The 56,807-nt window shown below is 59.8% G+C and carries 55 protein-coding genes, 1 other RNA gene and 1 pseudogene (2 of these 57 only partly in view); 25 read left to right on the top strand and 32 right to left on the bottom strand.

Going from position 1 to position 56,807, the window contains the following annotated elements:
* Positions 1–374, top strand: the 3' portion of a protein-coding gene (locus HU730_RS14610; protein ID WP_096143791.1) for an efflux transporter outer membrane subunit. It extends 1,042 nt beyond the left edge of the window; only the last 374 of its 1,416 coding nucleotides appear in the window; its start codon lies off the left edge, out of view; it ends in the stop codon at positions 372–374.
* Positions 375–498: 124 nt separating this feature from the next.
* On the opposite strand, the gene HU730_RS14605 is transcribed toward HU730_RS14610, so the two are convergent.
* Both HU730_RS14605 and HU730_RS14600 read right to left on the bottom strand, forming a co-directional pair.
* Positions 499–1,782 (bottom strand): Zn-dependent hydrolase, encoded by a 1,284-nt coding sequence (locus HU730_RS14605; RefSeq protein WP_096143790.1) that lies wholly within the window; start codon positions 1,780–1,782, stop codon positions 499–501.
* Positions 1,783–1,927: 145 nt separating this feature from the next.
* Complete coding sequence (locus HU730_RS14600) at positions 1,928–3,415, bottom strand: NCS1 family nucleobase:cation symporter-1 (RefSeq protein ID WP_181125305.1); 1,488 nt, start codon at positions 3,413–3,415, stop codon at positions 1,928–1,930.
* 593 nt (positions 3,416–4,008) lie between these two features.
* On the opposite strand from HU730_RS14600, the gene hydA reads away from it, so the two are divergent.
* The 3 genes from hydA (at position 4,009) to preA (ending at position 8,195) form a co-directional block, all read left to right on the top strand.
* The gene (gene hydA, locus HU730_RS14595) at positions 4,009–5,448 is read left to right on the top strand and encodes a dihydropyrimidinase (RefSeq protein ID WP_034127957.1); all 1,440 of its coding nucleotides are present in this window, start codon (positions 4,009–4,011) and stop codon (positions 5,446–5,448) included.
* Positions 5,449–5,553: 105 nt separating this feature from the next.
* Positions 5,554–6,921 (top strand): NAD(P)-dependent oxidoreductase, encoded by a 1,368-nt coding sequence (locus HU730_RS14590; protein ID WP_186527233.1) that lies wholly within the window; start codon positions 5,554–5,556, stop codon positions 6,919–6,921.
* Positions 6,921–8,195 (top strand): NAD-dependent dihydropyrimidine dehydrogenase subunit PreA, encoded by a 1,275-nt coding sequence (gene preA, locus HU730_RS14585; protein ID WP_034127958.1) that lies wholly within the window; start codon positions 6,921–6,923, stop codon positions 8,193–8,195. The genes HU730_RS14590 and preA overlap by 1 nt, the downstream gene beginning before the upstream one ends.
* Before the next feature lie 124 nt (positions 8,196–8,319).
* Here the strand turns inward: preA and HU730_RS14580 are convergent, their stop codons facing one another.
* Positions 8,320–8,940 (bottom strand): TetR/AcrR family transcriptional regulator, encoded by a 621-nt coding sequence (locus HU730_RS14580; protein ID WP_014719000.1) that lies wholly within the window; start codon positions 8,938–8,940, stop codon positions 8,320–8,322.
* Positions 8,941–9,056: 116 nt separating this feature from the next.
* On the opposite strand from HU730_RS14580, the gene copC reads away from it, so the two are divergent.
* Entirely contained in the window at positions 9,057–9,422 is a 366-nt protein-coding gene (gene copC / locus HU730_RS14575) for a copper homeostasis periplasmic binding protein CopC (RefSeq protein WP_034127959.1), read from the top strand.
* 3 nt (positions 9,423–9,425) lie between these two features.
* Positions 9,426–10,283, top strand: a complete 858-nt coding sequence (copD, locus tag HU730_RS14570; protein ID WP_186527234.1) for a copper homeostasis membrane protein CopD — start codon at positions 9,426–9,428, stop codon at positions 10,281–10,283.
* A 143-nt stretch (positions 10,284–10,426) separates the two neighbouring features.
* On the opposite strand, the gene HU730_RS14565 is transcribed toward copD, so the two are convergent.
* Positions 10,427–11,065, bottom strand: coding sequence for a peroxiredoxin (locus tag HU730_RS14565; RefSeq protein ID WP_127880375.1), 639 nt, complete (start codon positions 11,063–11,065; stop codon positions 10,427–10,429).
* 274 nt (positions 11,066–11,339) lie between these two features.
* On the bottom strand, positions 11,340–12,683 hold the full coding sequence (locus tag HU730_RS14560) for an OprD family porin (protein ID WP_034128998.1): 1,344 nt from the start codon (positions 12,681–12,683) through the stop codon (positions 11,340–11,342).
* Between the two features lie 370 nt (positions 12,684–13,053).
* On the opposite strand from HU730_RS14560, the gene tauA reads away from it, so the two are divergent.
* Positions 13,054–14,040 (top strand): taurine ABC transporter substrate-binding protein, encoded by a 987-nt coding sequence (gene tauA / locus HU730_RS14555; RefSeq protein WP_186527235.1) that lies wholly within the window; start codon positions 13,054–13,056, stop codon positions 14,038–14,040.
* Positions 14,041–14,153: 113 nt separating this feature from the next.
* Here the strand turns inward: tauA and argA are convergent, their stop codons facing one another.
* Positions 14,154–15,452, bottom strand: a complete 1,299-nt coding sequence (argA, locus tag HU730_RS14550) for an amino-acid N-acetyltransferase (RefSeq protein WP_003195273.1) — start codon at positions 15,450–15,452, stop codon at positions 14,154–14,156.
* A gap of 133 nt (positions 15,453–15,585) precedes the next feature.
* Positions 15,586–16,734 (bottom strand): acetylornithine deacetylase, encoded by a 1,149-nt coding sequence (argE, locus tag HU730_RS14545; RefSeq protein ID WP_034129000.1) that lies wholly within the window; start codon positions 16,732–16,734, stop codon positions 15,586–15,588.
* A gap of 158 nt (positions 16,735–16,892) precedes the next feature.
* On the opposite strand from argE, the gene HU730_RS14540 reads away from it, so the two are divergent.
* On the top strand, positions 16,893–18,260 hold the full coding sequence (locus HU730_RS14540; protein WP_020301821.1) for a CYTH domain-containing protein: 1,368 nt from the start codon (positions 16,893–16,895) through the stop codon (positions 18,258–18,260).
* A gap of 11 nt (positions 18,261–18,271) precedes the next feature.
* Here the strand turns inward: HU730_RS14540 and HU730_RS26725 are convergent.
* Together HU730_RS26725 and HU730_RS14535 are read right to left on the bottom strand one after the other, a co-directional pair.
* A pseudogene (locus HU730_RS26725) lies at positions 18,272–18,382 on the bottom strand (outer membrane lipoprotein carrier protein LolA); the annotation flags it as partial.
* 5 nt (positions 18,383–18,387) lie between these two features.
* Positions 18,388–18,858, bottom strand: coding sequence for an Lrp/AsnC family transcriptional regulator (locus HU730_RS14535; protein ID WP_054896032.1), 471 nt, complete (start codon positions 18,856–18,858; stop codon positions 18,388–18,390).
* 127 nt (positions 18,859–18,985) lie between these two features.
* Between HU730_RS14535 and HU730_RS14530 the strand changes: the two genes are divergently transcribed.
* From HU730_RS14530 to HU730_RS14515, 4 genes are all read left to right on the top strand, one after another.
* Entirely contained in the window at positions 18,986–19,324 is a 339-nt protein-coding gene (locus HU730_RS14530) for a hypothetical protein (RefSeq protein ID WP_186527236.1), read from the top strand.
* 79 nt (positions 19,325–19,403) lie between these two features.
* Positions 19,404–21,101 carry a GspE/PulE family protein gene (locus HU730_RS14525; RefSeq protein WP_186527237.1) on the top strand — a complete coding sequence of 566 codons (1,698 nt, stop codon included), beginning with the start codon at positions 19,404–19,406 and terminating at the stop codon, positions 21,099–21,101.
* A 78-nt stretch (positions 21,102–21,179) separates the two neighbouring features.
* On the top strand, positions 21,180–21,494 hold the full coding sequence (locus HU730_RS14520; RefSeq protein ID WP_003176799.1) for a DUF2388 domain-containing protein: 315 nt from the start codon (positions 21,180–21,182) through the stop codon (positions 21,492–21,494).
* A 164-nt stretch (positions 21,495–21,658) separates the two neighbouring features.
* Complete coding sequence (locus tag HU730_RS14515; RefSeq protein ID WP_034129003.1) at positions 21,659–22,801, top strand: DegT/DnrJ/EryC1/StrS aminotransferase family protein; 1,143 nt, start codon at positions 21,659–21,661, stop codon at positions 22,799–22,801.
* Positions 22,802–22,945: 144 nt separating this feature from the next.
* Here the strand turns inward: HU730_RS14515 and gcvH are convergent, their stop codons facing one another.
* From gcvH to HU730_RS14470, 9 genes are all read right to left on the bottom strand, one after another.
* Positions 22,946–23,329: a glycine cleavage system protein GcvH gene (gene gcvH / locus HU730_RS14510; protein ID WP_003195293.1), complete on the bottom strand. Its 384-nt coding sequence runs from the start codon at positions 23,327–23,329 to the stop codon at positions 22,946–22,948.
* Positions 23,330–23,381: 52 nt separating this feature from the next.
* Entirely contained in the window at positions 23,382–24,464 is a 1,083-nt protein-coding gene (gene gcvT, locus HU730_RS14505) for a glycine cleavage system aminomethyltransferase GcvT (RefSeq protein WP_003195295.1), read from the bottom strand.
* A gap of 156 nt (positions 24,465–24,620) precedes the next feature.
* Positions 24,621–26,237 carry an iron ABC transporter permease gene (locus HU730_RS14500; protein ID WP_020301817.1) on the bottom strand — a complete coding sequence of 539 codons (1,617 nt, stop codon included), beginning with the start codon at positions 26,235–26,237 and terminating at the stop codon, positions 24,621–24,623.
* A gap of 150 nt (positions 26,238–26,387) precedes the next feature.
* Complete coding sequence (locus HU730_RS14495; RefSeq protein ID WP_057975325.1) at positions 26,388–27,392, bottom strand: extracellular solute-binding protein; 1,005 nt, start codon at positions 27,390–27,392, stop codon at positions 26,388–26,390.
* Between the two features lie 162 nt (positions 27,393–27,554).
* Positions 27,555–28,772 carry a 2-octaprenyl-3-methyl-6-methoxy-1,4-benzoquinol hydroxylase gene (locus tag HU730_RS14490; protein WP_167514228.1) on the bottom strand — a complete coding sequence of 406 codons (1,218 nt, stop codon included), beginning with the start codon at positions 28,770–28,772 and terminating at the stop codon, positions 27,555–27,557.
* An 8-nt stretch (positions 28,773–28,780) separates the two neighbouring features.
* Positions 28,781–29,266, bottom strand: coding sequence for a DUF4442 domain-containing protein (locus HU730_RS14485; RefSeq protein WP_060763919.1), 486 nt, complete (start codon positions 29,264–29,266; stop codon positions 28,781–28,783).
* A complete protein-coding gene (gene ubiH, locus HU730_RS14480; RefSeq protein ID WP_057975323.1) occupies positions 29,259–30,446 on the bottom strand; it encodes a 2-octaprenyl-6-methoxyphenyl hydroxylase in 1,188 nt (395 codons plus the stop codon). Before ubiH ends, HU730_RS14485 begins: the two co-directional genes overlap by 8 nt.
* The gene (pepP, locus tag HU730_RS14475) at positions 30,443–31,765 is read right to left on the bottom strand and encodes a Xaa-Pro aminopeptidase (protein WP_034129009.1); all 1,323 of its coding nucleotides are present in this window, start codon (positions 31,763–31,765) and stop codon (positions 30,443–30,445) included. Before pepP ends, ubiH begins: the two co-directional genes overlap by 4 nt.
* 21 nt (positions 31,766–31,786) lie before the next feature.
* Complete coding sequence (locus HU730_RS14470) at positions 31,787–32,344, bottom strand: YecA family protein (RefSeq protein ID WP_034129010.1); 558 nt, start codon at positions 32,342–32,344, stop codon at positions 31,787–31,789.
* Between the two features lie 138 nt (positions 32,345–32,482).
* Between HU730_RS14470 and HU730_RS14465 the strand changes: the two genes are divergently transcribed.
* The 4 genes from HU730_RS14465 (at position 32,483) to HU730_RS14450 (ending at position 33,905) form a co-directional block, all read left to right on the top strand.
* Positions 32,483–32,692, top strand: a complete 210-nt coding sequence (locus tag HU730_RS14465) for a TIGR02449 family protein (RefSeq protein ID WP_003177365.1) — start codon at positions 32,483–32,485, stop codon at positions 32,690–32,692.
* The gene (locus tag HU730_RS14460; protein WP_054895993.1) at positions 32,689–33,006 is read left to right on the top strand and encodes a cell division protein ZapA; all 318 of its coding nucleotides are present in this window, start codon (positions 32,689–32,691) and stop codon (positions 33,004–33,006) included. Before HU730_RS14465 ends, HU730_RS14460 begins: the two co-directional genes overlap by 4 nt.
* A 30-nt stretch (positions 33,007–33,036) precedes the next feature.
* Positions 33,037–33,215: non-coding RNA, 6S RNA (ssrS, locus tag HU730_RS14455), on the top strand.
* 57 nt (positions 33,216–33,272) lie between these two features.
* Positions 33,273–33,905, top strand: coding sequence for a 5-formyltetrahydrofolate cyclo-ligase (locus HU730_RS14450; protein ID WP_034129012.1), 633 nt, complete (start codon positions 33,273–33,275; stop codon positions 33,903–33,905).
* Between the two features lie 9 nt (positions 33,906–33,914).
* On the opposite strand, the gene HU730_RS14445 is transcribed toward HU730_RS14450, so the two are convergent.
* Entirely contained in the window at positions 33,915–34,064 is a 150-nt protein-coding gene (locus HU730_RS14445) for a hypothetical protein (RefSeq protein WP_010207387.1), read from the bottom strand.
* Positions 34,065–34,259: 195 nt separating this feature from the next.
* On the opposite strand from HU730_RS14445, the gene HU730_RS14440 reads away from it, so the two are divergent.
* Positions 34,260–34,709 carry an EVE domain-containing protein gene (locus tag HU730_RS14440; protein WP_186527238.1) on the top strand — a complete coding sequence of 150 codons (450 nt, stop codon included), beginning with the start codon at positions 34,260–34,262 and terminating at the stop codon, positions 34,707–34,709.
* Between the two features lie 114 nt (positions 34,710–34,823).
* On the opposite strand, the gene HU730_RS14435 is transcribed toward HU730_RS14440, so the two are convergent.
* Positions 34,824–35,231 carry a flagellar basal body-associated protein FliL gene (locus HU730_RS14435; protein ID WP_014720413.1) on the bottom strand — a complete coding sequence of 136 codons (408 nt, stop codon included), beginning with the start codon at positions 35,229–35,231 and terminating at the stop codon, positions 34,824–34,826.
* A gap of 150 nt (positions 35,232–35,381) precedes the next feature.
* On the opposite strand from HU730_RS14435, the gene HU730_RS14430 reads away from it, so the two are divergent.
* The gene (locus tag HU730_RS14430; protein WP_019817790.1) at positions 35,382–36,359 is read left to right on the top strand and encodes an NADPH:quinone oxidoreductase family protein; all 978 of its coding nucleotides are present in this window, start codon (positions 35,382–35,384) and stop codon (positions 36,357–36,359) included.
* A gap of 291 nt (positions 36,360–36,650) precedes the next feature.
* A complete protein-coding gene (gene glpT, locus HU730_RS14425) occupies positions 36,651–37,988 on the top strand; it encodes a glycerol-3-phosphate transporter (protein WP_032878817.1) in 1,338 nt (445 codons plus the stop codon).
* Here glpT and HU730_RS14420 read toward each other — a convergent pair.
* Complete coding sequence (locus tag HU730_RS14420) at positions 37,985–38,638, bottom strand: gamma-glutamylcyclotransferase (RefSeq protein ID WP_060763917.1); 654 nt, start codon at positions 38,636–38,638, stop codon at positions 37,985–37,987. The genes glpT and HU730_RS14420 overlap by 4 nt on opposite strands.
* A gap of 250 nt (positions 38,639–38,888) precedes the next feature.
* Between HU730_RS14420 and HU730_RS14415 the strand changes: the two genes are divergently transcribed.
* The gene (locus tag HU730_RS14415; protein ID WP_060763916.1) at positions 38,889–39,371 is read left to right on the top strand and encodes a hypothetical protein; all 483 of its coding nucleotides are present in this window, start codon (positions 38,889–38,891) and stop codon (positions 39,369–39,371) included.
* A gap of 60 nt (positions 39,372–39,431) precedes the next feature.
* Here HU730_RS14415 and HU730_RS14410 read toward each other — a convergent pair whose 3' ends face one another.
* From HU730_RS14410 to HU730_RS14385, 6 genes are all read right to left on the bottom strand, one after another.
* Positions 39,432–40,400, bottom strand: a complete 969-nt coding sequence (locus HU730_RS14410) for a CDP-6-deoxy-delta-3,4-glucoseen reductase (RefSeq protein ID WP_034129017.1) — start codon at positions 40,398–40,400, stop codon at positions 39,432–39,434.
* The gene (gene ubiD, locus HU730_RS14405; RefSeq protein ID WP_003195329.1) at positions 40,400–41,866 is read right to left on the bottom strand and encodes a 4-hydroxy-3-polyprenylbenzoate decarboxylase; all 1,467 of its coding nucleotides are present in this window, start codon (positions 41,864–41,866) and stop codon (positions 40,400–40,402) included. Before ubiD ends, HU730_RS14410 begins: the two co-directional genes overlap by 1 nt.
* Before the next feature lie 59 nt (positions 41,867–41,925).
* Complete coding sequence (locus HU730_RS14400) at positions 41,926–43,908, bottom strand: acyltransferase family protein (protein WP_054895998.1); 1,983 nt, start codon at positions 43,906–43,908, stop codon at positions 41,926–41,928.
* 156 nt (positions 43,909–44,064) lie between these two features.
* Positions 44,065–45,324 carry a transcription termination factor Rho gene (rho, locus tag HU730_RS14395; RefSeq protein ID WP_003176825.1) on the bottom strand — a complete coding sequence of 420 codons (1,260 nt, stop codon included), beginning with the start codon at positions 45,322–45,324 and terminating at the stop codon, positions 44,065–44,067.
* 234 nt (positions 45,325–45,558) lie between these two features.
* The gene (gene trxA, locus HU730_RS14390) at positions 45,559–45,888 is read right to left on the bottom strand and encodes a thioredoxin TrxA (protein ID WP_034129019.1); all 330 of its coding nucleotides are present in this window, start codon (positions 45,886–45,888) and stop codon (positions 45,559–45,561) included.
* Positions 45,889–46,009: 121 nt separating this feature from the next.
* On the bottom strand, positions 46,010–46,705 hold the full coding sequence (locus tag HU730_RS14385) for an FCD domain-containing protein (protein WP_034129020.1): 696 nt from the start codon (positions 46,703–46,705) through the stop codon (positions 46,010–46,012).
* A 254-nt stretch (positions 46,706–46,959) separates the two neighbouring features.
* Between HU730_RS14385 and HU730_RS14380 the strand changes: the two genes are divergently transcribed.
* Genes HU730_RS14380 through HU730_RS14365 form a run of 4 tightly spaced genes read left to right on the top strand, consistent with a single transcriptional unit; the run spans position 46,960 to position 49,799 of the window.
* Positions 46,960–47,745: a transporter substrate-binding domain-containing protein gene (locus tag HU730_RS14380; RefSeq protein ID WP_034129021.1), complete on the top strand. Its 786-nt coding sequence runs from the start codon at positions 46,960–46,962 to the stop codon at positions 47,743–47,745.
* A gap of 14 nt (positions 47,746–47,759) precedes the next feature.
* The gene (locus HU730_RS14375) at positions 47,760–48,428 is read left to right on the top strand and encodes an amino acid ABC transporter permease (RefSeq protein WP_058426445.1); all 669 of its coding nucleotides are present in this window, start codon (positions 47,760–47,762) and stop codon (positions 48,426–48,428) included.
* A complete protein-coding gene (locus tag HU730_RS14370; protein ID WP_034129023.1) occupies positions 48,425–49,075 on the top strand; it encodes an amino acid ABC transporter permease in 651 nt (216 codons plus the stop codon). Before HU730_RS14375 ends, HU730_RS14370 begins: the two co-directional genes overlap by 4 nt.
* Entirely contained in the window at positions 49,062–49,799 is a 738-nt protein-coding gene (locus HU730_RS14365; protein WP_034129024.1) for an amino acid ABC transporter ATP-binding protein, read from the top strand. Before HU730_RS14370 ends, HU730_RS14365 begins: the two co-directional genes overlap by 14 nt.
* A gap of 4 nt (positions 49,800–49,803) precedes the next feature.
* On the opposite strand, the gene HU730_RS14360 is transcribed toward HU730_RS14365, so the two are convergent.
* From HU730_RS14360 to HU730_RS14340, 5 genes are all read right to left on the bottom strand, one after another.
* Entirely contained in the window at positions 49,804–50,346 is a 543-nt protein-coding gene (locus HU730_RS14360; protein ID WP_186527239.1) for a hypothetical protein, read from the bottom strand.
* 10 nt (positions 50,347–50,356) lie between these two features.
* Positions 50,357–52,861 (bottom strand): fimbria/pilus outer membrane usher protein, encoded by a 2,505-nt coding sequence (locus tag HU730_RS14355; RefSeq protein ID WP_275959751.1) that lies wholly within the window; start codon positions 52,859–52,861, stop codon positions 50,357–50,359.
* Between the two features lie 6 nt (positions 52,862–52,867).
* The gene (locus tag HU730_RS14350) at positions 52,868–53,584 is read right to left on the bottom strand and encodes a fimbria/pilus chaperone family protein (RefSeq protein ID WP_229999673.1); all 717 of its coding nucleotides are present in this window, start codon (positions 53,582–53,584) and stop codon (positions 52,868–52,870) included.
* Between the two features lie 90 nt (positions 53,585–53,674).
* On the bottom strand, positions 53,675–54,334 hold the full coding sequence (locus HU730_RS14345; protein WP_157717968.1) for a DUF1120 domain-containing protein: 660 nt from the start codon (positions 54,332–54,334) through the stop codon (positions 53,675–53,677).
* 115 nt (positions 54,335–54,449) lie between these two features.
* Positions 54,450–55,109 (bottom strand): DUF1120 domain-containing protein, encoded by a 660-nt coding sequence (locus HU730_RS14340; protein WP_186527240.1) that lies wholly within the window; start codon positions 55,107–55,109, stop codon positions 54,450–54,452.
* A 755-nt stretch (positions 55,110–55,864) separates the two neighbouring features.
* On the opposite strand from HU730_RS14340, the gene ppx reads away from it, so the two are divergent.
* Positions 55,865–56,807 carry the 5' portion of an exopolyphosphatase gene (gene ppx, locus HU730_RS14335; protein ID WP_003195352.1) on the top strand. 560 nt of this gene lie beyond the right edge of the window, so the window shows 943 of its 1,503 coding nt (coding positions 1–943); the start codon lies at positions 55,865–55,867; its stop codon lies beyond the right edge, outside the window.

Raw genomic sequence — 56,807 nt, 5'->3', positions numbered from 1 at the left:
TGAACCTGCCGATCTTCGATGGCGGACGCTTGAGCGCCGACGAGCGCCAGGCCAAGGCCGAATTCGAGGAAGCCTCGGCACAGTACCGTAGCCACGTATTGAAAGCCGTGCGCGAGGTGGAAGATAACCTCGCGCAACTGCGGGATTTGCAGCAGCAAGCCGAGGACGAACAAGCGGCCGCAGAGGCGGCGCAACATACCCAGGCCTTGGCGATGAACAGCTATCAGGCCGGGGCGGTGAGTTACCTGGACGTGGTCACCGCCCAAACCGCCGCGTTGCAGGCACAGAGAACGTTGCAGGCGGTGCAGACCCGGCAGTTGCAGGCGAGCGTGGGACTTTTGACCGCACTCGGCGGCGGCTGGCAGCCGGGTTAATACCCACTGATCGTTCCCACGCTCTGCGTGGGAACGCCGCTCAGGACGCTCTGCGTCCGCCCTTAAAATCGTGACGCGGAGCGTCACAGGGTGCATTCCCACGCGGAGCGTGGGAACGATCAGTTCAGGCGGCTAACTTACCGCTGGCAATGGCCGCTGAAGCGGCTACCATGGCGCGCAATAACACCGCACACCCCGCCGCCAGGTCATCCGGCGCAGCATTTTCGATTTCGTTGTGGCTGATGCCGCCTTCACACGGTACAAAGATCATCCCCGCCGGGCCCAGCTCAGCCACGAAAATCGCGTCGTGCCCTGCCCCGCTGACGATGTCCATGTTCGACAAGCCCAAGCCATTGGCGGCATCGCGCACCGCCTCCACGCAGCCTTTGTCGAAGTACAGCGGCGGGAAGTCCGCCGTGGGCTGCATGTCGAAACTCAAGCCATTTTGGGCGCAGGTGTCTTCGATCACCTGACGCACCTGGGCAATCATCGAGTCCAGCCGTGCCGGTTCCAGATGACGAAAATCCAGGGTCATGCGCACCTCACCGGGAATCACGTTGCGCGATCCCGGATACGCTTGCAGGCAACCCACCGTGCCGCATGCATGGGGCTGATGCGCCAACGCCGCCGCGTTCACGGCGGCCACCACCGCTGCCGCGCCGACCAGGGCGTCCTTGCGCAAGTGCATGGGTGTAGGGCCGGCATGGGCTTCAACACCACGCAGCTTCAGGTCGAACCACTTTTGCCCGAGGGCGCCGAGCACCACGCCGATGGTTTTGTGTTCATCCTCCAGAATCGGCCCTTGTTCGATATGGGCCTCGAAATACGCGCCGACCTTATGCCCGCTGACCGGCCGCGTTCCCGCATAGCCAATCGCGTTCAACGCCTCTCCTACGCTGACGCCGTCCGTATCGACCTTGGCCAGGGTATCGGCGAGGCTGAACTTCTCGGCAAACACCCCTGAGCCCATCATGCACGGCGGGAAACGCGAGCCTTCTTCGTTGGTCCATACCACCACTTCCAGCGGCGCCTCGGTTTCCACATTCAGGTCGTTAAGGGTGCGCAGCACTTCCACACCGGCCAGCACGCCGAAGCAACCGTCGAACTTGCCGCCGGTGGGCTGGGTGTCGATATGGCTGCCGGTCATCACCGGTGGCAGGTCGGGATTGCGGCCGGGACGGCGCGCAAAGATATTGCCGATGCCGTCGATGGTCACGGTGCAACCCGCCGCTTCACACCACTGCACGAAGAGATCGCGAGCCTTGCGGTCGAGGTCGGTAAGGGCCAGGCGACACACTCCGCCTTTGGGGGTGGCGCCGAGTTTGGCCAGGTCCATCAGCGACTGCCACAGACGGTCGCGGTTGATGTGCTGATGGGTCGATTGCAGAACGTCGAGGGCAGCGTTCATGGGGGTCTCCTCAGGCTACAGGTTCTTATGAATTAACGCGGTCAACTGTGGGAGCTGGCTTGCCTGCGATAGCGGTGTGTCAGCCGACACGGCTTTAACTGATAGTCCGCTATCGCAGGCAAGCCAGCTCCCACCTGGACCGTGTTTACAACGGGGATTTGGCGGTGAGTGGAGTGCTAGCGCGCTTGGCATTGAGCCCGTAATACAACACTCCGCCCAACGCCGAGCCGGTGAACCAGCCATAGCTGTAAAACCAGCTGAACGCGTCGCTGCCCAGCGACAGCAGCGTCAGCACCACCGGTACGCCAAAGGCGATAAAGCCGCTCCAGTTCCAGGCCGGGTACACGTCGTCGCGGTACAGGCCGGCCAGGTCCAACTGTTGTCTGCGGGTGATGAAATAGTCCACCACCATGATCCCGGCAATCGGCCCCAGCAGGCTTGAATAGCCCAGCAGCCAATTGGAATACACGGTTTCCAGGCTGACGTCCGAGACAATCAGCCCGAGTTTTTTCAGCAGTTCGTGGGCCATCAGCGCCAGCCCTACCAGGCCGGTGAGGATCACCGCCGTAGTGCGGTTGATCAGCTTGGGCGCGATGTTCTGGAAGTCGTTGGTGGGCGAGACGATGTTCGCCGCAGTGTTGGTGGACAAGGTGGCGACGATGATCAGCGCCATGGCGATGGCCACCCACACCGGGCTCTGGATATGACCAATCAGGCTCACCGGATCGGAGACGCTCACCCCCACCAGTTTCACCGAGGCGGCGGTCATGACCACGCCGAGGGCGGCGAACAGGAACATGGTCAGCGGCAAGCCGAAGATCTGCCCCAGAATCTGGTCTTTCTGGCTGTTGGCGTAGCGGCTGAAGTCGGGAATGTTCAGTGACAAGGTGGCCCAGAAGCCCACCATCGCCGTAAGCCCCGCCATGAAGTAACCGGTGAGGCTGGCGCCTTCGGGGCGCTTGGGTGGAATAGCCATCAGCTCGCTGAGGGACACGTTCGGCATCGCCCATACCAGCAGACCAACTCCTACGGCGACCAACAGCGGCGCCGACAAGGTTTCCAGGCGCTTGATCGACTCGGCGCCACGCAGCACCACCCACAGGTTCAAGCACCAGAACAGCATGAAACCGATCACCTCACCGGTACCGCCGAGGGCTTTCCAGCCGTCGAAAATCGAGCCCAGGAACAGGTGGATCGCCAGCCCGCCGAACATCGTCTGGATACCAAACCAGCCGCAGGCCACCAGCGCGCGGATCAGGCACGGTACGTTGGAACCGAGGATGCCAAAGGACGAACGCAACAGCACCGGAAACGGAATGCCGTACTTGGTGCCGGGAAACGCGTTGAGGGTCAGCGGGATCAACACCACGATATTGGCCAGCAGGATCGCCATCAGCGCCTCCCCCACCGACAGCCCGAAATACGCCGTGAGCACCCCGCCCAGGGTGTAGGTGGGCACGCAGATCGACATGCCGACCCACAGCGCGGTGATGTGCCATTTGTTCCAGGTGCGCTCGTGCACTTTGGTAGGTGCCATATCGTGGTTGTAGCGAGGGCTGTCGAGGACGTCGGGGCCGGCGTCGAGTTCGTACAGGCCGTTGCGCTCGATGACTTGCGATCTGTTCTGTTGCATGGCCGCTCCACGGTTTTTTTAAAATTATTGTTGCTCACCTGCACGCTAGGTTCAGGTGGCCGGAGTACCGCATCAACAACATGACATCCAGGGTTCCGGCCAACTGCCCGTGCACTCAATAACCGTGCCGACACCCCCCTCTGAACCCGCACCGCTTGTATAACTTGCTGATGTTTATCAGCTTTCCAATTGAGCCTGCGCTACTTGCCGCACGCGTCAGGCTAAACAATACGCAAGTTGCCAGAACCTGCAGGTCTCAAACTGGTGCATCACAATTATTTTTATTTCTCGACGCCGTCAAGCGGCATATCTCAAGCGCCTGATTTGCAATAAGAAATATTGAACAGATCAAGAACCTGTCAAGTGCGTCAAAACAGGGTGGGCGTGCTTCATTTTGGTGAAAATAGTATTTTTACCTTATAAATCAATTAGATAAAAACATTAAAGGCTTGATAAAAATCTTCTTGCTCATTCGAAAAACTCGGGCTAGTTTCTATTCCTGTCACCGATGACAGGAATTAACCGACCCTCGGTACGCAGCATTACAACACTTAGAACTGGCACAAGCCGGTCAAGCCTGTGAGGAACTCGACATGTCGCTGTTGATCCGTGGCGCCACCGTTATTACCCATGATGAAAGTTACCGCGCCGATGTGTTATGCGCAGAGGGTCTCATTCGCGCCATTGGCACGAATCTGGATATTCCCGCAGGCTGCGAAATACTCGATGGCAGCGGCCAATACTTGATGCCAGGCGGCATTGACCCCCATACCCATATGCAACTGCCCTTCATGGGCACCGTGGCCAGTGAAGACTTTTTCAGTGGCACGGCGGCAGGCTTGGCCGGTGGTACCACGTCGATCATCGACTTCGTGATTCCCAACCCACAGCAATCGCTGATGGAAGCTTTCCACCAGTGGCGCGGCTGGGCCGAAAAGTCTGCCGCCGACTACGGGTTTCATGTAGCGATCACTTGGTGGAGCGAGCAGGTACGCGAGGAAATGGCCGAGCTGGTCAGCCATCACGGCATCAACAGCTTCAAGCATTTCATGGCCTACAAGAACGCGATCATGGCTGCCGATGACACCTTGGTCGCCAGTTTCGAACGCTGCCTGGAACTCGGCGCGGTGCCCACGGTGCATGCCGAAAATGGCGAGCTGGTGTACCACCTGCAACGCAAGCTGATGGCCCAGGGTATCACCGGGCCGGAAGCCCATCCGCTGTCGCGCCCGTCCCAGGTGGAAGGCGAAGCGGCCAGCCGTGCCATCCGGATTGCCGAGACCATCGGCACGCCGCTGTACCTGGTGCATGTGTCGACAAAGGAAGCCCTGGATGAAATCACTTATGCCCGTGGCAAGGGCCAGGCGGTGTACGGTGAGGTGCTCGCCGGCCACCTGTTGCTCGATGACAGCGTGTACCAGCACCCCGACTGGCAGACCGCCGCCGGCTATGTGATGAGCCCGCCATTCCGCCCACGCGGGCACCAAGAGGCGCTGTGGCACGGCCTGCAAGCGGGCAACCTGCACACCACCGCCACCGATCACTGCTGTTTCTGCGCCGAGCAAAAAGCCGCCGGGCGTGACGACTTCAGCAAGATCCCCAACGGTACCGCCGGCATTGAAGACCGCATGGCGCTGCTGTGGCATGAAGGCGTCAATACCGGGCGTTTGTCGATGCAGGAATTTGTCGCGCTGACCTCCACCAACACCGCGAAGATCTTCAACCTCTACCCGCGCAAAGGCGCGATACGCGTAGGCGCCGATGCCGACCTGGTGCTATGGGACCCCGAGGGCACGCGGACCATTTCCGCCAAGACCCACCATCAGCAGGTGGACTTCAACATCTTCGAAGGCAAGACCGTGCGCGGCGTGCCCAGCCACACCATCAGCCAGGGCAAGCTGGTGTGGGCCGATGGTGACCTGCGCGCCGAGCGAGGAGCCGGGCGGTATGTGCAGCGGCCGGCGTATCCCTCGGTGTTCGAGCAGTTGAGCAAGCGGGCAGCGCTTTGCAAGCCAGTGGCCGTGAACCGCTGAGTCCAAAAAAAGCGGACGCGGAGCGTCCAGTGAGGCTTTCCCACGCAGAGCGTGGGAACGATCGCCCATCAGAGGCAGCACCTCAATAACCGTGAGGCCAACACCGTGATCCAGACCCTGACCCATCTCCCCCACCCCCGCGAAGACGGGGCCACCCTCGCCAGCCAGTTCACCGACCTGGCACCGCCCCTCAACGCCCGCCAGGCCCAACTGGAAGCCTCGCGCTGCCTGTACTGCTACGACGCGCCTTGTGTGAATGCGTGCCCCAGCGAGATCGACATCCCTTCGTTCATTCGCAATATCCACACCGAGAACGTGCAAGGGGCCGCGCAGAAAATCCTCTCGGCCAACATCCTCGGTGGCAGTTGCGCACGGGTGTGCCCGACGGAAATCCTCTGCCAGCAAGCCTGCGTACGCAATAACGCCGAAGAATGCGCCCCCGTGCTGATCGGCCTGTTGCAACGCTATGCCATCGACAACGCGCACTTCAGCGAACACCCGTTCCAACGCGCCGCGCCCACTGGCAAGCGCATCGCCGTGGTCGGTGCCGGGCCTGCCGGTTTGGCCTGCGCTCACCGCGCCGCCTTGCACGGTCATGACGTGGTGATTTTCGAAGCACGGGAAAAAGCCGGCGGACTGAATGAATACGGAATCGCCAAATACAAACTGGTGGACGACTTCGCCCAGAAGGAACTGGATTTCCTCCTGCAGATTGGCGGCATCGAGGTTCGCCACGGCCAGCGCCTGGGCGACAACCTGACCTTGAGCGAACTGCACCAGCAATTCGATTCGGTGTTCCTCGGCCTGGGTCTCGCTGCCAGCAAACAGCTGGGCCTGCCCTTTGAGGATGCCCCCGGCCTGCTCGCCGCCACCGACTATATCCGCGAACTGCGCCAGGCCGATGACCTCAGCCAACTGCCCCTGGCCGACCGCTGCATCGTGCTCGGCGCCGGCAACACCGCCATCGACATGGCCGTGCAGATGGCCCGCCTCGGTGCCCGCGATGTCAACCTGGTATACCGCCGTGGCCTGGTCGACATGGGCGCAACCCACCACGAACAGGACATCGCCAAGGCCAATCAAGTACGGCTGTTGACCTGGGCCCAACCCGACGAGGTCCTGCTCGATGACCAAGGCCGCGTACGCGGCATGCGCTTTGCCCGCACCCGCCTGGAAAACGGTCGCCTGCTGCCTACCGGGGAAACCTTCGAACTGGCCGCCGACGCGATCTTCAAGGCGATCGGGCAAGGCTTCGACAACGACGCCCTGCACGATCCGCTGGCCCAGCAACTGCATCGCGTCGGCGAGCGCATCTTCGTCGATGAGCAACTGCGCACCAGCATCCCAGGGGTGTATGCCGGCGGCGATTGCGTCAGCCTCGGCCAGGACCTCACCGTTCAGGCGGTACAACATGGCAAGCGGGCCGCCGAAGCCATGCATGCCCAACTCATGCTGACTGTGGAGGCTGCGTAATGGCCGATCTCTCGATTGTATTCGCCGGTATCAAAGCGCCCAATCCGTTCTGGCTGGCCTCCGCGCCGCCCACCGACAAAGCCTACAACGTGGTGCGCGCCTTCGAGGCCGGCTGGGGTGGCGTCGTGTGGAAAACCCTGGGGGAAGACCCGGCGGCGGTGAACGTGTCGTCGCGTTACTCCGCGCATTATGGCGCCAACCGCGAAGTGCTGGGCATCAACAATATCGAACTGATCACCGACCGTTCCCTGGAGATCAACCTGCGGGAAATCACCCAGGTGAAAAAGGACTGGCCGGACCGCGCACTGATCGTCTCGCTCATGGTGCCTTGTGTCGAAGCGTCCTGGAAAAACATCCTGCCCTTGGTGGAGGCGACCGGCTGCGACGGCATCGAGCTGAACTTCGGCTGCCCTCATGGCATGCCCGAACGGGGCATGGGCGCTGCCGTCGGCCAGGTGCCGGAGTACGTGGAGCAAGTGACGCGCTGGTGCAAGACGTATTGTTCGCTGCCGGTGATCGTCAAGCTCACGCCGAACATCACCGACATCCGCGTGGCGGCGCGGGCGGCCTATCGCGGCGGCGCCGATGCGGTGTCGCTGATCAACACCATCAACTCCATCACCAGCGTGGACCTGGAGCGCATGGTCGCCCTGCCAGTGGTCGGTACCCAGAGCACCCATGGCGGTTACTGCGGCTCGGCGGTCAAGCCGATTGCGTTGAACATGGTCGCCGAAATCGCCCGTGACCCACAGACCAACGGCCTGCCGATCTGCGGCATCGGCGGTATCGGCACCTGGCGCGACGCCGCGGAATTCGTCGCCCTGGGCTGCGGCGCGGTGCAGGTGTGCACGGCGGCGATGCTGCATGGGTTTCGCATCGTTGAAGAAATGAAGGATGGCTTGTCGCGCTGGATGGACAGCCAAGGCCATGCCAACCTGCAGGCGTTTTCCGGGCGGGCGGTGGGCAACACCACGGATTGGAAGTACCTGGACATCAACTATCAGGTCATCGCCAAGATAGACCAAGAGGCGTGCATTGGCTGTGGTCGTTGCCATATTGCCTGCGAGGACACCTCGCACCAGGCCATTGCCAGCTTGAAGCAGGCCGATGGCACGCATCTGTATGAGGTGATCGACGATGAGTGCGTGGGCTGCAACCTGTGCCAGATTACCTGCCCGGTGGCCGACTGCATCGAGATGGTGCCGATCGATACCGGCAAGCCGTTTTTGAACTGGACGCAGGACCCGCGCAATCCTTACCGGGAGGCGGTGTAACCCTAGCCCCTCGTTCCCACGCTCCGCGTGGGAACGCATCCTGTGACGCTCCGCGTCACGCTGGCAAGAGCGGACGCGAAGCGTCCAGGGTGGCATTCACACGCGGAGCGTGGGAACCATCAGCTCAAGGCTCCAACCCAATCCCGCGCAAAATCACACCGGTCACGGTCTGAATGGCCTTCTCGAACTGCCTGTCCGACAACGGCTGGTGATCATTCAGAATCTTCACCTGGTGGTCGAAGTCGGCGTAGTGCTGGGTCGAGGCCCAGATCATGTACAGCAAGCTCGAGGGCTCCACCGGCAGGATGCGTTTGTCTTGCACCCATTGGCGAATCTTCGCTTCCTTCATCTTGGCCCAGTCGTACAGGCTTTCATCCAGGGCCTCGCCGAGTGTGGGCGCGCCGTGGATGATTTCATTGGCCCAGACCTTGGAGCCATACGGGCGCGTGCGCGAGCGCTGCATCTTGGCGCGGATGTAGCTGCTGAGCACCACCCGAGGGTCGTCGAAGGTTTCAAAGCTCAGGGCGTCCTGCTTCCACAACTCCAGCAGGTCGAACAGCACCGCGCTGTACAGCTCGCTTTTGGTGGTGAAGTAGTAATGCAGGTTGGAGCGCGGCAGTTGCGCTTCTTCGGCGATGTCGGCCATGGCGGTGCTGCCATAGCCTTTGTTGGCGAAGACCTTCTCCGCCGCCAGCAGGATTTTCTCGACGTTGACCCGACGAATTCCAATCTTGTGATTGCCCATAAGGGCTCCCTGACAACAACACGGCCTAAAGACTACCACCGGCTCTAGATCGGGGCGACAGGCCAAGCCGAAACTTCGTACACTGCCGGCTCCTATCCTCTGATCGGTATTGAACAATGTTGCTCAAGAAGTCCCTGACCGCTGCTGTCCTGTTCACTGCCCTGCTGGGCGCCTCTACGGCGTTTGCCCACGCCCACCTCAAGAGCGCGGAGCCTGCGGCTGACAGCAAAGTCGCCGCACCCAAAGACCTGCGCCTGACCTTCAGCGAAGGCGTCGAAGCCACCTTCACCAAGGTCTCCCTGAGCAAGGACGGCACCGAAATCGCCATCAAGGGCCTGGAAACTCCGGACGCCGACAAGAAGACACTGGTGGTCACGCCTGCCGCTGCGCTGGCAAACGGCACCTATAAAGTCGAATGGCATGCAGTGTCCGTCGACACTCACAAAAGCGAAGGCACTTACAGCTTCAAGGTCGGCCAATAACCCATGGCAACCCTGCTGGTGCTGTGCCGCTTCCTGCACTTTTGCGTCGTGTTGCTAATGTTCGGGGCCTGGGTATTCAGGCCCTGGCTGCTCGGCGCTCATGTGCAGCCGACACTGGACCGGCAATTGCTGCGCATCACCCGTGGCCTGGCCGGCTTGGGGCTGTTCACCGGGGTTGTGTGGTTGCTGTTGATCACCGCCAGCATGGCCGGCAGTTGGGAGTCGGCGCTGCAACCGGCCACGGTGCAGTTGGTGCTGGGCAAGACCTTTTTTGGCCAGGTATGGGCCTGGCATCTGCTGCTGAACCTGCTGCTGGTGATCGTGCTGATCAAGCCCTGGCCGGCCTTGCGCTTGCCGCTGCTCGCCCTGTTGCTGGCGACCCTGGCCCCCGTAGGCCATGGCGCCATGCTCGATGGGGTGAGTGGGCGGTTGCTGATCCTTAACCAGGTAGTGCACCTGCTGTGCGTTGGGGCCTGGCTCGGTGGGTTGCTGGTGTTGGTGCTGATCCTCCGGCAGGCGCAAGACCACCACCTGGAGCCGATTCTGCGTCGCTTCAGTGGTGTGGGATATGGCCTGGTCGGCGGCCTGCTGGTAACCGGTCTGATCAACGTGCGCGTGCTCACCGGGCAACTGTGGCCCACGCCGCTGTTCGAGGGCTTCGCCTTGATCCTGCTGATCAAGGTGGGGCTGGTGCTGGGCATGCTGGGGTTGGCGCTGTTGAACCGGTTGCGTATCAAGCGCTGCGAACAACGCCTGGGCAGTTTGAGAGCCAGTGTGATGATGGAGTGGCTGTTGGGCGTTGCAGCAGTGGCTGCGGTTTCCCTGCTTGGCACCCTGCCGCCGATGGTCATGGCTGGCTGAAACCTGCGTTGCAATGCAATCCATGTAGGAGCGAGCTTGCTCGCGAAAAACTCACAGGCGCCGCGTTCATTCAGGAAGCACGCGTTATCGTTGACGTTTTTCGCGAGCAAGCTCGCTCCTACAGAGGCATGGTCCGTGATGCCTTAACGATTGGGTTGTGGGGTAAGACGCAGGTACGGCTTCACCGCGCGATAGCCCTTGGGAAAGCGTTTCTCGATCTCTTCCTCGTCCTTGAGTGACGGCACGATGACCACCTCATCCCCATCCTGCCAGTTGGCCGGTGTTGCCACCTTGTGGTTGTCGGTCAGCTGCAGCGAGTCGATCACCCGCAGGATTTCATGGAAATTACGCCCGGTGCTCGCCGGGTAGGTGATGGTCAGGCGGATCTTCTTGTTCGGGTCGATCACAAACAAGGAGCGCACGGTGAGGGTATCGCTGGCATTCGGGTGGATCAGGTCGTAGAGGTCCGAGACCTTGCGGTCGGCGTCGGCCAGGATCGGGAAGTTGACCACGGTGTTCTGGGTCTCGTTGATGTCTTCGATCCACTTGTGGTGCGAGTCCACCGGATCTACCGACAGGGCGATGGCCTTGACGCCACGCTTGGCGAATTCATCCTTGAGCTTGGCGGTAAAACCCAGCTCGGTGGTGCACACCGGCGTGAAGTCCGCAGGGTGGGAAAACAGCACACCCCAGCTGTCGCCCAGCCATTCGTGGAAGCGAATCTTGCCGGCGCTGGAATCCTGTTCAAAGTCGGGGGCGATATCGCCCAGTCTTAGGCTCATGGTGTGGCTCCTGATGAGTGCTTATGGAGCCCACTGTGCATGGATTTTTTGTGATTTAAAAAGAATAAATATCGATTTATCTAGACGATAAAAGAATATTAAAAATCAGTTCATTGGACTTGGGAACGGCCTGAGGCCAACATCGCCTTCAAGGTTCGAGAAGGCCTTGAGACGCTGCAAAAAAGAGGGATTCAGGAAGGGCTTGCGGGGGTTGAGCCCGACTTGAATAGCAAGACACCTTGCCCGGCATTGCGCCGGGCAAGGTTTTACAGTCTTACAACAGCGGGATCGAGTAGCTGACGATCAAGCGGTTTTCGTCCTGGTTACGCGCGTTGGCGATGTCGCTGCGCCACATAGCGTTTTTCCACGCCACGCCGACGTTCTTCAGCGGACCTTCCGGTACGACGTAGGCAACAGTGATGTCACGCTCCCACTCGGACTGGCCGGTGAACTCGGTACGGTTGCTGGCGACGGTGTCGATATGATCACCTTTCAGGTAAACCACACCGGCGGTCAGGCCAGGCACGCCGACTTTGGCGAAGTCGTAGGAGTAGCGAGCTTGCCAGGTACGCTCGCCGGCACGGGCGAACTTCTGGATTTGCATGTCGGTGGTGATGTAAGCCGACGAGCCGTCACCCTGGTTCAGCCAAGGGAAGTCGCTGCTGCCGTTGCTGACCTGGTAACCGCCACCGAAGGTGTGGCCGGCCACCGAGTACAGGAACAGGCCGCTGTACAGGTTGTTGTCGACTTTGCCACGGCCGGAGTTCACGCCGCTGTAGTTGCCCGTCGAGAAGTAAGCGGACTGGTTGCCGTTGTTACCATCGTCGGAGCTGTTGAAGTAACGCAGGTCAGACTTCAGCACGCCAGGGCCGATAGCCCAGTTGTGGGTCAGGCCCAGGAAGTGTTGCTTGTAGAAATCTTCCAGGTTGCCGTAGTAGTACTGGGCGGTCAGATCCTTGGTGATCTTGTAGTCGCCACCGGCGTAGTAGAACTTGTTGCTCGAACGCCAGTTCACGCCACGGCTGTTGGCGCCGGAGATGGACAGGCTTTCGTTGTTGCTGGAGTTACGGCCCTTGGCCTTTTCGATCTGGCCAGCAACCAGGGTCAGGTCCTTGATGTCGCTGGAGGTGATCTGGCCACCCTGGAAGGTTTGCGGCAGCATACGACCATCGTTGGTGACGATGACCGGCAGCTTGGGCTGCAAGGTACCCAACTTCAGTTCGGTTTGAGAGATCTTGGCCTTGGCAGTCAGGCCCAGGCTGGAGTAGTTATCAACGGCTTCGCCATTGGACTTGCTCGGGAAGATAGTGCCGCCGTAGGAGCTGGCAGTCGCGCCGTTGGTGCCACCGCCGGAATCCAGGCGAACACCCAGCAGGCCGATAGCGTCCAGACCGAAGCCGACGGTGCCTTGGGTGTAACCGGAGATGAAACGCAGATCGAAGCCTTGGCCCCACTCTTCGTTGCGGCTCGGGTTGGCCGTGCCTTCGCGGTTATCGGTGTTGATGTAGAAGTTACGCAGGCCCAGTGTGGCCTTGCTGTCTTCGATGAAACCGGCAGCGCCTGCTTGCTGGGCGATTGCGCCCAACGTTACAGCCACAGCCAAGGTGGACTTCTTCATGTACCGCTCCTCTCATTTCTAATTTTTGTATTTCTTTGGTCTCGGGTCTGACGCCCTCGATCCACAGATGCGCGATTAGCGCCAGATAGTGACCACCAAGTCAATCGTAACCTTGTGTGTCTACTACCTTCGTCTAATCGCAGTTGATTTGGTCCCTGCAGGGTAATGAGTTTTTCATACACCCAAAAAGAATTATTTCATTCTTTTTCATACGATCCAGGAATAAGACTTTCCGTGAAGCTGGCCGGTCAGGATAGACGCGCCGCTCCATAAGCTAATTCCTAAAGGGTATTTACTGGTGCTTTTTTAGATCGATTAGTGTTGCCGTACGGTTGCATACGTCACTCACGATCAAAAAGGCGACGCCATCATGGCCAAACGCACATCCTCCCGTCAATTTGTTACAGTTTTTGTATCGCTATTACTTTCTTTTGGTGTCAACGCCGCCGACCTGACGGTGGGCTACCAGACCGGCATCGATCCCAGCAAGGTTCCCCAGGCCGACGGCCTGTACGAAAAAGCCATCGGCGAAAAAATCGCCTGGCGCCGCTTCAACAGCGGGCCAGAGGTAGTCACAGCCATCGCTTCGGGTGATGTACAAATTGGCAACCTAGGCTCCAGCCCGCTCGCGGCGGCGGCGTCGCGCAACCTGCCAATTGTGGCGTTTATCGTATCGGCACAGATCAACGCTTCTGAAGCCCTGGTGGTGCGCAACGGCAGTGGCATCGATAAACCCCAGGACCTGATCGGCAAAACCATCGCCACTCCGTTCGTCTCGACCTCCCATTACAGTCTGCTCGGCGCGCTGAAACACTGGGGGCTGGACACCAAACAAGTCAAAGTAGTAAACCTGCAGCCGGCCGAAATCGCCGCCGCCTGGAAGCGTGGCGATATTGATGGGGCTTTTGTGTGGTCCCCGGCCTTGGGCGAAATCCGCAAGAGCGGCAAGACCCTCACAGACGCGGCGCAGGTGGGCCAATGGGGTGCACCCACATTTGAGGTGTGGGTGGCGCGCAAGGATTTTGCGCAAAAACATCCTGACGTAGTGGCCAAGTTCGCCAAAGTTACCCTGGATGCCTTTGCCGACTATGCCACCCATAAGGACAGCTGGACGGTGGATTCTGAGCCAGTGCAGAAAATCGCCAAATTGACAGGTTCAAATGCGGATGACATTCCGGAACTCTTGGCCGGTACGACGTTTCCGGATGCGCAGGCACAGCAAACCGCTGCGCTGCTCAAGGGCGGCACGGCGAAGGCGATTGAGGAGACGGCGAAGTTCTTGAAGGAACAGGGGAAGGTGGAGACGGTGCTCCCGGATTATTCGGCGTATGTGACCGACAAATTCATCACACAATAAATACAGTCTTCGGTGGGAGCTGGCTTGCCTGCGATACCAGCAACTCGGTCCTTCAGATAAACCGAGGCGCCACTATCGCAGGCAAGCCAGCTCCCACACAGAGCCGTACTCTTTTACAGGGCCTTTTCAAAGATCTTGGAGTTGCGCTGATAGTTGTACAGCGACGCGCGCGCCGACGGCAGGCGGTCCACGCTGCTGGGTACAAAGCCGCGTTCGCGGAACCAATGGGCCGTGCGCGTGGTGAGTACAAAGAGGGTTTTCAAGCCCTGGGCGCGTGCCCGGGTCTGGATGCGTTCGAGCAACACATCGCCTCGCGCGCCGTGGCGGTACTCCGGGTTCACTGCCAGGCACGCCAACTCCCCCGCATCCGAATCCGCGATCTGATACAGCGCCGCGCAGGCGATGATCATACCTTCGCGCTCGACCACGCTGAACTGCTCGATCTCACGCTCCAGCACTTCCCGCGAACGGCGCACCAGAATGCCCTGCTCTTCCAGCGGGCTGATCAGGTCCAGCAAGCCGCCGACGTCTTCAATCGCCGCTTCGCGCACCAGTTCGAATTGTTCCTGGGCCACCAGCGTACCGCCACCATCGCGGGTGAACAGTTCGGTAAGCAAAGCGCCATCTTCGGCGTAGCTGACGATATGGCTGCGCCCTACTCCACCCCGGCAGGCTTCGGCAGCGGCATCGAGCAGTTCGGCTTGATAGTTGCTGCCCAGGCGCTGCAGGTGCGCGGGTACTTGTTGTGGGCGCAATTCACGCACCAGGCGGCCGTTCTCATCGATCAGACCGGGATCGGCGCCGAACAGCAGCAATTTGTCGGCGCCCAGGTCGATGGCGGCGCGGGTGGCGACGTCTTCGCAGGCCAGGTTGAAGATCTCGCCGGTGGGCGAATACCCCAGGGGCGAGAGCAGCACGATAGAGCGCTCATCCAACAGGCGGTTGATGCCCTTGCGGTCGACCCGGCGCACTTCGCCGGTGTGGTGGTAGTCCACGCCTTCAAGCACGCCGATTGGCCGTGCGGTGACCAGGTTGCCGCTGGCCACACGCAGGCGCGAGCCCTGCATCGGCGATGACGCCATGTCCATGGACAAGCGCGCCTCGATGGCAATGCGCAAATGACCCACCGCGTCGATCACACACTCCAGCGTCGCAGCATCGGTGATGCGCAAGCCTTCGTGGTAAGCCGGGGTAAGGCCGCGTGCTTCAAGGCGGGTTTCGATTTGCGGGCGCGAGCCATGCACCAGCACCAGGCGCACACCCAGGCTGTGAAGCAGCACCAGGTCGTGGACGATATTGCCGAAGTTGGGGTGGTCCACACCATCGCCGGGCAGCATGACCACAAAGGTGCAGTCGCGGTGGGCGTTGATGTAGGGCGAAGCGTGACGAAGCCAGTTGACGTATTCGGGCATAACACCTGGGCCTGTAATAAAAAGCAGCCAAATAAAGGATCAATCGTGAAAGCGCACAGCGGCTGATGGTTATCGTCGGAACAGGCTTGGCGACACGCTCACTCTCCTTATGTACGAATGGGCAGGGGTTAATTTATGCAGGTTTCAGGCAGTAGTGTTCGATCAGTTCCCGCAATAGACGCACTGTAGGCGTCAAGCGTGACATTTCAAGGTACTCGCCAGGCTGGTGGGCGCAGGCAATGTCGCCAGGGCCGAGCACCAGGGTTTCGCAACCAAGGCGCTGAAGATAAGGCGCTTCGGTGCCGAACGCTACTGCTTCGGCACGATGGCCGGTCAAACGCTCCGCCACCCGCACCAACTCGGCGTCTTCGGGCTGCTCAAAGGGTGGCACTTCGGGGAACAACGGCGCGTAGTCGATCTTGACCTTATGCCGCTCGGCCAGGGGTTCGAGCTTCTGGCGGATCGCGGCGCGCAGCACCTCGGGGTCCATGCCCGGCAGGGGTCGCAGGTCGAACTCCAGGGAGCACTGGCCGCAGATGCGGTTGGGGTTGTCGCCGCCGTGAATGCAGCCGAAGTTCATCGTCGGCTGCGGCACGCTGAATTGCGCGTTGCGGTACTCGCGCTGCCAGGCCAAGCGCAGGCCGCGCAGTTCGCCGATGGCGTCATGCATGGCTTCCAGGGCGCTGTGGCCCAGGCTGGGGTCCGACGAGTGGCCACTGCGCCCGAGGATCTCGATGCGTTCCATCATCACGCCCTTGTGCAGGCGGATCGGCTTGAGCCCGGTCGGCTCGCCGATCACCGCTGCACGACCTAATGGGCGCCCCGCCTCGGCCAGCGCACGGGCACCGGACATAGAGCTTTCCTCGTCACAGGTGGCAAGGATCAACAGCGGTTGCTTGAAGGGTTGGTCCAGCAGCGGCAACACCGCGTCGATAACCAGTGCGAAGAACCCCTTCATGTCACAACTGCCCAGCCCTACCCAGCGGCCGTCGACTTCCGTCAGCTTGAGCGGGTCGGTGTTCCACAGCGCCGCGTCATACGGCACGGTATCGCTATGTCCCGCCAACACCAAGCCACCGGGGCCGCTGCCGAAACTGGCCAACAGGTTGAACTTGCCGGGGCTGACTTGTTGGATATCGATGGCAAAGCCCAGGTCGCCCAGCCAAGCGGCGAGCAGGTCAATCACCGGGCGGTTGCTCTGGTCGAGAGACGGCTGGGTGCAGCTCACCGACGGCGCGGCGATCAAGGCGGCGAACTGCTCTTTCATGGACGGTAACGGCATGCGCGGTCTCCCAACTTCCCGGATGAACCTCACTATAGAGGCATCTGCGCAACACAATAAACCGTTGCGGCACGTTGCCGGGCTCAGTCCTGTACACTGCACGACCTTGGCAGCCACACTTTTCCCCGGCTGCGCTCCCGATCCTGGATTTTCCGGCCATGCAGAAAGAAACCGAAATCAAGCTACGCGTCAGCCGCGAAACACTCGCCGCGCTGCGTGAGCACCCGTTACTGAAAAAACGCAACAAAAGTGGCTGGGAACGCCGTGAGTTGATGAACCAGTACTTCGACACCCCCGAGCGTGACCTGGCCCAGGCCAAGGTTGCCCTGCGCCTGCGCAAGGACGGTGACGACATCATCCAGACCCTCAAGACCCGCGGCCAAAGCGTCGCCGGCTTGTCGGAACGCAACGAATACAACTGGGACCTGCCCAAAGCCAAGCTCGATGTGAAGAAACTCGATGGCGAGTGCTGGCCCGAGCAACTGGCCGAGCTGGACAAAAAGACTCTCAAGCCGATCTTCACCACCGACTTCGTGCGTGAACGCGCCGAGATCGCCTGGGGCCGTGGCAAGGCCAAGGTGGTGATCGAAGCCGCCCTGGACCTGGGCCATGTGGTGGTCGGCAAGCAGAAAGAAGAAATCTGCGAGCTGGAACTGGAACTGCGCGAAGGCGAACCGGCGGCCCTGCTGGAACTGGCCGCCGAGCTGGCCGCAACCCTGGCCCTGATGCCGTGCGACATCAGCAAGGCCGAACGCGGCTATCGCCTGTATGACGCCAGTAGCTATTCCCTGAGCCTGCCGGCGCCACAGATCCACGCCGAAATGCCATTGGACGACGCCTTCGCCGCGATCCTGTGGCACCTGCTGGGCAGCAGCCAGCGCCTGGCTGAGCAATACCGCTTCAATGGCCACTGGCGCCTGTTGCAGGACTGGGTCGAGAACCTCGGCGAGTTGCGCGCCCTGATCGGCAGCCTCGGCCAGGCCGCGCCACGCCAATCCACCAGCGAACTGCGCAGCGCCCTGGATGCGTTGCTGGAAGACTGGCGCCCGCTGGTCCAGGCCGGTGACGACGATGAAGACATTCGCAAAGCCGCGCCGGAACAGTTCATCGAAGAGCTGCAAGACGTGCGCTGGGGCCTGTTCTCACTCAACCTCTCGCGCTGGCTGCTGGCTCGCACCTGGACGGCCGAACGTAACGTGCGTGGCAACCGTCAGGGCGCTGCACAAATTACCAACTGGCTGCCACGCCTGTTGGCCGACGACGCCGTCGCCCTGCAACTGCAGCGCTACCAGCAACAGCCGGAAGACCTGGCCGAGCAACTGCCGCGCATCGAACGCATCCAGGCCTGGCTGCACCATGCGCGCCATGTGGTGGACATTCCTGAGCTGGACCGTTTGTACGGCGAGCTGAACAAGCTGGCGCACCTGGCCAACCAGCCGATTACCGATGAGTCGCTGGATGCGCGTATGCACCAGGCGATTGCGGTTTATCAGAATCGTGCCTGGAAGACCCTTCTGCGCCTGTAAGTCACTCTACCTGTAGGAGCGAGCTTGCTCGCGAAAAACCCGAGAGCGATGTGGGGAGCCAGGCTTCCCGCGTTATCGTTAACGATCTTCGCGAGCAAGCTCGCTCCTACAGTCAATGGCATGCCTGTCAGCGCAATACTGGCAGGCTGGTGGTGGACTTGATCTCCGACAGCGCCACAATCGAGTTGACCTCCTGAATCCCCGGCACCATCGACAACTTCTCGAAGAAAAACCGCTCGTACGCCTCGATATCCGAGGTGACGATACGCAGCAGAAAGTCCACCGCCCCCATCAGCACATAGCACTCCAACACTTCCGGAAACCCGCGAATCGCCTCGGTGAACTCGGTGAAATTGGAGCGACCGTGGGCGTTGAGTTTGACCTCGGCGAAAATCTGCGTGTTGAGCCCGATTTTCTTGCGGTCCAGCAGGGTGACCTGGCCGCGGATCACGCCCTCCTCCTTGAGCCGCTGAATACGCCGCCAGCATGGCGACTGCGACAGGCCGACCTGTTCGGCAATCTGTGCACTGGAGAGCGAGGCATCCTCTTGCAGCAAGGCCAGGATGCGGCGGTCGTAGGCGTCCAACTCATTGTGCATAAAAGTACCCATGAATAGGCTTATCTTGAATTGTTTTGGTCTATTTATCGCCAAATAGGCTTATTTTAGATAAGAAATCTCCCCAGGCGAATGTAAAAATTTCTCCAGTCGAAACTGGAGAGTCAGCATGCATGCCGTCGAAACCGCCTACCCCGCCACCCGCGTCGATGCGTGGGCCGTCAATAGTAGCCACTGCCAGGCGCACTATCGCATCGTCGCCGAGGCTGAACCGGACGTGCTGTGCCGGGTGCTGAACTACTTCGCGCTGCAATTGCTCACGCCCACCCGGGTCAGCATGAACCGGGAAGCCGACCTGCTGAGCATCGATATCGTGATGACCGGCCTGAGCTGGCACCGCGCCCAAGTGATCGGTGAAAAGATTCGAAACCTGATCAGCGTCTGCACCCTGGAGCTGTGGTCGGCTGATTCCGAGCGGCCTCAAGCGTTGGCGGCGATGGCGCAGTAAAAACCGGCAATACAAGCGCCAGCAGGATCTTCAGCGGCTGGCTAGCCTGGGATTACCCCCACGCCCCAGGAAAACCTGCATGCCCGTCGCCACTCAAGATCACCCCTTGGAACTGCAGCAATTATTGCCGGAGTTGGTCGAGCAAGGGCTGATCACGGCGCAGGCGGCGCAAAAGGTAGCGCCAGCGTCCGGCAGCCAGCATCCCTTGGAATGCATCGCAGCCCAGGGCCCTTGCCTGGAGACCTTGACCCAATGGCTGGCCCGGCAGGTAGGCCAACCTTACCTGCGCATCGACCCGTTGAAGATTGATGTGGCAGCCGTGGTGCCGTTGATGTCCCACGCCTTTGCCCAGCGCCACGGCATTCTCGCAGTCGCCGTCGATACTCACAGCGTGACGATCGCCAGTGCCCAACCCCATGTCACCACCTGGGAAGCCGGGCTGTCCCAGGTGCTCAGACGCACGATCAAGCGCGTGGTTGCCAACCCCAGCGATATCCAGCGCGGTATCAACGAGTTTTACCGTTTAGCCAAGTCCGTCAGCGGTGCGGATGAAAAGATGACGACGCTTGGCAATCTCGACTTGCTCAGCCTCGGCGCCAGCGACAAGGAGCCGGATGCCAACGACGCGCATATCGTCAACATCGTCGACTGGCTGCTGCAGTACGCCTTTGGCCAACGAGCCAGCGATATCCATATCGAGCCCTGCCGCGACCAGGGTCGGGTGCGCTTTCGCATTGATGGGCTGCTGCATGACGTCTATCAATTTCCCCCGCAGGTCACCATGGCCGTGGTCAGCCGCCTGAAAAGCCTGGGGCGAATGAACGTGGCCGAAAAACGCAAACCCCAGGATGGCCGCGTCAAGACCCGGAACCCTGCGGGTGTCGAAGTGGAATTGCGGCTTTCGACCCTGCCCACGGCATTCGGCGAAAAACTGGTGATGCGAATTTTCGACCCACAGGTGCTGCTCAAGGATTTCGACCAGTTGGGTTTGTCCAGCGCCGACCAGCAACGCTGGCACGCCATGACGCGACGCACCCACGGCATCATCCTCGTCACCGGCCCCACCGGCTCAGGCAAGACCAGCACCCTCTACACCACCCTCAGGCAACTGGCGACCCGCGAGGTCAACCTGTGCACGGTGGAAGACCCGATTGAAATGGTCGAGCCGGCCTTCAACCAGATGCAGGTCCAGCACAACATCGACCTCACGTTCGCCAGCGGCATCCGCGCCCTGCTGCGCCAGGACCCGGACATCATCATGATCGGCGAAATCCGCGACCAGGAAACCGCAGAGATGGCTATCCAGGCCGCGCTGACCGGGCACCTGGTTTTCTCGACCTTGCACACCAACGATGCACCCAGCGCCATCAGCCGCCTGCAGGAACTGGGCGTTGCTCACTATTTGATCAAAGCCACGCTCATAGGTGTGATGGCGCAGCGCCTGGTGCGGCTTCTGTGCAGCCACTGCAAGCACCCCGCGGGCCTGGAGGACGATGGCGGCTACGAAGCTGTCGGCTGTGCACACTGCCGTGACAGCGGTTATCGAGGCCGGGCCGGACTGTATGAAATCATGCTCATGGACCCGGCACTCCAGGCGCTGGTCACTCCAGGCGCGGACGTACAAGCCCTGCGCCGTGGGGCACTGGCGCAGGGCATGAGCAGCCTGCGCATGGCCGGTGTCGAGAAAGTGAAGGCCGGCCTGACCACGATGACGGAGGTATTGCGAGTCACGCCAGGAGATTCAGAAACAAATTCTTCGGGTTTGATCGAGTACTGAAACTGTTTAGTCAGTGATGGAACTGGATCGGGTTAACTACAATCAAAACGTACAGATAACCCACCGGAGTCACCCATCATGCGTCTCAAATATGCTGTCGCAACCCTCGCTGTGCTTTCCCTACCTGTCGGCTCAGCCATGGCCGATAGCTTCTGGCGTAATGTCATCTCGTCGGGCGCCACCACTGGCTCGACTTACCTGACCTTCAAGGACCACAAGCTGGTGGTCGCCGCCCAGGACGACGCGGGCAGCTTCGTCGCCAGCGACGGCGGCATTCGCGGCCCGTATCTGGAAGCGGCCATGCAGAAGGTCCGCGCCGATAACCCTGGCCTCCAAGCCACGGACATGGAACTGGCTAACGCCATCCTGGCGAAGAATGCTGTAACCGAGTAACAACTGCCCTCATAAAAAATGCCGCTTTCTCAAGCGGCATTTTTTTGCCTGCTGCATGACGAATCGTTCATGGATGACAGGCTATATTCAGTCTCAGCGTGCAACCATGCCCTACTGACTCGTCTATCTTTCATTGCCTACCTGAAACGGATGCCTTCTTCGTCATGAGCCAACAGCCCTTCCTGCCGTTTTCCAAACCGACCATTGATGAAGCCACCATTTCGGCGGTCGGCGATGTTCTGCGTTCCGGCTGGATCACCAGCGGACCAAAGGTGCAGGCATTCGAAGCACAGCTGTCGGACTATTTTGGCGGCCGTCCGGTACGCACCTTCAACTCGGGCACCTGCACCATGGAGATCGCCTTGCGCATCGCCGGGATCGGGCCTGGGGATGAAGTCATCACCACCCCAATTTCCTGGGTTGCCACGGCTAACGTGATTCTCGAAGTCGGTGCCACTCCGGTCTTTGCCGACATCGACCCGGTGACGCGCAATATCGACCTGGCCCAGGTAGAAGCGGCCATTACTCCGCGCACCAAGGCGATCATCCCGGTCTACCTGGCCGGCTTGCCTGTGGATATGCCGATGCTCTACGCGCTGGCCAACAAGTACAACCTGCGTATTGTCGAAGATGCTGCCCAGGCCCTGGGGTCCAGCTGGGATGGAGAACGCATCGGCGCAACCGGCGACTTCGTGTCCTTCAGCTTCCAGGCGAACAAGAACATCACGTCGTCCGAAGGCGGCTGCCTGGTGTTGAACAATGCCGAGGAGGCCCGTCTGGCAGAGAAGTACCGACTGCAAGGCGTCACCCGCAGCGGCTTCGATGGCCTGGATGTGGATGTGCTGGGTGGCAAGTTCAACATGACCGACATTGCCGCCGCCATAGGCCTGGGGCAATTTGCGCACATCGAGAAGATCACCGCCCATCGTCAGAACCTGGCACGGCACTACTTCAAATGCTTTGGCAGCGATTTCGAAGCCCAATACGGCGCGCAACTGCCGCCGGCCGACTTCGAAAACAGCAACTGGCACCTGTTCCAACTGGTATTGCCGGAGCGCCAGGATGGCCTGCCAGCCCGCGCCACGTTCATGGAACAGATGCAGGCCCACGGCGTGGGTATCGGCTATCACTACCCGCCGATCCACCTGCTGAGCCTGTATCGGGCACAGGGTTTCAAGGAAGGCATGTTCCCGGTGGCGGAGCGTGTTGGGCGTTTGATCGTGTCGTTGCCGATGTTCACGGCGATGACAGAGGCGGATGTGGAGCGGGCTGTAGCGGCGGTTAAAGCCGTATTGAAAAGAGACTGATCACAACCAGCAGACACACCCCAATCAACTGTGGGAGCTGGCTTGCCTGCGATGCTGGCACCTCGGTGTATCGGTGATACCCTGGTGATCCAATCGCAGGCAAGCCAGCTCCCACATTGATTTGTTTCGTTGTAACTATGGCGTTTATTCGCCGATGGCGGCTTTGTAGCCCGCGGCATCCAGCAGCTTGTCCAGCTCGGCCTTGTCGCTTGGCTTGAGCTTGAAGATCCACGCGCCGTACGGGTCAGAGTTCAGCAGCTCAGGGCTGCCACTCAGCTCTTCGTTGACAGCAATCACTTCGCCGGCAACCGGCGAGTAGATATCCGAGGCTGCTTTCACCGACTCAACCACACCCGCCTGGCCTTGCGCTTCAAAATTGGCACCCACTTCCGCCAACTCAACAAACACCACATCACCCAAAGCTTCCTGTGCATGGTCGGAGATCCCGACGGTCACGGTGCCGTCAGCTTCCAGACGGGCCCATTCGTGACTTTCGGCAAAACGCAGGTCGGCAGGGATATTGCTCATAGTCTGTGTCCTCAAGATGAAATGTCAGCGGCCTTTGGCCTGCCGGAATTGGTTAGATCAGGGTTTTGCCATGACGCACGAAGGTCGGCTTGACCACTCGAACCGGATACCACTTGCCGCGGATTTCCACTTCGGCCCGGTCGGCAGTCGCCGTCGGCACACGCGCCAGCGCAATGGATTTGCTTAGCGTAGGCGAGAAACTACCACTGGTGATCTCTCCTTCGCCAACATTGGCGATACGAACCACCTGATGAGCACGCAGCACGCCACGCTCTTCGAGGACGAGCCCCACCAGTTTGAACTGCACGCCGGCTGCTTTTTCTGCTTCCAGCGCAGCGCGGCCAATGAAGTTACGCTCGACAGGTTCCCAGGCGATGCTCCAGGCCATGTTGGCCGCCAGGGGCGAGACGGCCTGGTGAATATCCTGGCCATACAGGTTCATGCCGGCCTCCAGGCGCAAGGTATCGCGCGCACCGAGGCCGATGGGGGAAATGCCAGCGCCCACCAGGTCGTTGAAAAAGCCCGGTGCCTGATCGGCCGGCAGCACGATTTCGAGGCCGTCTTCGCCGGTATAGCCGGTGCGGGCGATATACCAGTCGCCGTCGGCCCGGCCTTCGAACGGTTTGAGCTGATGGATCAGGATGCCACGGGACTGGGTCACCAGTTCGGCGATTTTCTGCCGGGCGTGGGGGCCTTGGATGGCGAGCATGGCCAACTCGGAGCGCTCATGCAGTTGCACTGAGTAGCTGCCCAGTTGCGCCTGCATCCAGGCCATGTCCTGATCGCGCGTGGCGGCGTTGACCACCAGGCGGTAACCGGTTTCGGTGCGGTAGACGATCATGTCGTCCACTACCCCGCCCTGCTCGTTGAGCATGGCGCTGTATAACGCACGGCCACAGCCGTGCAGTCGGTCGACATCATTGGCCAGCAGGTACTGGAGCCATTCCTTGGCCTGGGGGCCGGTGACATCGATTACGGTCATATGAGATACATCGAAGACCCCGCAGTCGCGCCGCACCTGGTGGTGTTCTTCAACTTGCGAGCCGTAATGCAAAGGCATATCCCAACCGCCAAAATCGACCATTTTCGCGCCGAGGGCGAGATGCAGGTCATACAGAGGCGTACGCTGTCCCATGGGTTTCTCCTTCCGGGCTTGGCGAAGGCGCGCAGAGCTGCCACTTGCGCCGAACACCTTGTACTACAAGGCCCGCAGCCACATACAGCAGGTCGATCCGAAAGACGGAGCGCACCGAATGCCGCGCATTGTAGCCTCAAGCCGTAGGACTGGCACCTAACCGATTTGCCGAGCCGAGCGACGAATCAGCCCGATGACCGGCAACAAGCCAACCAGCACAAGGGTCAGCGCCGGCAAAGACGCCCGCGCCCATTCGCCTTCACTGGTCATTTCAAAGATGCGGACCGCCAGGGTGTCCCAACCAAACGGGCGCATCAGCAAGGTGGCGGGCATTTCCTTGAGCACATCCACAAACACCAGCAGCGCTGCGCTCAACGTGCCCGGCAGCAATAACGGCAGATACACTTTGCAAAACAGTCGTGGGCCGCTCACGCCAAGGCTGCGTGCCGCTTCGGGCAGTGACGGACGGATTCGCGCCAGGCTGTTTTCCAGCGGCCCGTAGGCCACCGCCAGGAACCGCACCAGGTACGCCAGCACCAGTGCCGACAGGCTGCCCAGCAGCAAAGGCTTGCCCGCCCCGCCCAGCCATCCGGAGAGCGGCACCACCAACTCGCGGTCCAGGTAACTGAACGCCAGCATGATCGACACCGCCAGCACCGAGCCTGGCAAGGCATAGCCGACATTGGCCAGGCTGATACCGGAGCGAATCGCCCGGGTGGGCGCCAGACGGTTGGCAAAGGCCAGTATCAGCGCCACGCTGACCGTGATCAGCGCTGCGATACCGCCCAGGTAAAGGGTATGCACGATCAGCCCGGTGTAACGTTCATCCAGGTCGAAGCGGCCACGCTGCCAGAACCATGCCACCAGTTGCAGCATCGGAATCACGAACGCACAGGCGAAGACCAGGCTGCACCACGCGCTGGCCGCCACGGCTTTGAACCCGCGCAGGTGGTACAACGCCTTGCCCCGTGGGCGCTCATTGCTCGGTCGGCTGGCCCCGCGCGCACGTCGCTCGCCATACAGCACCAGCATCACTACCAGCAGCAGCAGGCTGGCCAGTTGCGCGGCACTGGACAGGCTGAAAAAGCCGTACCAGGTTTTATAGATTGCGGTGGTAAAGGTGTCGAAATTGAACACCGAGACCGCACCAAAATCCGCGAGCGTCTCCATCAGCGCCAAGGCCACACCGGCACCAATCGCTGGCCGCGCCATTGGCAATGCCACGCGCCAGAACGCTTGCCATGGCGATTGCCCCAGCACCCGCGCCGCTTCCATCAAGCCTTTGCCCTGGGCCAGGAACGCGCTGCGCGCCAGCAGGTAGACATAGGGGTAGAACACCAGCACCAACACAATGACCACGCCGCTGGTAGAGCGTACCCGCGGCAAACGCAGCCCGGTGCCGAACCACTCGCGCAGCAGGGTTTGCACCGGACCGGCGAAATCCAGCAGGCCCACGAACACAAAGGCCAGCACATAGGCAGGGATTGCAAAGGGCAACATCAGTGCCCAATCGAGCCAGCGCCGCCCGGGGAACTCGCACAGGCTGGTCAGCCAGGCCAGGCTGACGCCGAGCAGCGTCACGCCCAGGCCGACACCGAGCACCAGGGTCAAGGTGTTGCCCAGCAAGCGGGGCATCTGAGTGTCCCAGAGGTGCGACCAGATCTGCGGGTCGATGCTTTGCCAGGACAGCAGCAGCACGCTCAGCGGCAACAGCACCAGGGCGGCGACGCTGAAAACCGGTAGGTACCAGCGACGTTGGGCGGGGTGGGCCAAGGAAAAGCTCTCAGAAAAATAAAGATGTTGAAGCGGCCACTAACCAATGTGGGAGCTGGCTTGCCTGCGATACAAGCACCTCGGTGTATCAGTGATACCGAAGTGATGCAATCGCGGGCAAGCCAGCTCCCACAGTTAAGCGGCGCAGCTTCAGTTCCAGCCAGCGCGATCCATCAGGCGAATCGCTTCGGCCTGGCGCTTGCCTGCCACTTCCACCGGCAAGGTATCGGCCACGAACTTGCCCCAGGTCGCCACTTCCGCCGATGGCGGTACCGCCGGGTTGGCCGGGAATTCCTGGTTGACGTCGGCGAAGATCTTCTGCGCCTCAGGCGTGGTCATCCACTCCACCAGCGCCTTGGCCGCTTCCGGGTGCGGTGCGTGCTGGGTCAGGCCGATGCCGGAGAGATTCACATGCACGCCGCGGTCGCCCTGGTTCGGCCAGAACAACTTCACCGCCAGCTCTGGCTTCTGCTTGTGCAGGCGACCGTAGTAATAGGTATTGACGATACCCACGTCGCATTGCCCGGCGTTGATGGCCTCCAGCACGGCGATGTCATCGGAGAACACGTCGGTGGAGAGGTTATTCACCCAACCCTTGATGATTTCTTCGGTCTTGGCCGCACCATGGGTTTCGATCAACGTGGCGGTCAGCGACTGGTTGTAGACTTTTTTCGCCGTGCGCAGGCACAGGCGGCCTTCCCACTGCTTGTCGGCCAGGGCTTCGTAGGTGGTCAGGTCGCCCGGTTTTACCCGGTCGGTGGAATAGGCGATCGTTCGCGCACGCAGGCTCAAACCGGTCCAGGCGTGGGCCGAGGAGCGATATTGCAGAGGAATGTTCTTGTCGATGACAGGAGAGGTGAACGGTTGCAGGATGCCCATCTGCTCGGCCTGCCAGAGGTTACCGGCGTCAACGGTGAGCAACAGGTCGGCGGTGGCGTTCTCGCCCTCGGCCTTGATGCGCTGCATCAACGGGGCTTCCTTGTCGGTAATGAACTTGACCTGTACGCCGGTCTTTTTGGTATAGGCGTCGAAGACGGGCTTGATCAGTTCGTCGATACGCGAGGAGTAGACCACGACTTCGTCGGCCGCCTGCACGGTGGTGCTGCCGATCAGGGTGAGTGCCAGGGCAGTCAGGAGGCGCTTGGGTGCCAACATGGGTGCGGTCTCTCATTTGCAAATGGAGGGCAAATGATAAGGACTCACATTTAGTAACGCTTGGTGGAGGCGTTACCAGATGTTGCACAGCCAGAATATGCGCCGGAGCTGACGGCCTCATCGCGGGCAAGCCCGGCTCCCACAGAGGGTTGTATTGTCAGTTCAGGGTTTGGCGAGTTCGGGGAGATCACCAGTCAACCCCAGTGCCTGGCGCACAAACACGGCTTTGGCTTCGGGCATCTGGTCGACGATTTTCAAACCCGCGTTGCGCAACCAGCGCAGCGGCAGTTGATCGGCCTGGAACAAGCGCTCAAAGCCTTCCATCGCCGCCATCAGCGCCAGGTTATGGGGCATGCGGCGCCGCTCGTAACGGCTCAGCACTTTCACATCGGCCAGGCGCTCGCCGCGCTCGGTCGCCGCCAACAGCACTTCGGCCAGCACGGCTGCATCGAGGAAACCCAGGTTGACGCCCTGCCCCGCCAACGGGTGAATGACGTGGGCGGCGTCGCCGATCAACGCCAGGCCTTCGGCCACATAACGTTTGGCATGGCGCTGGCGCAACGGTACGCACACACGCGGGTCGGCACTGACCACCGTGCCCAAGCGCCCCTCGAAGGCACGCTCCAGTTCCCGACAGAAGCGTTCATCATCCAGCGCCATCAAGCGCTCGGACTCCGCGGGCGTGGTCGACCAGACAATCGAGCACCAGTCTTCCTGCCCATCGCGCACCAGCGGCAGGAACGCCAACGGGCCGGTGTCGGTGAAACGTTGCCACGCGGTGCGCTGGTGCGGCTGACTGCTGCGCACGCTGGTGACGATGGCGTTGTGCAGGTAATCCCATTCGCGGGTAGGTGTACCGGTCAGGCGGCGTACAGCGGAGTTGGCACCGTCGGCGGCCACCACCAGCGGCGCGCGCAGCTTGCGGCCGTCGGCGAGGGTCAACAACCAGTCATCGCCGGATCGGCGCATCTGTTCCAGGCGCGCATTGGCCAGCAGGCCGAGGTCGCAGTCATGCAGGCGATCGAGCAAGGCATCCTGCACCACGCGGTTCTCGACGATATGCCCAAGCACCTCCGCATGCACACTGGCCGCCGAGAAGTGGATCTGCCCAGTGCCGCTGCCGTCCCATACCTGCATTTCGCCATAGGGGCTGGCACGCCGCTCTACGATGCCGTCCCACACGCCCAGGCGCTCAAGAATGCGCTGGCTGGCCGCCGACAGCGCGCTCACCCGCTGTTCAAACGCCGCAGCCGGTTCAAACGGCTTGACGCTCAACGGGCTGCCGTCGAGCAGCAGCACCTGCAGGCCACTGCCCTGCAACGCCAGCGCCAGGGCGCTTCCGACCATTCCGGCCCCGACAATCAGCACATCTGCGCGCATGTCCATATTCAAGCCTGTCTCGCTGGCGGCTTGCGCCGCACATAAAGGGTTTTGTCGACCCGCGCCACCAGGGTGCCGGAGCCGTCATGAATCTCGACCTTGAGGTGGGGCAGATATTTCTCGCCACCTGCGGTCTGGCGCCGGATTTCATCGAGCAAAGTGTCGTCGATAGAGAATTCGGCATACACCGGGCCTTTGCCCGGCGAGATGAAGTCGATACTCGCAGCCTTGTCCCACACGATGTAGTCGCGGCCCAGGTTTTCCATCAACAGCAACATGTAGAACGGATCGACCATCGAATACAGGCTGCCGCCAAATTGCGTACCGACGTAATTGCGGTTGTACCAACCCAGGCCCATGCGCACCTTGGCATGCCGGAAGTCGGCACTCAGTGCCTGCACCCGCACCCCGGCGCCGAGGTACGGCGGGTACAGGGTGAGGAACCAGCGCAACAGCCGCGCCTTGCCCACGCGTTGGGTTAGCCACTTACGCATCGGAACGCGTACCCAGGCCCATGGCCTGGCGGGCGAACCAGCGTTTGGCTGGTGGCAACAGGTCGAGGCCGAGCAAGCCCATATTGCGGCCCAGCGCCACCAACGGTTGGGCACTGCCAAACAGGCGCGTGACCTGGTCGGAGAAGCCTACGGTGAGTTGCTGGTCCAGGCGCTGGCGCTCGCGATAGCTTTGCAAAGTCGCCAGGTCACCCGGCACAGCAGGCCCGGCCAGCAGCGCTTCGGCCAAGGCATTGGCATCGCGCAGAGACAGATTGAACCCCTGCCCGGCAATAGGGTGCAGGCTATGGGCGGCATTGCCGAGGACCGCCAGGTGCGAACGCACTTGCTCTTCGGCTTCCACCAGGGTCAACGGGTACAGGTGGCGGGCACCCACTTGCTTGAGGGTGCCCAGGCGATACCCGAACACACCCTGCAGTTCGCTCAGGAAGCTACGCTCGTCGAGGCTGGCCAAGCGCTGGGCGTCCATGCCGATGCGGGTCCAGACCAGCGCGCAGCGGTTGTCCGGCAGCGGCAGCAAGGCCATGGGGCCTTCATCGGTAAAGCGCTCGAACGCCTCGCCATTGTGGGCTTCGCTCGGGGTGATGTTGGCGATCAGGGCGCTCTGGTTGTAGGGCCGGGTTTTCACGCCAATGCCCAGTTGCTCACGCAAGCCGGAACGGCCGCCATCGGCCAGTACCGCCAGGTCGCATTCCAGCACGGTTTCATCGTTGAGGGTCAGGCGATAGCCATCGGGCAGCGGCTCCATGCGCGTGACTTCCGCCGGGCAGCGCCAGCTCACCACGTCCTTGTCCAAGCCTTGCCACAGGCATTGGCCGAGCCAGGCGTTTTCTACCACATAACCCAGGGCCGGCACGCCCTCCTCCATCGCAGACAAACGCGCGGTGGAGAAACGCCCACGGTCCGACACGTGGATCTGCTTGATCGGCTCTGCACGTCGGGAAATGGCTTGCCACAGGCCCAGCCGCTGGTAAATCTGGCGCGCGCCAAACGACAGCGCGGAAGAGCGCGCATCGTAGCTCGGTTGGTAACTGTCGCCCGGTGCAAAGGGCTCGATCAGCACGATCTTCCAACCCCGCGCCTTGGCCCCGGCTTGCAATGCCAAGGCCAGGCTGGCCCCCACCAGGCCGCCGCCGATAATCGCCAGGTTGACCCGGCTCATCGGGCAGCCGCCATCAACGCTTCGATCTCGGCAACGGTCTTGGGCACGCCGCCAGTCAGGATTTCACAGCCTTGCTTGGTCACTACCACGTCGTCCTCGATGCGCACGCCAATGCCACGCCATTTTTTTGCCACGTTCTGGTTGTCCGGGGAAATATAGATGCCCGGCTCCACGGTCAAGGCCATGCCCACTTCCAGCACGCGCCATTCACCGCCCACTTTGTACTCGCCCACATCATGCACATCCATGCCCAGCCAGTGGCCGGCACGGTGCATGTAGAAGGCGCGGTAGGCTTCGCTGGCGATCAACTCGTCAACGTCACCTTGCAACAACCCCAGCTTCACCAGGCCGGCGGTGATGACTTGCACGGTCGCCTCATGGGCCTGGTTCCAATGTTTGTTCGGCGCGATCTGCTTGAAGGCGGCTTCCTGGGAGGCCAGCACAATCTCGTAGATCGCCTTCTGCTCCGGCGAAAACTTGCCGTTGACCGGCCAGGTACGGGTGATATCGCTGGCGTAGCAATCTATCTCACACCCGGCGTCGATCAGCACCAGGTCGCCGTCCTTGAGCACTGCGTCATTCTGCTGGTAATGCAGGATGCAGCTGTTGCGCCCGGCGGCGACGATGGAGCCGTAGGCCGGCATTTTCGCACCGCCTTTGCGAAACTCGTAATCCAGCTCGGCTTCCAGGCTGAACTCATGCAGGCCGGCACGGCTGGCCTGCATCGCCCGCACATGGGCCGCACAGGAAATTCGCGCTGCCTCGCGCATCACCTTCACTTCTGCCGCCGATTTATACAGGCGCATATCGTGGAGCAAATGATCCAGGGCAACGAATTCGTTCGGCGGCTGGGCGCCCAGGTGTGCTTTGGAACGGATCACGTTGATCCACTCCATCACGTGCCGGTCGAACTCGGCATTGCTGCCCATGGCCGAGTACACGCGGTCGCGACCTTCGATCAGGCCGGGCAGGATGTCGTCGATATCGGTAATGGGGAAGGCATCATCCGCGCCAAAGTCGCGAATCGCGCCCTCGGTGCCCGCACGCAGGCCGTCCCACAATTCGCGCTCGGCATTGCGCTCGCGGCAGAACAGCACGTACTCGCCGTGCTGGCGACCGGGCATCAGCACGATCACCGCTTCGGGCTCGGGGAAACCGCTCAGGTACTGGAAATCGCTGTCCTGGCGGTAAACATGCTCGACATCGCGGTTGCGGATGGCCACGGCGGCGGCCGGCAGGATCGCGATGCTGTTGGGTTCCATCTGCGCCATGAGCGCCTTGCGGCGACGGGTGTATTCCGCTTTGGGGATATGAATCATGGGCAGATGGGCTTCCTTTCTTTAGTGCAACGACGGCTTGGCAGCGACCGGCTCAGCGGACTTCCTGGTCTCGGTGAACAGCAGCAACGGCGCGACGCGCAGGTATTCCATGACTTCCATGTAGTCGCCTTCGCCATCTTCGGACTCTTCCAGGGCATCTTGCACCTGTGAGATCGCCGCCAGGTCCTGCAGCACTTCCTTGGCGTCGGTGCTCAGCTCCAGGCCGCCGGCATTCACGCCGAAACCGTGGAGGAAGCCCTGGCACCACTGGCCCAGGGCAGCAGCGCGCTCGGTGAGCGGCGCGTCATCGGTCGGCAGCAGCAGGACCACGGTGACGTCGTCACCGGTCAACTCGCCCTTGACCATCTCTTGCAGGCCGATCAACGCATTGCGCACGTTCTCGGTGGGTTCGGTTTCCAGCAACTCGGCCACATCGGCCAGCCAGTTGTCGGCATCAAAGCCCACACCGGTGCAACTGCGGCCCAACAGCACGCCGTGCAGTTCGGCAGGCGAGCAAGGGTGGCCGCTGGTGCTCAGCAGTTTGGAAAAAGCGTCGTACGGGGAATTCTGAATGGGCATGGTGAGCTAGGCGCCAGACGGCGCAATGTCTAGAATGGAGCGCTGTATCCTAGCACCGGCAGACGTACCAAGACTATCGAGGGCGTCAGATCGTTTATCCTGCAGTTGCCATTCATCAGACAAATCCAGTGGAACCCAATGGAAGACACCGACCTGCAAGCGCTGATGGCCAGACTCGAACTGCTAATTGATCGGGTCGAGCAACTTAAGAGTCAAAACGGACTCCTATTAGCTCAGGAAAAGACCTGGCGCGAGGAACGCGCTCACCTCATTGAAAAAAACGAAATCGCCCGGCGTAAGGTCGAATCGATGATTTCGCGCCTGAAGGCCCTGGAGCAAGACTCATGAGTTCAAGCAATAGCGTTACCGTGCAGATCCTCGACAAAGAATATTCGATCATCTGCCCCCAGGAAGAACGCAGCAACCTGGTGAGCGCTGCCCGCTACCTGGACGGCAAGATGCGCGAAATCCGCAGCAGCGGCAAAGTGATCGGCGCCGACCGCATCGCTGTGATGGCCGCGCTGAATATCACCCACGACCTGCTGCATAAGCAGGAGCGCCCTGACGTACAGGCCAGTGGTTCGACGCGCGAGCAGGTGCGTGACCTGCTTGATCGCGTGGATCTGGCGCTTTCCACCGATTCAGACACACCCAAGGGCTGATTGCCGAGCGGGTTTAAGGTATACTCGCCCCACTCCCTGGCGTGTTTGCCAGTCGGCGATGTCCCTGAGCCGATTCGCACTACCCTGGAAGTTGCACGTTGGGCTGGTGTGCATGTCCGCTAGACGGAAAGCCTTAAAGCCTACTGCTTCTTCCACCTTGAACTTTCGGGTTCAAGGGCTAAGTCGACAGCGGCTCTGTCGGGGAGCCTGAATTCCCAAACTCAATGCCAGTCCCCGGACTGGCATTGTTTTATGAGCCGAAAATCATGACCGAACCTGCGCCGCTATCTCGTCCGCAACTTCGACGCATGTTGCGCAAGGCCCGCCGCGCCCTCACGCCAAGCGAGCAGCGCCAGGCCGCTCAGGGTCTGTACCGGCAACTGGCACAGCACCCGCTGTTTCGCCGGGCCAAACATATCTCTTTATATTTGCCCACGGACGGTGAAATCGATCCGCGCCTGCTGCTGCGTGCGGCCCAGCGCCGCGGCAAAGCCACTTACCTGCCGGTGCTCAGCGCCTGGCCGCGCACCAAGATGGTGTTCCAGCGTGTACGACCTGGGGACAAGTTGCTGCCAAACCGCTTTCGCATTCTGGAACCACGGGTCAATGCCCATCGTCAGCGCCAGGTCTGGGCGCTGGACCTGGTGTTATTGCCGCTGGTGGGGTTCGACGATGTGGGTGGGCGCCTGGGCATGGGCGGCGGGTTCTACGATCGCAGCCTGGCCTATCTTGCCCGCCGCCAGAGCTGGCGCAAGCCAACGCTGCTGGGGCTGGCCCATGAATGCCAGAAAGTCGAACGCCTGGCGCAGGCGAGTTGGGATGTGCCGTTGGCGGGGACGGTGACTGATACGCAGTGGTATGACGCACAAACGCCGCTGGAAACAGCGGCGCCTTGGTGAATGCTTGAGTTAACGCTTGAACGGTTGTGGCTGCTGCTGAGCCAGTTCAACCGGTGCATCGGTCTTGTTCGACCACAGGCTCTGGGCATAACCGGTGGTCACAACGCCCAGACCAAACAAAATAACCAAAATCCATAGTAAATCCGGCTTACGTTGCATCGATTGCCCCCCTTTCAGGCACCTCGTACACGATGACAACAACGTTCCAAAGTAGTCCGTTGCAGCTGCGTCAAGCTTAAAAGCGCGCATTCTGCGGTAACGTGAACCAACACGCAAACCTTGACGCCAACCGACTGTCGGTTTGTCATGCAATTGCCCGACAACTTGCCCAATGCCTTTTTCAGGAGCCCAACAATGGCCTACTGGCTGATGAAATCCGAGCCCGACGAACTCTCTATCAACGGCCTGGAAAAGCTCGGCGAAGCGCGCTGGGACGGGGTACGCAACTATCAGGCCCGCAACTTTTTGCGCGCCATGGCCGTGGGCGACGAGTTTTTCTTCTACCACTCCAGTTGCCCGGAGCCAGGGATTGCCGGCATCGGCAAAATCACTCGGGCCGCCTATCCGGACCCCACTGCGCTGGTACCAGAAAGCCACTATTTCGACGCCAAGGCCACCCCGGAGAAAAACCCGTGGAGCGCGATCGATGTTGCCCACGTGCAGACCTTTCCCAAGGTGCTGGGCCTTGGCTATCTAAAGCAGCAAACTGCACTGGCTGAAATGCCGCTGGTGCAAAAGGGCAGCCGGCTTTCGGTCATGGCAGTCACACTGGAGCAGTGGGCAGCGGTCCTGCAGTTGCTTTAATTGATACTGGCTTCTTGCGGTGCCTGTCAGGGCCTCTTCGCGGGCAAGCCCGCTCCCACACTGGAATGCGAGCCCCTGTGAAAGCGGGCTTGCCCGCGATAGTCGCGCAGCGACTTACTGGATGATCAGGTTGTTGAACAGCAGGTCTTCTACCACCGGCTTGCCGGTTTCATCGTTCATCACCTGCTGCGTTTGCTTCAACGCTTCCTGACGCAGCTTTTCCTTCCCTTCCACACTGCTCATGGTCTCGTTGGTCTGCTGGGTAAACAGCGCGACCAGTTGGTTGCGAATCAACGGGTCGTTGGCCTTGACCAACTTCGCCGCCTCATCACCGGTCACGCGCAGGGCAATGTCGGCCTTGTAGACCTTGAGCTTGGCGGTGCCATCCAGGCCATAATTGCCCACGAACGGCGGGCTCAGGCTGATATAGCTGACCTTCGGCGCCTCGCCTTCTTTGGCCTCTTCGGCCTGGGCTGCCATCGGCAAGGTCAGGGCCAGCATCAACAGGATCCACGCTTTCACAGTTCATTCCTCGAATTCGGTTGCCGGGTAGCATAACGCTAGCAAGGCTGAGCACAAGCTTATGGGGGCTTATCAGGCGCGGGCATGCTCGTTGACCCGCGGGCGTTCCCTCCTACACTTATCGGCCACGACGCCAAAAGGAATAGTCCGATGAAAGCTGTGCTGTGCAAAGCCTTCGGCCCCGCCGAAACCCTGGTGCTGGAAGAGATCGCCAGCCCCGCGATCAAGAAGAACGAAATCCTGTTGGACGTGCACGCCGCCGGGGTGAATTTCCCGGACACCCTGATCATCGAAGGCAAATACCAGTTCAAGCCGCCCTTTCCGTTCTCACCCGGTGGCGAAGCGGCAGGCGTGGTCAGTGAAGTGGGTGAGAAAGTCAGCCATCTGAAAGTCGGTGACCGTGTGATGGCGCTGACCGGCTGGGGCAGCTTTGCCGAGCAGGTCGCGGTGCCCGGCTATAACGTGCTGCCGATCCCGCCGAGCATGGATTTCAACACCGCCGCCGCCTTCAGCATGACCTACGGCACCTCCATGCATGCGCTGAAACAACGCGCCAATCTGCAACCCGGCGAGACCTTGCTGGTGCTTGGCGCGTCCGGTGGCGTGGGCCTGGCCGCCGTGGAGATCGGTAAGGCCATGGGCGCCCGGGTGATTGCCGCCGCCAGCAGCGCCGACAAACTCGCGGTGGCCAAGGCGGCTGGCGCCGATGAGTTGATCAACTACAGCGAAGCCAGCCTCAAGGATGAGGTCAAGCGCCTGACCGATGGCAATGGCGCCGATGTTATCTACGACCCGGTGGGTGGCGACCTGTTTGACCAGGCCATTCGTTCGATCGCCTGGAATGGTCGGCTGCTGGTGGTGGGTTTCGCCAGCGGGCGTATTCCTGAACTGCCGGTGAACCTGGCGTTGCTCAAGGGCGCAGCGGTGGTCGGGGTGTTCTGGGGTTCGTTTGCCCAGCGCCAACCGCAGGACAATGCAGCGAATTTCCAGCAGTTGTTCACCTGGTATGGCGAGGGCAAGCTCAAGCCGTTGGTGTCGCAGGTGTATCCGCTGGAACAGGCAGCACAGGCGATCAATGATCTGGGACAGCGCAAGGCAGTGGGTAAAATAGTTGTCCAAACCCGATAACACACCTGAAATGCAATCCATGTGGGAGCTGGCTTGCCTGCGACAGCGGTGAGTCAGCTGCTACAGATGAAGCTGAAAGACCGTCATCGCAGGCCAGCCAGCTCCCACAGCAGTTACTTCGCGGTCTTAGGACCTAACCACGACCATCACTTATCTATAGGCGACATGTTCGTAAAAGAACATGCAATTGCTCTCGTTTCCTGTGTTTGCAGATAAGAGGCGATGCTATTTTCGGTAACGAAACTGTAACATTCGCATCCGCAGTCAAAACAAGAAATTTGGAGCTCTTGAATGTTTGCTTTCTTTCGTCCTGCCGCACACCAGGCGCCCCTGCCTGAAGAAAAAATAGACAGTACCTACCGACGGCTGCGCTGGCAGATCTTCGCGGGTATTTTCTTTGGTTACGCCGGTTACTACCTGCTGCGTAAAAACTTCTCCCTGGCCATGCCCTACCTGATCGACGAGGGTTACACCCGCGGTGAACTGGGCCTGGCGATGTCGGCGATTGCGATTGCCTACGGCTTGTCCAAATTCCTGATGGGCCTGGTGTCCGACCGCTCCAACCCACGCTATTTCCTGCCCTTTGGCCTGCTGGTTTCGGCGGGGGTGATGTTCATTTTCGGTTTCGCACCTTGGGCAACGTCCAGCGTGACCATGATGTTCATTTTGCTGTTCATCAACGGCTGGGCCCAGGGCATGGGTTGGCCGCCAAGTGGGCGGACCATGGTGCACTGGTGGTCGCAGAAAGAACGCGGCGGCGTGGTGTCCGTGTGGAACGTGGCGCATAACGTCGGCGGTGGCTTGATCGGCCCGCTGTTCCTGCTGGGCATGGCGTGGTTCAACGACTGGCATGCGGCGTTCTATGTACCGGCCACCGTGGCCCTGGCGGTGGCGGCGTTTGCCTTCATCACCATGCGGGACACTCCGCAATCGGTGGGCCTGCCGCCTATCGAGAAGTACAAGAACGACTACCCAGAAGGTTACGACGCCAGCCACGAAGACGAATTCAGTGCCAAGGAAATCTTCGTCAAGTACGTGCTGCGCAACAAAATGCTCTGGTACATCGCCTTCGCCAACGTGTTTGTCTATCTGCTGCGCTACGGCGTACTGGACTGGGCGCCGACCTACTTGAAAGAAGCCAAGCACTTCACGGTCGATAAGTCGTCCTGGGCGTACTTCTTCTACGAGTGGGCAGGTATCCCGGGTACGCTGCTATGCGGCTGGATGTCGGACAAGATCTTCCGTGGCAACCGCGGCCTGACCGGCATCGTGTTCATGGCCCTGGTGACAGTGGCAACCCTGGTTTACTGGCTCAACCCGCCGGGCAACCCGATGATCGACATGATTGCGCTGTTCTCCATCGGCTTCCTGATCTACGGCCCGGTGATGCTGATCGGCCTGCAGGCACTGGAACTGGCTCCGAAGAAGGCCGCCGGTACCGCAGCGGGCTTCACCGGTCTGTTCGGTTATCTGGGCGGTTCGGTAGCGGCAAGTGCGGCCATGGGCTACACGGTCGACCATTTCGGCTGGGACGGTGGTTTCGTGCTGCTGATTGGTGCGTGCGTACTGGCGATCGCGTTCCTGATCCCCACGCTGTGGCACACCAACAGTGTCAGCTCGGCGCGTTAATCGCCCGGGCAACCCTTGGCACAACGCTTGAGCCGCGCCTCCAGGTTTTTATCTGGCATGGCGTGGCTACGCAGGGCGTTCACGGTCTGCTCGACATAATCGCGAGTCGTGCCGTAACGCCCGCAAGCGCTTTGCAGTACATGATTAAGCACGATATCAGGCAAGTTGCCAGCATAGCTGGGCAAATGCCGCTCCAACACAAACCCCAACGCCTGCACGGTGCTGCCATCTTGCAATCGGCAGCTGAGCCAGTGCGGCCGGTAAGAGGGGTATGGCATCTCGCGTTGCCACAGGGCAAACAGCGAGGCCTCCAACTGATCTTCCGGCAAACGGTAGGCGAACCCGCTGCAGGAACCACCGCGGTCCAGCCCGAACACCAACCCCGGCAATTCCGGCGTACCCCGATGCTCATGGGACCACAGGTACAAGCCCCGGTGATAACCGTGGACCCGTGCCCGTACGCGCTCGGTGGATGAACATTCAGGGCGCCAGATCAGCGAACCATAAGCAAATAGCCACACCGGCCCACCCTTATGCCGTGCCATGGTGGCTTGCATCGAGCTCATCAACTGTTCGTGTGTGAGTTGCGGCCCAAGATCGAGGCGCGGAGGGTAAGCCAATTGCAGAAGATCGGTTTCAATGGCGGTCATGGCGAAATGCGGTGCGCCTCCTGAGTGTTACCAGTTGTGAGCGACTTTACCGTAATAAAACGCAGCGCTGTAACCGTACGGCGAAAAAGTGCCACTGGGCATTAATCAACGCCGCCACTCGTCAGGATCTGGACGGTTAATCCCGCTACTGTCAGCCCCGGTTCAGCCTGGGCGGGCGCCATGCCGTCAAACTAGCGCGCACATAACGACCCACTTAGCCGTTCATTACATCGACTATCGAGGTCGCCCCATGAAAAAATTTAGATTGCCTGGGCTGTTGTTCCTGGCCCAAGCCACCACCGCGCTGGCGAGCGAAACCCCACCCGCCAACGACGACAAAGGCTTCTGGTACGCCCAGACCAGTGTCTACACCCGGCACTTCGCACCCGACCCCGAGCACAACAACAAGCAGGACTTGATCGGCCTGGAACGCAACGAGGCGTCGGGCCTGCTGTATGGCGGGGTGACTTTTCGCAACTCGTTCCGCCAGCGCTCGTACTACGCCTATGCGGGCAAGCGCTATGACCTGGCCGAGTATCCGGTGTATGCAAAATTGACCGGCGGGCTGCTTCAGGGCTATCGCGGCGAGTACCGCGACAAGATCCCGTTGAACCGATTCGGTGTGGCGCCGGTGATCATTCCGTCGGTGGGCGCGCATTACGGGCCGGTGGCGGCGGAGTTGGTGTTGCTCGGGTTCAACGCGGCAATGGTGACAACTGGCGTGCGCTTCTGACACGACACTGTCCCCTGTGGGAGCTGACTTGCCTGCTCCTACATTATTCAGCGCAAGGCTTCAGGGCCTTGGGGCGTAGGCGAAGACGTCGGCGCGCATCCGGTGCGCATCCATGCCGGCGCTGACCAGTGCGTCCAGCGTGCCGTAGATCATCGCCGGCGAACCGCTGGCGTAGACGTGCACGCTATTGAGGTCGGCAATGTCTTCGCACACTGCCTCATGCAGCAAACCACAGCGCCCTTCCCAACCACACAGGTCGCTGACGACTTTGTGCAGGAACAGGTTGGGTAATTGCAGCCATTGATCCCAATGCTCGATTTCGTAGAAATCTTCCGGCAGACGCACGCCCCAATACAGATGCACCGGGTGCTTGAAACCTGAAGCGCGGCAATGCTCGATCAGACTGTTCATCTGCGCCATGCCGGTGCCGGCGGCCATCAGTACCAGTGGCCCGTCTGGCAGTTCAGCCAGGTGAGTGTCGCCAAACGGCAGCTCGACGCGCGCCATCTGGTTACGCTGCAACTGTTCGATGAGGCTGCGCGCGCTGGCTTCCCGTGCCAGTACATGCAACTCCAACTCACGCCCGGCATGGGGCGCCGAGGCCAGGGAAAACGCTGACTTCTCGCCGTTGTCCCGCTCGATCATCAGGTATTGCCCGGCGTGATAACGCACCGCCTTGCCAGCCGGGGCGCGCAGGCGCACGCGCCACACATCGCCACCCACTTGCGCACACTCGATCAATTGGCACGACAATTTGCGCAACGGCAACTCTCCCGGCGCCAGAACGCCATCCCACAGCACCACACAATCCTCCAAGGGCTCGGCGATACAGGTGTAGAACTCACCATGATCGCGCACTTCCCCGGCTTGGCGTACCCGGCCCTCCACCAGCAACGCCGCGCAGACATGGCATACGCCATTGCGACAGGCTTGAGGGCACTCATAGCCCAGGCGACGGGCGCCTTCGAGGATTCGCTCGCCAGGAGCCAGCTCCAGCACAGCACCGGAAGGTTGCAGGGTTACACGCATCAATCTATTCCCAATTCTTTCCAGATCGCATCGACCCGCGCAGTGACAGCTTCATCCTTGACGATCACCCGGCCCCACTCACGCGTGGTTTCGCCCGGCCATTTGTGCGTGGCATCCAGGCCCATCTTTGAGCCAAGGCCCGATACCGGCGACGCGAAGTCGAGGTAGTCGATAGGCGTGTTGTCGATCATCACCGTATCGCGCTTGGGGTCCATGCGCGTGGTGATGGCCCAGATCACGTCGTTCCAGTCCCGGGCATTGATGTCGTCGTCGGTGACAATAACGAACTTGGTGTACATGAACTGTCGCAAAAACGACCATACGCCGAGCATTACCCGCTTGGCATGCCCCGGATACGACTTCTTCATGGTCACGATGGCCATGCGATACGAACAGCCCTCGGGCGGCAGGTAGAAGTCGGTGATTTCCGGGAATTGCTTTTGCAGGATCGGCACGAACACTTCGTTGAGCGCCACGCCGAGGATGGCGGGCTCATCGGGCGGACGACCCGTGTAGGTGCTGTGGTAGATCGGCTTGACCCGATGGGTGATGCGCTCGACGGTGAACACCGGGAAGCTGTCGACTTCGTTGTAGTAACCGGTGTGGTCGCCGTAGGGGCCTTCATCGGCCATTTCACCTGGGTGAATCACGCCTTCAAGGATGATTTCGGCGGTGGCCGGCACTTGCAGGTCATTACCGCGGCACTTCACCAGCTCCGTGCGATTACCGCGCAACAAACCGGCGAAAGCGTATTCGGAGAGGCTGTCAGGTACGGGCGTGACCGCGCCGAGGATGGTCGCCGGGTCGGCACCCAGGGCCACGGATACCGGGAACGGCTTGCCGGGATGCTTTTCGCACCACTCACGGAAGTCGAGGGCGCCGCCACGGTGGCTCAGCCAGCGCATGATCACTTTGTTACGGCCAATGACTTGCTGACGGTAGATACCGAGGTTCTGGCGGTCCTTGTTCGGGCCTTTGGTGACGGTCAGGCCCCAGGTGATCAGCGGGCCGACGTCGCCGGGCCAGCAGGTTTGCACCGGGAGCATGGCCAGGTCGACATCGTCGCCCTCAATGACCACTTCCTGGCACACCGCGTCCTTGACCACCTTGGGGGCCATGGCAATGATCTTGCGGAAGATCGGCAGCTTGGACCAGGCGTCCTTCAAGCCCTTGGGCGGCTCGGGCTCCTTGAGAAAAGCCAGCAGCTTGCCGATCTCGCGCAGTTCGCTGACGGACTCGGCGCCCATGCCAAAGGCCACGCGCTCGGGAGTGCCGAACAGGTTGCCCAGCACCGGAATATCGAAGCCGGTCGGGTTTTCGAACAACAGCGCCGGGCCCTTGTTGCGCAAGGTGCGGTCGCAAATCTCAGTCATTTCCAGCACCGGAGAAATCGGCATCTGGATACGTTTCAACTCTCCGCGCTGCTCAAGTTGCTGCACGAAATCCCGAAGATCCTTGAATTTCATTAACCATGCCACCCGTAAAATAGGCGTACATCCTACCTGCTCTGAGGGCGGCTGGCAGCTTAATTGGCCGTCAATCCGCGTGATTGCAACGAACTGAACAACGGTTCCAGGAAGGCTTCGATGTGTCGCGCGCCGACGTCTGAAAGGTGGTTATCGTCGGTATACAGCGCTCGGCCATTGAGTTCGACCCGGCATACACCGTCGGTGCCACACAGCAAAGGTGCAGGGTCCAGCACCGCGACACCGCTGTCGGCCGCCGCCAACTCATCAAACAAGTGCGTGATAAAGGCCTGGCGCTTTACATGCTCGGCCACGGCGAGCCCTTCACCGTCCACGGGGCGGTTCATCATGGCCAGGCGGCTGAGACGGTAAGGTACGATGATTTCCTGCAGCGGCACTTCCTTGACCAGCCAGACCTTGTGCCCGGCAGCGCGCAAGCCCTGGATGCGCTCGCGCAAGCCCTGGGCAAAGCGTTGTTCGGCGACGGCACGCACATACTGGCCGGTGCCCGGGTCTTTGAGCGCATGCTCCTTGTCACCGGACATTTGCCCGTACACATACAGGCTCCAGCGGGCGGCCAACACCACATCGCTGAAAGCCTGCTCGGACATGGCCTTCTCGACGCGACGATTGAAATGCGCGCAGCGGGCAATATTCTCCAGGCCATCGAGGGGAATACAGCCGGCAAAACTGGCTTCGACCAGGCTGATATCGTGGCGATCAGCGCCCTCTTTGAGTGCGGGTATCAGCGCGGTGGCGTGACTGTCGCCCCATACCAGCGCTGAAACAGATTGGCCTTTCGGGCCGAAATGGCAGAACAAGCGTTCATCGGGCGTATCTTTGTCGGCCATGCACGCCAGCAGGTCAGGGCTCCACTTCTTGGCCTGGGCAAAACGCAACGCCTGTTCGGACAAGCGCGAAGGCACGCCGTCAGCTTCGCGTATCGCAAGGCCAGTGAAGCCCAGCCCCAGAATGCCGACCATGGCTGACGCCAGAATCGCCTTACGCGAAGCCAGCAAACGTTTTTCCCGGAACGGCGTTTCCACGAAGCGCCAGGACAGATAGCCCAGCACCAGCGAAAGCAGCATCAGCCCCGCCAGCTCCAGCGCGCTCAAGCCATCCACCGCGGCATAGTTGGCGTACACGAACACCGGCCAGTGCCAGAGGTACCAGGAATAAGAGATCAGCCCGATACCCACCATGATCCGTGTGCCCAACAGGCGAGCGACCCAGGTCTGTTGCTGGCCGTTGGCCCAGATCAACCCGACCACCCCCAGCACGGGCAACAACGCGGTCGCACCTGGGAACGGCGTTTTCGCGTCGTAGCCCAGCACAGCGATGAGGATCAATGCCAGGGAAGCCAGGCTGACCCCTTGAGCCAAGGCCGGCGAGGCGCGCCATTCACGCTTGGGCTGCACCGCCAGCATTGCACCGGCCAGTAGTTCCCAGGCCCGCAGGTGCAACAGGAAGAAGGCTTTCTGCGGCTCATGCTGAACCGCCCAGACGCTCATGCCAAACGACACCAACAGTACCGCGAACAATGCCAGGCGCCAGTGCTTCAACCGACTGGAAAGCAACGTCAGCAGCAATGGGAAGAAAATATAGAACTGCTCTTCTACTGCAAGCGACCAGGTATGCAGCAAGGGCTTGATGTCGGATGAGGCATCAAAGTAGCCATGCTGACGCGAGAACAACAGGTTCGACGTAAAGGTCACCTGATAGTGCGCAGACCGCCCTAACTCCTCATAGTCCTTGGGCGCCAACAGAAACCAACCCACTGCCAGTGTCGCGGCGATCATCACAAACAGGGCCGGCAAGATACGCCGGGCTCGACGAGCCCAGAAGTCGATGAAGCTGAAGCGTCCAGCTTGACGCTCACGCCAGATAATTGACGTGATCAGGAAACCTGAGATGACGAAGAAGACGTCAACGCCAACAAAACCGCCAGTAATGCCAGGGACACCAAAGTGGAACAACACGACTGCAAGGACAGCAATGGCACGCAGGCCATCGATGTCTCTGCGGTAAGCAAGGGTGGTCATAAGAATGTGGTCAGTCTGCGACGAAAGGGATGAGCGAAGTCACGCGTCAATTTTTGTTACTTAACGGATACTTATGCCACAAAAATCGCAGAATCTCGACGCAAAAAAAATGGCGTCCCATTAAGGACGCCATTTTTTTGGACCTGAAACGCTGTATTACTTGCGTTTCATCGACAGGAAGAACTCGTCGTTGGTCTTGGTGGTTTTCAGCTTGTCGATCAGAAACTCGATGGCCGCAACTTCGTCCATCGGGTGCAGCAGCTTGCGCAGGATCCACATACGCTGCAGTTCGTCGTCTGCGGTCAGCAACTCTTCGCGGCGGGTGCCGGAGCGGTTGATGTTGATCGCGGGGAACACACGCTTTTCAGCGATGCGGCGGTCCAAAGGCAGTTCCATGTTGCCGGTACCCTTGAACTCTTCGTAGATCACTTCGTCCATCTTCGAGCCGGTTTCAACCAGCGCGGTGGCGATAATGGTCAGCGAGCCGCCTTCTTCGATGTTCCGCGCAGCGCCGAAGAAACGCTTTGGTTTCTCCAGGGCGTGGGCATCGACACCACCGGTCAGCACCTTGCCGGAGCTCGGGATCACGGTGTTGTAGGCACGGGCCAGACGCGTGATGGAATCGAGCAGGATCACCACGTCTTTCTTGTGCTCGACCAGGCGCTTGGCCTTTTCGATCACCATTTCGGCAACCTGCACGTGGCGGGTTGGCGGCTCATCGAACGTCGAGGCAACCACTTCGCCGCGCACGGTGCGCTGCATTTCGGTCACTTCTTCCGGACGCTCATCGATCAACAACACGATCAGATGAACTTCAGGGTTGTTACGTGCAATGTTCGCGGCGATGTTCTGCAGCATGATGGTCTTGCCGGCTTTCGGCGGTGCGACGATCAGGCCACGCTGGCCTTTGCCGATCGGAGCGCAGAGATCGATCACACGACCGGTCAAGTCTTCGGTGGAGCCGTTACCGGCTTCCATCTTCATGCGCACGGTCGGGAACAGCGGGGTCAGGTTCTCGAAGAGAATCTTGTTTTTCGCGTTCTCTGGGCGGTCGAAGTTGATCGTGTCGACCTTGAGCAGGGCGAAGTAACGCTCGCCTTCCTTCGGAGGACGGATCTTACCAACGATGGTGTCACCAGTGCGCAAGTTGAAGCGACGGATCTGGCTCGGCGAGACGTAGATATCGTCTGGGCCGGCGAGATAGGACGCGTCTGCAGAGCGGAGGAAGCCGAAGCCGTCCTGGAGGATCTCCAGCACGCCATCACCGGAGATTTCCTCGCCGCTTTTCGCGTGCTTCTTGAGCAGGGAGAAAATCACGTCCTGCTTGCGCGAACGGGCCATATTTTCTATGCCCATTTCTTCGGCCAATTGGAGCAGGTCGGTAATCGGCTTTTGCTTGAGTTCAGTCAGATTCATATAGGAATGACGTAATCATTTATGGAGGGGGGAAATTAAGCTTTTGGCTTAATGAGGCCGCGCCGCAGAGAAGGCGACAGGATCGCGTACTAATCGAAAAGGAATGCGTCGGCGACGGCTTGCAGGGGGCAGTGGAGAAACCACTGCGGGGCCGAATGTACCACCTGGATTTCGGAGCGTCTAGCCCTGCTTTACGAAAAAGCCCCGCTATTTGCGGGGCTTTTTTGACGACGCTTAGATGTTCGCGTCGAGGAAAGCTTGCAGCTGGGACTTCGACAGCGCGCCCACTTTAGTCGCTTCAACATTGCCGTTCTTGAACAGCATCAGCGTAGGAATACCACGTACGCCATGCTTGGCCGGAGTTTCCTGGTTGTCGTCGATGTTCAGCTTGGCAACGGTCAGCTTGCCTTCGTAGGTGGTTGCAATGTCGTCCAGGACCGGAGCGATCATTTTGCAAGGGCCGCACCATTCAGCCCAGTAGTCAACCAGCACCGGGCCGGCAGCCTTGAGTACTTCGGCCTCAAAGGTCGCGTCGGTGACGTGCTTGATAAGATCGTTGCTCATGGATGTCTCCGGATTGTAAGCAAAAAAAACGTTGCCCATCATAGCCGCCCTTCCCCTGTTCAGGAAGCCGCGTCTGATTGAGTCTTGCTATGAAGTTGAATGAGTGTGGGTATGACCCCACTCACGACGTAACGGGCGTCACGAACGCAATGCCCGTGCGCAACGCAGCATTACGTATATGTTCCTGCATGGTTTTCTGCGCCGTCGTACTGTTGCGGCGGGCCAGGGCGCGCAGGATCCTGCGATGTTCCTGCCAGGTTTCCATGGCCCGCTCCGGCCGGATGAACGGTAGTTTTTGACTCTCCAAAAACACCTCGGCACTGGCACTGAGGATACTCACCATTGCCTGGTTACCGCTGGCCAGCAGAATGCACTGGTGAAATTCGAAGTCCAGGCGAGCGGCCGCTTCGAAGTCACGCGCCTTGAGCACTCTGTGCATGGCTTCGACATTATCCTCCAGGCTGTCCAGCGCCTCGATGGTCAGTGCCATTGCTGCCAACCCCGCCGCAAACCCCTCCAATGCGTAGCGCAGCTGGAAGATATCCGGCGGCGTAGCCTGCGCCGCGAAGGGCCAGGCAAACCCGGGCGCTTCTTGCACGTCCTGCACGAACACGCCCTTGCCCGGCTGCACACTGACCACGCCCAAGGCGCTAAGCGATGACAGCGCCTCACGCAACGACGCCCGGCTCACCCCCAATTGCAGGGCCAGGTCGCGCTGGGACGGTAACGCATCGCCCGGCCCGAAGCCTTGCTCCTTGATGAGTTTGCGGATGGCCTGCAAGGCCGCTTCCGGTACGGCTTGGGCAATGGAATTCATAAAAAGCACAGGTTCCCGATAGCTGCGTGACCCGTTGTAAAACTATTTATGGCCGGCTGCAAGCCACGCCCCAAAGGGGCTCGCAGCTTTTTGTCAGCGCTCGAAAAGGGTGCGAAAACCCTGGCAACTGTTCAGACCAGTAAGACCTGTGCATCTCAATAAACATCAGCCTTGCAGACGATCCGAACGATGCTGGCATGGGCTGTGCACTGGGCAAACTCAGAAAATTCCTTCGCCTTTTCCGGAGAGTTGCCATGACCAAGCGCTACAGCGCCCTGCTCACTGCCCTGTTTGCCAGCCTTATGCTGAGCCAGGCACCCGCCCAGGCGAATGGTCTGGATGACATCGTCGCTCGTGGCACGCTCAAGGTTGCCGTCCCCCAGGACTTTCCGCCGTTTGGCTCGGTGGGCCCTGACATGCAACCCCGTGGCCTGGACATCGACACCGCCAAGCTGCTGGCCGACCAACTCAAGGTCAAGCTGGAACTGACCCCGGTGAACAGCACCAACCGCATCCCGTTTCTCACCACCGGCAAGGTCGATCTGGTGATTTCCAGCCTGGGCAAGAACCCCGAGCGCGCAAAGGTCATCGACTTTTCCAACGCCTACGCGCCGTTCTACCTCGCCGTGTTTGGGCCGCCTGACGCCGCCATCGCCAGCCTCGACGACCTCAAGGGCAAGACCATTAGCGTGACCCGTGGCGCCATCGAGGACATCGAGCTGACAGCGGTAGCGCCCAAGGAAGCCACGATCAAGCGCTTTGAAGACAACAATTCCACCATCGCCGCCTACCTGGCCGGCCAGGTCGACCTGATCGCCAGCGGCAACGTGGTCATGGTGGCCATCAGCGAGCGCAACCCCAAACGTGTACCCGCGCTGAAGGTGAAGCTCAAGGACTCGCCGGTGTACGTGGGCGTGAACAAGAACGAGCCGGCGCTGTTGGAAAAGGTCAACCAGATCCTGGTCGCAGCCAAGGCTGACGGTAGCCTGGAGAAAAACGCCATGCAGTGGCTCAAAGAACCGCTGCCTGCCGACCTCTGACGCGGAGCTCAACGATGGCCTATCAATTCGACTTTGTGCCGGTGCTGGCCAATACCGACCTGCTCCTGCGTGGCGCGCTGTTCACCCTTGAGCTGACGGCCATTGGCGCCATCCTCGGCGTGGCACTGGGCACTGTCGGCGCCGTGGTACGGGCGTGGAAGATCCAGCCGTTTGCATGGCTCTTTGGTGTGTATGTCGAGTTGATCCGCAACACGCCGTTCCTGGTGCAACTGTTCTTCATCTTCTTCGGACTGCCGTCCCTGGGGTTGAAAATCACCGAATGGCAAGCCGCCGTGCTGGCGATGGTAATCAACCTGGGGGCGTACTCCACCGAGATCATACGTGCGGGTATCCAGGCCATCCCACGGGGGCAACTGGAAGCGGCCGCGGCGCTGGCAATGACGCGCTTCGAGGCGTTCCGCCATGTGGTGTTGCTACCAGCCCTGGGCAAGGTGTGGCCAGCCCTGAGCAGCCAGATCATCATCGTGATGCTCGGCTCGGCGGTGTGTTCGCAGATCGCGACTGAAGAGCTGAGCTTTGCCGCCAACTTTATCCAGTCGCGTAATTTCCGGGCCTTTGAAACCTATGCCCTGACCACCCTGGTGTACCTGTGCATGGCGCTGATGATTCGCCAGTTGCTCAACTGGATCGGCCGACGGTTTGTCATGAGGAACAGCCGATGAGTGATTTTTCGTTCTGGGACATCGTGCGCAACCTGCTTACCGGCCTGCAATGGACGCTGCTGCTATCACTAGTGGCGTTTGTGGGCGGCGGCCTGATCGGCTTACTGGTGATGACCCTGCGCATCAGCCGCAAAGCGTTCCCACGCAACATTGCCCGCGCCTATATCGAACTGTTCCAGGGCACGCCACTGCTGATGCAGCTGTTCCTGGTGTTTTTCGGCGTTGCCCTGCTCGGCGTGGACATATCGCCCTGGCTGGCAGCGGCGATTGCGTTGACCCTGTTTACCAGCGCTTACCTGGCTGAAATATGGCGCGGCTGCGTCGACTCAATTGCCCACGGCCAATGGGAAGCCTCGGCCAGCCTGGCCCTCAACCCGCTTGAACAACTGCGCTACGTGATCTTGCCCCAGGCGCTACGTATTGCTGTCGCGCCGACAGTGGGCTTCTCGGTGCAGGTGGTCAAAGGCACCGCCGTGACCTCGATCATCGGCTTCACCGAACTGACCAAGACGGGCGGCATGCTCGCCAACGCCACCTTTGAACCCTTCATGGTTTATGGCCTGGTGGCCCTCGGATACTTCCTGCTTTGCTACCCCTTGTCCCTCAGTGCGCGCTACCTGGAAAGGAGACTGCATGCCTCTGCTTAGAATTTCTGCCCTGCATAAGTATTATGGCGATCACCACGTGCTCAAGGGCATCGACCTGACGGTGGACGAAGGCCAAGTGGTGGCAATCATCGGCCGCAGCGGCTCGGGCAAGTCCACCTTGCTGCGCACCCTCAATGGTCTGGAGTCGATCAACGACGGCGTCATCGAAGTCGATGGTGAATACCTCGACGCGGCCCGCGCCGACCTGCGCAGCCTGCGGCAGAAGGTCGGCATGGTGTTCCAGCAATTCAATCTGTTCCCGCACCTGACCGTGGGCGAGAACGTGATGCTGGCGCCGCAAGTGGTGCAGAAAGTGCCAAAGGCCAAAGCGGTGCAGTTGGCAAAGCAGATGCTGGAACGGGTAGGCCTGGGCGAGAAGTTCGACGCTTTCCCTGATCGACTGTCCGGTGGCCAGCAACAGCGAGTCGCCATTGCCCGCGCACTGGCCATGTCACCCAAAGTGCTGCTGTGCGATGAAATCACATCGGCCCTGGACCCTGAGCTGGTCAATGAAGTGCTCAGCGTGGTGCGCCAACTGGCTAAAGACGGCATGACCCTGATCATGGTGACCCACGAAATGCGTTTTGCCCGGGAGGTTGGGGATAAGTTGGTGTTCATGCACCAGGGAAAGGTGCATGAAGTGGGCGATCCGAAAGTGCTGTTTGCACATCCGCAATCTGCCGAGCTGGCAAACTTCATCGGCAGCCATGGATCACCTGCCTGAGGACTCAGCCACCGGACACCAGCTCGAAACGCCCATTGCCCTCGTATGTGGTTTTATTGCCAACAGCAGTGGCTGCGCTCGATAGCCAGGTGTCTACTTGCACCTGCGCCGAAAAAGCGTGGCCTCTGGCAGGGGCTCCGCCGACCAGCACTACCAGAGATTGGCCTGGGCGTAGCTGGGCGTCCCGTTCGGTAGGGTTGTGCCATTGCGCTAACTCGATGGGTTTACCGTCGAGTTGAGGATGCTGAAGCGTCAGGTTGAAAAAACCCTGGCGTCCAAACCTGTAGCCAGTCTCATTGGCCGGCACGCCTTGAAAACGTAGCGCAATCACCGCAGCCTCCACGCAGATCACGTTCAGACGTACGATACGCTTTCCCAGCGAAGCACCCCGATTTTCGAGCTGTTCGCCTGGGCGAAGCAGGCCGTAATCGATGATGGGCTGGCTCAGGGACAGGCGGCAGTTCGCAGCACTTGCCGGCGCTGCCAGTAAAAGGCCGCTCAACAACAGCCCCAAGCCTTTGAGGCACCCGATACGCCACTCGTTCATGCGGGCCATCTCACCGACAGACCGCCGAAGCGGTTTCGTAGAATTTGCCATTATAGGTTTGCTCCGGAAGGTCGAGTTGCAGCGCGCAGGACACTGTGCTGGAAGAGACTTTAAGGGCCTGGGGCGCGTCGACGTTGCTGAGAAAAATCATCCCATCCCCGACCACCGTGGTCAGCAATGCATTTTCTGGCCCCAGCACGGCAGCGCCCTGAGGCAATGGTTTGCCGTGTATATCCGTAGCGCGCAGCAGTACCCGGCGTACGTTGATTACTTCGAAATCGACCCTGTTGAAGGACCCACGGCCCGCTTCCAGGACCTTGGTACCGTTCTTGATATCCATCTGGCGAGGTAGGCTTTTGCCTTCCAGCTCCAACACGCTCGACTGATAAGCCGGCAAACTGGCGATCACAGCCTTGCCCCACGGGTCGGTCCAAACCGGCCCTTGAGGTGTGGTAAGACGAGCACCGGCAACCTCGCCCACCGAGACCACGCCAAACGTGTCCTCAACCCGATACGGCGACAATGTGAAACCTTCAGAATGGGCGACCACCGCCCCTTGCAATTGCCCGGAGTAACTGGTGCTGGACGAGTCACGATTCAGCCCCAGCCCCACTTGCGCGTAACGAGAAGACGCGTTGAGCGTGCCGCCCAGGGTGTGCTCACGATGCCCTGCGAAGTCTCTGTCGCTGCGTATCTGGTAGTTCAGCGTCTCGTCGACACGCTCATCATAGGCAGTGCCGATACTGGAGCGCTCTCCCTGACGTCGAGCGAATGCGCTGAGGCTCCGATCACGGCCCAGGGGAACACTGACCTGCATTCGAATACCCAGTCCGTCATCGTTCCGGTCATCGGCACTGTTGGACTGGCCAATCTGAGAGTCCACGGTTACACCGACACTGGCATATCTGAAACTCTTGTTCCACGTGCCGTAGATATTCTGGGTAATCCGGCTCTTGAAATCGGCCCCCCGGTTATAACCGATTGAGAAGCCACCCAACTGAGGGTCCGCCCAACTGAATCCTACGGTGTACTGGTTCTTGAATCGCGAGCCATCCACATCGTTTACATGAGGCGTCACTGTATCGATGACGTCACGATAGCCCGGTGTCTGCGCAGTGGCACTCAAGGACATCTGTACATTCGCAGGCAGGCCCACGCTCACAGACACACTGTTGCGCGCGCCTTGTACGTTTGTTGAATGATCCCGGGACAAGTTGTTACGCACCCCCAGGGAAAAGCGCTGGGAAAAGCTGCTGTCCAGGGCAAGCCCCACCGCATTGTAGCTATCGGTACCTTGTACCCCTGCGCTGACCGCGCTGTCCTTGCCCACAGCCCACGTACCACTGGCCATGGCCAGCAGGGGCTCTTTGGCCCCTCTCCCCTCCACCTCGCGGATCTTGCCCAAAGAAGCTGTATATCCAGACTTCACGGGGACCACTGCGCGGAACGTAGCAGCCGGCACGATAAAACTGCGCTGCCCGCCCTGGGTCTCTATCACCGTGACCTGAAGGTCGCTGGTGCCGTTGAGCAAGGGCAGATTGGTCAGCGTAAAAGGCCCCTCAGGAACGACCGTGGTATAGATCAACGCGCCGGATTGCCGTACTTCCACCCTTGACTGGCTCAGGGCTCGCCCCTCGACTACCACGCCATTGTGACTGCCACCACTTTCAATACCATCGGGAAAAATCTGCGCGCCCGTCAGTTGTACTCCCCCAAACACCGGGTTATTGCTCGATATCTGACCGACCTGGAAGGTCGAAGCCAAAGGCAAGAAATCCCGTTGTGCATAGGCGAAAAGGTGTTCGGCCGTTGTGCGGCGATCGTTGGAAATATAAAGCTGGCGGCTGCGGGCAATCCAATCGCCAAAATTGAAGCCCACCTCTGTGGAGGCTGAAAGATACCGATAGGTATCCGCCCTGGAATGACTGTTGATTGCCTGGACGTCGTAATTGAGTAGCGCTGCCGTGCCTCCGCGCGCATAGCTGCCGGAGTCTCGCTGAACGTCTCGCAGCGCTTGCGTAGGCACCACCAACGACACCTCTTCGTTGCCAGGACGCAATGTCGTTACTGTCTCAGGGTATTCGGCTTTGAAGTCATGACAGGCTTGCTCGGGGGGGACACTTTTGTCGATCACCGAGGAAGGTACCCGCAAGCTGCCACGATCAAGCAAACTACGGGTAAAGCATAGCTCACCTTCTTTATCGAACCGAGCATCCGTCAAGCCTATCCGCTCACCGTTGACGTGCAGCTCCACGACCCTCACACCCTCACTGAAACGTGGCGCATGACGAAAATAGTGGGCAACCGAAGGGCTGATACCCCGCGCCTGCAGCGTTTCCAAGTCGAACCCGGAAATGCTCGATACACGGGCGGCAGAAGCATCCGTGACCACCACCGCCATCATTGCCATGCACACCGACAGGCTCAGCCCGCTTCGCCTGAAAAGCGCCTCACGCTTTTGTACATGATTCAAGTCGTCGGGAACTGCACCGAAACTGCCATTGGTTGTGTTCATGAACGGTCACGGCGCATTCGTGATGAGCAGCGCATCGTAGCTATCGACAGCGAAGCCGTAGACGGTCGCGGGTTCAAGGGTGACCGAGGTCGCACCGGGTACAGGCTTGTCCAAGGCCACCTGCAACACTTCGCCAGGCAGCACGTAGGTACGAGCAAGGCTGGCCGTCACTCGTTGCGGATTAAGACGGACGTCTGCCGCCAAGCGAACTACGTAGGGGCTGTCGTTGCGCACACTCAAGACGTTGGCCTGAAGATGCCAGGTCAGTAACTCCCAAGGCGCATCGTTCTTTGGCAAGCCTTTGGGATGCAGGATCAGCGGAAGGTTCTGCCGAAGGCTGATACCAATGGTCGCACCGGAACCAGGTTGTGCCTGAGGAATTCCTTCGAAGGACACACGCTTCAGGCGCTGGGTCTTGAGTGGTTCGGTGCCTATTGAAAGAAACCGCACCATCTGACGCTCTCCTGCATCCACACGTGTGACCGGTGGGGTAACAACAATCAGTTGCTCGGTGTCTTCCGGGACATCCTCGATAACCGAGTGCAGCAGTGCCGGACTGCTATCCGTATTGGTGACGTTAATGCTGACTTCACCTTCTGCCTCATGTAGCACAATGACGGTGGTATCAGGACGCATACCGTCGGCGAACAGCACCGCCGGCAAGAAAAAACCTATTAACAAGCATGATTTAAGAAATCTTTTAACCATCACTTCACTACCCACTTGTGCGCACAGGCTTTGCGAAAGAAATATTGGCCGACACAAAGCCCGCTTAATAAAGCGTGGCTCTGCTCGGCCCCTTTCCGAACCTAGTTATAGATAGCGCAGCTCTAAAGTAGCCTGACCGTCCAGATTAATCTGATTACTCATATTTAACTCTGATGTTTTATTGATAACAGGCAACACTTCAATTTGGCCTGCCACTGTATTAAGTTTGATAGGTGCGTAGACATTTCCTGCCCGCCAAGCCGTAAGGTTGGAGGTATGGCCGACGGCTTGGGTGCTATTCGTATGCCAATATCCGCCATTATTCTCGGAACCAACAATCCCCACCGCCACACCGTCCGCCACAGAATTACGTAGGTGGATCAGATACCCACCAATCTTTTGCCCCTGGGACGTAGCACCCAATCCGAAGTTATAAATATCTTTATAATTACTGCCAAAAAGACTGAGCATCATGCCGGGAATTCGAGAGCTTGCACGATTGTCCGACGCCCTGATCGCCACCGTTGTCTTGACATTGCTGGCACACTTGATCGAATAAGGCGTTGTCTTTTTAGCCAACTGTGTATAACGCGTCGGACTCAGGGAATTCGGGTCAATCCTTCCGTAGTCAAAAACCGAATTGGTTATCGTGAAACTGCAGCTGACGGGGGCAATCGTTCCTTTCACACTCAGGTCAGCAGCTTGAGCATGAAAACCAAGGGACGCCAAGCACGCGACACTCATTACAAACATCGTCTTATTCATTTTTAGCACTCTCAACATAACGATAAATATCAGATCAAACCCGATGATAATTAGGCCTGCGCCATCACCCACACACCGATGCGAATTATCTGATCAAGGAGGTACGAATAGGAGCCTAGAGGTAACGAAGCTCCAAGGTTGCGTGACCGTCCAACTCGATTTTACTGCCCACATCGAGCGCGGACTTTTTATTAATAAAGGTAATAATCTGAATATTCCCCGATACCGAATTAACCTTAAGTGGTGTTTGCGCTCCTGAACCACCCCACCAGGCAATGACATCGCCGCCTTGACCCAACGCATTGCTTCGATAGTTCGTCCATGTATTGCCATTGTCTGCGGAAGTCAATGTACGGACGGTTCGCCCATCAGCAATAGAGTTTTGAACATGTACGGCATAACCCCCTATTTTTTGTCCTTTGGACGACAAACCCAATCCATAGTTGTAGTTATCAGTGTAGCCCTGGTCTATTGAGCTAACGATACCTGGCACTTTGCTGGATGAACGATTATCCACTGCCTTGAGCCCAACCGCAGTGAGTGCACTTCCCTCGCATTTAACAGCGAACGGCGTAGACTTCGCCGTCAAACGCGTATACTGAGTTTCGCTTAGGCTCGACGGCCGGATATCACCATAATCGAAAACGGCATTAGTCATTGTAAAACTGCAACTGGCAGGAACAATGGCCCCCTTTACGCGCAACTCTGAGGCCTGAGCACTCAGACTAGCCACCGAAAGCACCATACCTGCCACCAAAACAAACTTTACTTTCATGATCTTACATCCTGCATAGACATAGAAATGGATTCGCTAGCAAAAAACCAATATCGCTCATCACTAAAACTGCCGACACAACAACTATCGGATATAACACAGCTCTAGCGCAGGCTGCTTGCCATCGAACTCATAGTGTTAAACTGCAACGGGCGGGGCCATTAATACCCTTCACTCGTAGATTGGCTGCTTCGAGGCTTAAATCTAAAGCAGCCAGAAGCAGTCCCGCCGGCACTGACACTTTGCTCTTCATCTGAGCACCTTAATTTCCTGAACATGTAAAAACAGCACCTATAGTCAACGATGTGAGGTGTTCACTTTTTGAACCCCACACGCATAACTACCCCCTTGTACAAGCCCTGAGCGACAAATAATTACCGCCACGACTTAATTGCCGACCGGCAGTATCGGCGCCACACATAAATAATTAAGCCGGAAAAATACCTCAATCAACGTAAGACAGCTCTGCGAAAACGGCTCACATTTAGATTGTTTACTGTAGGAGCAAACACAAAAAACCAAGACAAATATGCATACACATGTAGGACTAAGTTGACCATCCAGAAATTACGCACACTGCAAGTTATGAACTACAGCGACTCCTGACCCAATAACACAGCTATCGCAACCACCTCCTACAAGCGGCATTCACAATTTCTGATGAGTGATTGGGGAAAATTCCTCTGGCACTACGCGTTGGCGCCAGCCGTCGATCGTGGCACGATGGCAAGGTTATCGACCGAGACCCCCAAACCATGCCGCAATCCCAAGCCAAGAATCTGTCCTTGATCGCCGCCATCGACCTGGGCTCCAACAGCTTTCATATGGTCGTGGCCAAGGCCCAGAACGGCGAGATCCGCATCCTTGAGCGGCTCGGCGAGAAGGTGCAACTGGCCGCCGGGATCGACGACGAGCGCAAGCTCAATGAAGAATCCATGCAGCGCGGGCTCGATTGCCTCAAGCGTTTCGCGCAACTGATCAACGGCATGCCCCCTGGCGCGGTGCGTATCGTTGGCACCAACGCCTTGCGCGAAGCGCGCAACCGCAACGAATTCATCCATCGCGCCGAGGAAATCCTCGGGCATCCGGTGGAAGTCATCTCGGGCCGTGAAGAGGCACGCCTGATCTACCTCGGCGTGTCCCACACCCTGGCCGACACGCCCGGCAAACGCCTGGTGGCAGACATTGGCGGTGGCAGCACCGAGTTCATTATCGGCCAGCGTTTCGAACCCCTACTGCGTGAAAGCCTGCAGATGGGGTGTGTGAGTTTCACCCAGCGTTATTTCAAGGATGGCAAGATCACCCCGGCGCGTTATGCCCAGGCCTACACCGCAGCGCGCCTGGAAATCATGAGCATCGAACATGCCTTGCACCGCCTAACCTGGGATGAAGCCATCGGCTCGTCCGGCACCATCCGTGCCATTGGCCTGGCCTTGAAGGCCGGTGGCCATGGCACCGGTGAGGTGAACGCCGAAGGCCTGGCGTGGCTCAAGCGCAAGCTGTTCAAGCTGGGGGATGCAGAGAAAATCGACTTCGACGGCATCAAGCCCGACCGTCGCGCCATTTTCCCTGCGGGCCTGGCGATTCTCGAAGCCATCTTTGACGCCCTCGAACTGCAACGCATGGACCACTGTGACGGCGCCCTGCGCGAAGGTGTGCTCTACGACCTGCTGGGCCGGCACCACCATGAAGACGTGC

Source organism: Pseudomonas sp. SWRI22, assembly GCF_014268395.2.
Taxonomy (GTDB): Bacteria; Pseudomonadota; Gammaproteobacteria; order Pseudomonadales; family Pseudomonadaceae; genus Aquipseudomonas; species Aquipseudomonas paracarnis.
This window is presented reverse-complemented; position numbering and strand designations above follow the sequence as displayed.

Coding starts and splice junctions, on each gene's coding strand:
- HU730_RS14605 (WP_096143790.1), bottom strand. CDS start 1,782: ATGAACGCTGCCCTCGACGTTCTGCAATCGACCCATCAGCACATCAAC.
- HU730_RS14600 (WP_181125305.1), bottom strand. CDS start 3,415: ATGCAACAGAACAGATCGCAAGTCATCGAGCGCAACGGCCTGTACGAA.
- hydA (WP_034127957.1), top strand. CDS start 4,009: ATGTCGCTGTTGATCCGTGGCGCCACCGTTATTACCCATGATGAAAGT.
- preA (WP_034127958.1), top strand. CDS start 6,921: ATGGCCGATCTCTCGATTGTATTCGCCGGTATCAAAGCGCCCAATCCG.
- HU730_RS14580 (WP_014719000.1), bottom strand. CDS start 8,940: ATGGGCAATCACAAGATTGGAATTCGTCGGGTCAACGTCGAGAAAATC.
- copC (WP_034127959.1), top strand. CDS start 9,057: ATGTTGCTCAAGAAGTCCCTGACCGCTGCTGTCCTGTTCACTGCCCTG.
- copD (WP_186527234.1), top strand. CDS start 9,426: ATGGCAACCCTGCTGGTGCTGTGCCGCTTCCTGCACTTTTGCGTCGTG.
- HU730_RS14565 (WP_127880375.1), bottom strand. CDS start 11,065: ATGAGCCTAAGACTGGGCGATATCGCCCCCGACTTTGAACAGGATTCC.
- HU730_RS14560 (WP_034128998.1), bottom strand. CDS start 12,683: ATGAAGAAGTCCACCTTGGCTGTGGCTGTAACGTTGGGCGCAATCGCC.
- tauA (WP_186527235.1), top strand. CDS start 13,054: ATGGCCAAACGCACATCCTCCCGTCAATTTGTTACAGTTTTTGTATCG.
- argA (WP_003195273.1), bottom strand. CDS start 15,452: ATGCCCGAATACGTCAACTGGCTTCGTCACGCTTCGCCCTACATCAAC.
- argE (WP_034129000.1), bottom strand. CDS start 16,734: ATGCCGTTACCGTCCATGAAAGAGCAGTTCGCCGCCTTGATCGCCGCG.
- HU730_RS14540 (WP_020301821.1), top strand. CDS start 16,893: ATGCAGAAAGAAACCGAAATCAAGCTACGCGTCAGCCGCGAAACACTC.
- HU730_RS14535 (WP_054896032.1), bottom strand. CDS start 18,858: ATGCACAATGAGTTGGACGCCTACGACCGCCGCATCCTGGCCTTGCTG.
- HU730_RS14530 (WP_186527236.1), top strand. CDS start 18,986: ATGCATGCCGTCGAAACCGCCTACCCCGCCACCCGCGTCGATGCGTGG.
- HU730_RS14525 (WP_186527237.1), top strand. CDS start 19,404: ATGCCCGTCGCCACTCAAGATCACCCCTTGGAACTGCAGCAATTATTG.
- HU730_RS14520 (WP_003176799.1), top strand. CDS start 21,180: ATGCGTCTCAAATATGCTGTCGCAACCCTCGCTGTGCTTTCCCTACCT.
- HU730_RS14515 (WP_034129003.1), top strand. CDS start 21,659: ATGAGCCAACAGCCCTTCCTGCCGTTTTCCAAACCGACCATTGATGAA.
- gcvH (WP_003195293.1), bottom strand. CDS start 23,329: ATGAGCAATATCCCTGCCGACCTGCGTTTTGCCGAAAGTCACGAATGG.
- gcvT (WP_003195295.1), bottom strand. CDS start 24,464: ATGGGACAGCGTACGCCTCTGTATGACCTGCATCTCGCCCTCGGCGCG.
- HU730_RS14495 (WP_057975325.1), bottom strand. CDS start 27,392: ATGTTGGCACCCAAGCGCCTCCTGACTGCCCTGGCACTCACCCTGATC.
- HU730_RS14490 (WP_167514228.1), bottom strand. CDS start 28,772: ATGCGCGCAGATGTGCTGATTGTCGGGGCCGGAATGGTCGGAAGCGCC.
- HU730_RS14485 (WP_060763919.1), bottom strand. CDS start 29,266: ATGCGTAAGTGGCTAACCCAACGCGTGGGCAAGGCGCGGCTGTTGCGC.
- ubiH (WP_057975323.1), bottom strand. CDS start 30,446: ATGAGCCGGGTCAACCTGGCGATTATCGGCGGCGGCCTGGTGGGGGCC.
- pepP (WP_034129009.1), bottom strand. CDS start 31,765: ATGATTCATATCCCCAAAGCGGAATACACCCGTCGCCGCAAGGCGCTC.
- HU730_RS14470 (WP_034129010.1), bottom strand. CDS start 32,344: ATGCCCATTCAGAATTCCCCGTACGACGCTTTTTCCAAACTGCTGAGC.
- HU730_RS14465 (WP_003177365.1), top strand. CDS start 32,483: ATGGAAGACACCGACCTGCAAGCGCTGATGGCCAGACTCGAACTGCTA.
- HU730_RS14460 (WP_054895993.1), top strand. CDS start 32,689: ATGAGTTCAAGCAATAGCGTTACCGTGCAGATCCTCGACAAAGAATAT.
- HU730_RS14450 (WP_034129012.1), top strand. CDS start 33,273: ATGACCGAACCTGCGCCGCTATCTCGTCCGCAACTTCGACGCATGTTG.
- HU730_RS14445 (WP_010207387.1), bottom strand. CDS start 34,064: ATGCAACGTAAGCCGGATTTACTATGGATTTTGGTTATTTTGTTTGGT.
- HU730_RS14440 (WP_186527238.1), top strand. CDS start 34,260: ATGGCCTACTGGCTGATGAAATCCGAGCCCGACGAACTCTCTATCAAC.
- HU730_RS14430 (WP_019817790.1), top strand. CDS start 35,382: ATGAAAGCTGTGCTGTGCAAAGCCTTCGGCCCCGCCGAAACCCTGGTG.
- glpT (WP_032878817.1), top strand. CDS start 36,651: ATGTTTGCTTTCTTTCGTCCTGCCGCACACCAGGCGCCCCTGCCTGAA.
- HU730_RS14420 (WP_060763917.1), bottom strand. CDS start 38,638: ATGACCGCCATTGAAACCGATCTTCTGCAATTGGCTTACCCTCCGCGC.
- HU730_RS14415 (WP_060763916.1), top strand. CDS start 38,889: ATGAAAAAATTTAGATTGCCTGGGCTGTTGTTCCTGGCCCAAGCCACC.
- HU730_RS14410 (WP_034129017.1), bottom strand. CDS start 40,400: ATGCGTGTAACCCTGCAACCTTCCGGTGCTGTGCTGGAGCTGGCTCCT.
- ubiD (WP_003195329.1), bottom strand. CDS start 41,866: ATGAAATTCAAGGATCTTCGGGATTTCGTGCAGCAACTTGAGCAGCGC.
- HU730_RS14400 (WP_054895998.1), bottom strand. CDS start 43,908: ATGACCACCCTTGCTTACCGCAGAGACATCGATGGCCTGCGTGCCATT.
- rho (WP_003176825.1), bottom strand. CDS start 45,324: ATGAATCTGACTGAACTCAAGCAAAAGCCGATTACCGACCTGCTCCAA.
- trxA (WP_034129019.1), bottom strand. CDS start 45,888: ATGAGCAACGATCTTATCAAGCACGTCACCGACGCGACCTTTGAGGCC.
- HU730_RS14385 (WP_034129020.1), bottom strand. CDS start 46,705: ATGAATTCCATTGCCCAAGCCGTACCGGAAGCGGCCTTGCAGGCCATC.
- HU730_RS14380 (WP_034129021.1), top strand. CDS start 46,960: ATGACCAAGCGCTACAGCGCCCTGCTCACTGCCCTGTTTGCCAGCCTT.
- HU730_RS14375 (WP_058426445.1), top strand. CDS start 47,760: ATGGCCTATCAATTCGACTTTGTGCCGGTGCTGGCCAATACCGACCTG.
- HU730_RS14370 (WP_034129023.1), top strand. CDS start 48,425: ATGAGTGATTTTTCGTTCTGGGACATCGTGCGCAACCTGCTTACCGGC.
- HU730_RS14365 (WP_034129024.1), top strand. CDS start 49,062: ATGCCTCTGCTTAGAATTTCTGCCCTGCATAAGTATTATGGCGATCAC.
- HU730_RS14360 (WP_186527239.1), bottom strand. CDS start 50,346: ATGAACGAGTGGCGTATCGGGTGCCTCAAAGGCTTGGGGCTGTTGTTG.
- HU730_RS14355 (WP_275959751.1), bottom strand. CDS start 52,861: ATGAACACAACCAATGGCAGTTTCGGTGCAGTTCCCGACGACTTGAAT.
- HU730_RS14345 (WP_157717968.1), bottom strand. CDS start 54,334: ATGAATAAGACGATGTTTGTAATGAGTGTCGCGTGCTTGGCGTCCCTT.
- HU730_RS14340 (WP_186527240.1), bottom strand. CDS start 55,109: ATGAAAGTAAAGTTTGTTTTGGTGGCAGGTATGGTGCTTTCGGTGGCT.